The sequence below is a fragment of the Pseudomonas sp. LB3P81 genome (genome assembly GCF_054897965.1).
The window spans coordinates 3081812-3138366 of record NZ_JBUBVG010000001.1 but is presented as its reverse complement, the minus strand read 5'-3'; the positions used below and the strand labels follow the sequence as shown (position 1 = coordinate 3138366).

Here is a 56555-nt window from a genome sequence, read left to right as displayed (position 1 = left end):
GGTCCGGGCGCAGTTTATCAACGCCCGGGCCAACGCCCGGCGTCAGCAGGAATTGTTTGATCGCGGGGTCGGTGCGCAGGCACAACTGGACATCGCCCAGACCAATCTGAAAACCACGCAGGCTTCCCTCGATCAAGCGAAGGCAGCGGTCGATCTGGCGAAAGACCAACTCGACTACATCGAGTTGCGCACCGATCACAAAGCCATTGTCACAGCGTGGAAAGCCGAAGCCGGGCAAGTGGTGACGGCCGGCCAACAAGTGGTGACCCTGGCGCAGCCGGACATCAAGGAAGCGGTGATCGACCTGCCCGACACCCTGGTCGATCAGTTGCCGGCGGACGTGGTGTTTCAGGTCGCCGTGCAACTGGACCCGAGCATCACCAGCACCGCCATCGTGCGTGAAATCGAACCCCAGGCCCAAAGCGCGACCCGTACCCGTCGTGCCCGCCTGAGCCTGACCGATACGCCGCCGGGCTTTCGCCTCGGCACGGCGATCAGCGTGACCCTCAGCTCTGCGATCAAGCCACGCCTCGAACTGCCGGTGAGCGCACTGCAGGAGGTCGACGGCAAACTGCGGATCTGGGTCGTCGATCCGCAGACGCAAACCGTTTCCCCACGGGAGGTCAGCCTGATCAGTCGGACCGATGCCACGGTGGTCCTGGCCAACGGCGTGAAGGCCGGCGAGCGGGTGGTCAGTGCCGGTGTGAACAGCCTCAAACCGGGGCAGAAAGTGAAAATCGACGAGGGCAGCCCGCGATGAAAGGGAGTTTTAACTTATCCGAATGGGCCCTCAAGCATCAGTCGTTTGTCTGGTATTTGATGTTCGTCGCGTTGTTGATGGGCGTGTTCTCGTACCTGAACCTGGGGCGCGAAGAAGACCCGTCGTTCACCATTAAAACCATGGTGATCCAGACCCGCTGGCCCGGCGCGACCCAGGAAGAAACCCTCAAACAGGTCACTGACCGGATCGAGAAAAAACTCGAAGAACTCGACTCGCTCGACTACGTGAAAAGCTACACCCGTCCCGGCGAATCCACGGTTTTCGTTAACCTGTTCGACACCACCAGCGCTGAGGCCATCCCGCAAATCTGGTACCAGGTGCGCAAGAAGATCAACGACATTCGCGGCGACTTCCCGCAGGGCCTGCAAGGGCCAGGCTTCAACGATGAGTTCGGCGACGTGTTCGGCTCGGTGTATGCCTTTACCGCCGATGGCCTGTCGATGCGCCAATTGCGCGATTACGTGGAACAGGTGCGTGCCCAAATCCGTGAAGTCCCGGGGTTGGGCAAAGTTGAAATGGTCGGCGAGCAGGACGAAGTTCTTTACCTGAATTTTTCCACCCGCAAACTCGCCGCCCTCGGCATCGATCAGCGCCAGGTGGTGCAGAGCCTGCAATCGGAGAATGCCGTGACCCCGGCCGGGGTGATCGAGGCCGGTCCGGAGCGGATTTCGGTGCGGACCTCGGGGCAATTTGCCTCTGAGAAAGACCTGGCCAACGTCAACCTGAAGCTCAACAATCGCTTCTACCGACTGGCCGACATCGCCAACATCAGCCGCGGCTACGTCGACCCAGCGACCCCGGAGTTTCGCTTCAATGGCCAGCCAGCTATCGGCCTGGCGATGGCCATGAAGAAGGGCGGCAACATTCAGGACTTCGGCAAGGCGCTGCACCTGCGCATGAACGAGCTTACGGCTGACCTGCCAGTGGGTGTCGGCGTGCACAATGTTTCCGACCAGGCCCACGTGGTGGAAGAAGCCGTCGGCGGCTTCACCAGTGCGTTGTTCGAAGCCGTGGCGATCGTGTTGATCGTCAGCTTCATCAGTCTCGGTGTACGCGCCGGGCTGGTGGTGGCGTGTTCGATTCCGTTAGTGCTGGCGATTGTCTTCCTCTTTATGGAATACAGCGGCATCACCATGCAGCGGATTTCCCTCGGTGCGCTGATCATCGCCCTCGGCCTGCTGGTGGACGACGCGATGATCACGGTCGAGATGATGGTCACGCGCCTGGAAATGGGCGAAACCAAAGAACAGGCAGCGACTTTCGCCTACACCTCGACCGCGTTCCCCATGCTCACCGGCACGTTGGTCACCGTCGCCGGTTTCGTGCCGATCGGCTTGAACGCAAGCTCCGCCGGTGAGTACACCTTCACGCTGTTCGCGGTGATTGCGGTGGCCATGCTGGTGTCGTGGATCGTCGCCGTGCTGTTCGCCCCGGTGCTCGGTGTGCATATCCTCAGCGCCAAGGTGAAACCGCACGATGCAGAGCCTGGGCGCATCGGGCGGGCGTTCAATGGCTGCCTGCTCTGGGCCATGCGCAATCGCTGGTGGGCCATCGGCATCACCGTGGCGTTGTTTGTGCTCTCGGTGTTTTCCATGCAGTTCGTGCAGAACCAGTTCTTCCCGTCCTCGAACCGCCCGGAAATCCTCGTCGAGCTGAACCTGCCGCAAAACGCCTCGATCGCTGAAACCCGCAAGGCGGTGAACAAGCTCGAAGCGACGCTCAAGGATGATCCGGACATCGTGCGCTGGAGCACCTACATCGGCGAAGGGGCGATCCGTTTCTACCTGCCCCTGGACCAGCAATTGCAAAACCCGTACTACGCGCAACTGGTGATCGTCAGCAAAGGCCTGAAATCACGCATGGCGCTGACTGCACGTCTGCAAAAACGCCTGCGTGAAGAGTTCGTCGGCGTCGCCAGTTACGTCCAGGCCCTGGAAATGGGCCCGCCGGTGGGGCGGCCGATTCAGTACCGGGTCAGCGGCAAGGACATCGATCAGGTGCGCAAACACGCCATCGCTCTGGCCACCGAACTGGATAAGAACTCGCACATCGGCGAGATCATTTACGACTGGAACGAGCCGGGCAAAGTGCTGCGCATCGACATCGCCCAAGACAAGGCGCAGCAACTGGGGCTGTCGTCGGAAGACGTGGCGAACCTGATGAACAGCATCGTCGTCGGCTCGCCGGTGACGCAGGTCGATGACGATATCTACCTGATCAATGTGGTCGGCCGCGCTGAAGATGCTGAGCGCGGCAGTCCGGAAACGCTGCAAAACTTGCAGATCGTCACCCTCGGCGGCACCTCGATTCCTCTGCTGGCGTTTGCCACGGTGCGTTATGAACTCGAGCAGCCGCTGGTGTGGCGTCGTGATCGCAAACCGACCATCACCATCAAGGCCGCGGTGCGCAGCGAGATTCAGCCGACCGACCTGGTGAAACAGCTGCAACCGGACATCGACAAATTCGCCGCCAGTTTGCCGGAGGGCTACAAAGTCGGTACCGGCGGTACCGTGGAGGAAAGCGGCAAGGCCCAAGGGCCGATTGCCAAGGTCGTGCCGTTGATGCTGTTTTTGATGGCGACCTTCCTGATGATCCAGTTGCACAGCGTGCAGAAGCTGTTCCTGGTGGCCAGCGTCGCGCCGCTCGGGTTGATCGGCGTGGTGCTGGCGCTGCTCCCGACGGGCACGCCGATAGGTTTCGTGGCGATCCTCGGGATTCTGGCGCTGATCGGCATCATCATCCGCAACGCGGTGATTCTGGTGACCCAGATCGATGCCTTCGAAAAGGACGGCTACACGCCGTGGGACGCGGTGCAGCAAGCCACGGAGCATCGTCGTCGTCCGATTCTGTTGACGGCTGCGGCGGCGAGCCTGGGGATGATTCCGATTGCCCGGGAAGTGTTCTGGGGGCCGATGGCTTACGCGATGATCGGCGGGATCATTATCGCGACGTTGCTGACACTGCTGTTTTTGCCGGCGCTGTATGTGGCCTGGTACAAGATTCGCGAGCCGAAGAAAGAGGTGCAGTAAAGCAGAGCGCTCGCGAAAACGGTTTAACATTCAACATCTCTGTTGTCTGACACACCGGCGTTCCGACGATGGCGATCTACAATTTTCCAACACTTTACTGACCGACAGCTCCGTTTCACTTGCCTTACCCTCTCTGCTCTTCACGCAGAAGGGACACCTCCATGCCGCCCTGCCATCGCTATCTGTTGCTGATCTGCACCTTGTTGTTCTCGCCTTGGGCCTTGGCCGATATCGTCCTGGAAAACCCGCTGTGGCGCGTCGAACTCAATCCCGCCACATTGGCGATACGCGTCATCCCTGCACAACATTCACCGGTGCAAGCTTCGGAGGGTGTTACCGGGCACAAAGTGGGCGATTTTAAAACAAGCGCCAATCGCCTGGACTGGCAGTGGGACAACGGCGCCTGGACCCTGAGTGCCGTTCTCGATCAGCGTGACCTGTCCCTGTCCATCACGGCTCGCGATCCCGGTGAACTGAGCTTTCTCAAACAGCCTGGCAGTGCCATGGGAAAAGGCCTGATCTGGCCGCTGGCCGAGGGGCATTACGTGCCCGCCGTTAATTCGCTGTGGCAATCCTTTTTGCTCGATCAAGGCGAGTTCAATACCACCCAGGACCTGAGCCTGCCGCTATGGGGCGTCGATCACGGAGGCTTTACCCTCAATTGGTTGATGACCAACCCTTACAACAATCGCCTGACGTTCAGCGCCGAAGGCAATGCCCTGGCGCTGGCCGCCCGTCACGAGTTCACCGCACTTGCACCAGGCACGCCGCTGACGTTCACGCTGTCGTTGGGTGATGCCGATCTGTTGGCCGGTGCCAAGCGCTATCGGCAATGGGTGGTCGACAACGGGCTATACGAAACCTTAAGCGACAAACTGCTGAAAACGCCTGAAGCCAGAAAGCTCCTGGGGGCCAGTCATGTTTATCTGTGGGGTAACGACCTGCTCGGCCCCGACGATGTTCGAAGTTGGCCAGCCTTGTTGAAAGTGTTGCGCGGTAATGGCGTACTCGCCAGCGAGTTGCGAAACAGCTTTGATGCTGAAAGCACGGGGTTACTGGCCCAGGCTGAGCCAACGCTGGATCGGTACCAGCAAGTCTCCTTGCTGCGCAGCCTCAATGCTGCACTCAACAGGAAGGCACGCAGCGGCTGGCAATCTGTCGTCGAACCGGACATGCAAAAACTGGCGGGTGGCTACGGCTTGTTACGTGCCGAACTGGCAGTGGTTTTCTCTGACGCGTTGACAGCAACTCCGGAAAACTGGGGCAGCACATTGTCACCAACGACTATCGAACAGCTGAAAACCGCCGGATTGTCGCGATTGTGGTTAGGCCTTGGCGAGGGCTGGGAGGGTGGTCTCTGGCACCCGGAAGCAGTGCGTCAAGGCGTTGCCGCGGGCTACCTGGTGGCGCCTTACGATTCCTATGAGACTGCGTTAACCATCACTGAAAATCCGGACTGGACCACCGCACACCTGGGCTCCAGAGCCAATCAGGAATGTGCGATTGTCTTGAAAAACGGCACGTTCAAAAGCGGTTTTCAGCAATCGGGGCATTACACCGATCCACGTTGTGTTCGGCCGTTGCTAGAGGCACGCATCAAAGCCGTACAGGCCAAGGCCGGGTTCAATAGCTGGTTTCTCGATGCCTACGCGACGGGCATGGTGTTCGACAGCTATCGCCCCGGCGCAAGCATGACCCAGGCGCAAAATGCCGAGGGCAACATCGACGCCTCGCACTGGGTCAACGAGACATTGACGCTACCGGCCGGTTCCGAGGATGGCAACGCCACCACGGTCCGGGGCGTGCTATTTGCCCACGGGATGCAGACGCCGGTGATCGGTTGGGGTGATCCGGATATGAGCAAGAATGCGAAGTCGCCCTATTACCTGGGCCGCTGGTTTCCCAATGAACAGCCGCAGGTTTTCTTCAAGACCGTACCACTCAAGGAACCCTACCGCACGGTCCACTTTGCTCCGCAAACGCGCTTGCCGCTGTATCAGGCGGTGTTCCATGGCTCGGTCATCACCACCCATCATTGGCTGTTCGACAACCTTAAATTGAGCAATGTGTCCGCCGAGAATGAGTTGGCTCAGTTGCTCTACAACGTGCCACCGCTCTATCACCTCAGTGCGGCTACGTTGAAGCAGCGGTTACCGGTGATTGCTCGTCAGGATGTTTTCTTTCGCCCGCTGCATGAGCGTCTGGCGACTCAGGCGATGACGGATTTCCGTTGGCTGACCGAGGATCGTCAGGTGCAGCAGACAACGTTTGCCGATGGGACACGATTGGTGGCCAATTTTGATGTACACGAGCGTGAGGTTGAAGGCCAGCCGCTGGCCAGGCAGAGCATTCACGCATTTGGCATGGACGGGACGGTGATGAGCTATCAGGTTTCTTCGTCGCTCTGAAGACCTTCGTCGGAACTGACTACACCGGCTTACGCCAGACACTCGCCAACCAAGGCTGCTGCTCCCGCGGCAGTCCGGCTGGCCGGTAGTAATGCTCCAGCTCCACAAATCCCGCCTCTGTCAGCAACTGCTGCCACGCCTGAAGATCGTGATACGCCCCATACCGCGGCCCATTCCAGCCTTCCTGATTCTCGCCACGCGGATTGGAGCTGAACAACACACCACCCGGCTTCAAAGCCCCGTGCAATTGCTTCAACACCCGAGGCAATTCCTGACGCGGAATGTGAAACAGCACCGCATTGGCGAAGATCCCGTCGAAGCGCTCGGCCGGTAGATCAAGCTTCAGAAAATCCTGCTGCCAGACCTCACAACCACTGTCTTCGCGCGCCATCTGCGCAAACTTTTCCGAACCATCAAGCCCGACAGCGGTGTGGCCCATGCGCGTGAAAGTTTGCAAATCACGTCCAGGCCCGCAGCCAAAGTCGAGAATGTCGAACGGTGCCTCGCCCTGAATATGCCGCAGCAGCGCATCGATGTTCTGGCTGACATCGTGATCACGCGTCCCTTCGCGAAAACCTTCGGCCACCGAGTTGTAATGGCCCAGGGTGGTGGCGGTGATCTGCTCGAGGTCGGCGGGAGTCTGTTTCATGGTCGGCTGCGCAGGCAATTGGGATTCGCCGAATATACGCCAACAGACCAGAGGCTGCTGCGCAGCCATCGCGGGCAAGCCCGCTCCCACAATGTTCTTCTGCGGCCGCAGAATCTGCGTTCACACAGAACCTGTGGGAGCGGGCTTGCCCGCGAAAGCGGTATCACTGGCGACCGAAAACTTGGGCCGGAATCAGCGCTTGTTGAGACCCCGAGCCAACCGATCCCCACCCAACTGAATCACCGCCACCAACACCACCAGCAACACAATCACCGTCAGCATGATCTGGCTATCAAACCGCTGATACCCGTACCGATAAGCAATGTCCCCCAACCCCCCCGCACCAATCGCACCCGCCATGGCCGACGAGTTGATCATCGTCACCAACGTAATGGTGAAACCACCGACAATCCCCGGCAGCGCCTCAGGCAACAACACATGCCAGACGATATGCCAACGCCGGCACCCCATCGCTTGTGCTGCTTCGATCAGCCCGTGATCGACCTCACGCAAACTGACTTCCCCGATACGCGCAAAGAACGGCGTGGCCGCAATGGTCAGCGGCACTACAGCGGCCCACACACCGTAAGTGGTGCCAACGATCAACCGGGTGAACGGAATCAACGCCACCATCAAGATCAAAAACGGAATCGAGCGGAACAGGTTCACGAATGCACCCAGTGCACGGTTCAGTGCCGGTGCTTCGTAGATCCCGCCCTTGGAGCTGGTGACCAGGATCACCGCCAGCGGAATGCCCGCCAGCAGCGCGATCAATGACGACACGCCAACCATCAAAAACGTGTCGAAGAAACCTTGCAGCAAGCGATCAAACCACATAACCCAGCACCTCCACCTGTTGTGCCCAGTGACCGGCGCGCTGGCGCAGTTCTTCGGCACCCAGCGACGAGCCGGCCACCGCCAGCAGCAATTGCCCCAGTGCATGGCCCTGAATCCGTTCCACGCCGCCTTGCAGCAAACGCACACGGCCACCGAGTGCGGCGAACAGCGCTGCCAGATCCGGTTCGTCCGTGGCGCTGCCGGTGAATTGCAAACGCAGGGCCACGGCAGCGTCCGACGACTGTGGTTGAGCCTGAAGGCGGCTTTGCAGCTCTTGCGGCAACGCGTGTTGCAACGGCGCGAGCAAGGTTTTGCTGACCTCATGCTGCGGGTTGCCGAAGACCTCCCAGACCGGCCCTTGCTCGACGATCCGCCCGTGTTCCAGCACCACGACCCGATCACAGATATCGCGGATCACCGCCATCTCGTGGGTGATCAGAACGATGGTCAAACCCAGGCGCTGATTGATCTCGCGCAGCAGGCCGAGGATCGATTGCGTGGTCTCCGGGTCCAGTGCCGAAGTGGCTTCGTCGCACAGCAGAATCGCCGGGTCGTGAACCAGCGCACGGGCAATGCCGACGCGCTGTTTCTGCCCGCCGGAAAGCTGCGCCGGGTAGGCCTTGTGTTTCTCTTGCAGGCCGACCAGCTCAAGCAATTCACGAACCTTGCGCTCGCGTTTTTCCTTGGGCACGCCGGCGACTTTCAGCGGCAACTCGACGTTCTGCCAAACGGTCTTGGCCGACATCAGGTTGAAGTGCTGGAAGATCATGCCGATGCGCCGACGCAGCTTTACCAGGCGGTCTTCATCGAACTCGCCGATGTCCACTTGATTGATCAGCACGCGCCCGGTGCTCGGTTGTTCGAGGCGGTTGATGGTGCGGATCAGCGACGACTTGCCGGCGCCGCTGCGGCCGATGATGCCGAACACTTCGCCGCGCTGGATCACCAGGTCGATGCCCTGCAGCGCGGCCACCGGACCTTGCTGGCCGTTGTAGGTTTTGCCCAGACCGATGAAGCGCACGTGAGCGCGGTTCAGGTCCGGGTGCAGTTCCGTCTGTGCGGCTTTATGTGGCTCTGGAATATCCAGTCGCCGTTGGATTGCGGCCGTCATTCTCAGCTTTCCCAACCGGCTTGATAGAGCTTGCCGTGCGTCTTGTCGAGGGCTGCGCGAACGACTGGCGAATGCTGGTAGATGTCGACGAATTTGATCAGGCGCGGGTCGGCTTTGTTTTTCGGCTGGATCACGAACTGGATCACGTATTCCTTGTGATCAAGGCCGTCGAACAGCAGTGCAGAACCGGCATCGAAGGTCTTCGCCAGTCGGATGTACGCCGGGTAACCCTGAACCAGATCGGCATCATCGTAGGCGCGCACCAGTTGCACGGCTTCGACCTGAAGGATCTTGATTTTCTTCGGGTTGGCGATGATGTCTTCTTCGGTGGCCTTGTAACCGACACCCGGTTTGAGCGTGATCAGCCCGGCCTTGGCCAGCAGTTGCAAGCCGCGACCGCTGTTGATCGGGTCGTTGGCGATGGCGACGCTGGCGCCTTGCGGCAGCTCGTCGAAGCTTTTGTATTTCTTCGAGTAGAGGCCGACGTTGTTGATGATTCCCGGCGCGAACGGCACCAGATTAAAACCGGAGGCGGCCTTGGCGTTTTCCAGGAACGGGACGTGCTGGAAGTAGTTCACGTCGATGTCGCCGGCGGCAAGGCTGACGTTAGGGGCGATCCAGTCGGTGAACTCGACGAGTTCGACTTTCAGGCCTTGTTTGTTGGCTTCTTCGACGGCGGCCTCCAGTGGGATGGCGAAAGCGGCGGTGGTGCCGACTTTCAGTGGTGCGTCGGCGGCGAAGGTGATGGAGCTGAAGAGGCCGAGGGCCAGGGCCAGTGCTTTGACTGGGTGAGAGAGGGAGTTCTTGGTCATGGTGGTTATTCCAGTCAATTATTAAATGGGTGAACGTATTTGTGGCGAGGGAGCTTGCTCCCGCTGGGCTGCGGAGCAGCCCCAAAGCCATTCGATAACATGTGTCAGGTGCAACTGGGTTGCAGGTTTTGCGACTGCTGCGCCCGAGCGCGGACCGGTCGGCGGGAGCAAGCTCCCTCGCCACAGGTGTTAGCGGCGAAATGCCGATCCCGTGTGTTGCTCAGGCAAATGCGCCTCTGCGTGAAACAGCTTTTCCCGCAAGCTGCCATCGTCATAAGCGGTCTTGTACGACCCACGACGCTGCAACTCCGGAATCACCAGCTCAATGAAATCCACATAGCTTTCCGGCGTGACAATCCGTGTCAGGTTGAAGCCATCCAGTCCGGTTTCGGCGATCCACGATTCCAGCTCATCCGCCACTTGCTCAGGCGAACCGACCACCGTGATGTAGCGACCACCGAGCGCGTGTTGCTCGAGTAATTTGCGTCGGGTCCAGTCGTTGTTTTGCAGGTTCCTGGTGGCCGACTGGATCGCGTTGCTCTTGACGTACTGGATCGGTTCGTCGATTTCGTACTCGGAAAAATCGATCCCGGTCGACGCCGAGAAATGCGCCACGCCGGCCTCGGCGCTGGCGTAGCTCAGGTACTCGGCGTGCTTGGCCCAGGCAAGCTCTTCGGTGGCGCCGACGATCACGTTCAGCCCCATGAACACCTTGATGTCCTCAGGATTACGCCCGGCCTCGACGGCGCTGGCGCGGACTTTGTCCACCTGAATCCTGGTCGACGGTTTGTTCTGGCCGCTGATGAACACGCACTCGGCATGCCGCCCGGCGAACAGCAAACCGCGATCCGAACTGCCGGCCTGGAACAGCACCGGCGTACGTTGCGGCGAAGGCTCGCAGAGGTGATATCCCTCGACCTGATAGAACTCGCCTTTGTGCTCGACCTTGTGCACTTTCTCAGGCTGCGCGTAGATCCGTTGCTGCGGATCGTTGAGCACCGCACCGTTTTCCCAGCTGCCTTCCCAGAGTTTGTAGAGCACTTCGAGGTATTCGTCGGCCTGGTCGTAACGACGGTCGTGTTCTACCTGCTCGCTCAAGCCCATGGCTTTGGCGGCGCTGTCGAGGTAACCGGTGACGATGTTCCAGCCGACTCGACCGCGACTCAGATGATCGAGCGTCGACAGGCGTCGGGCGAACAGATAGGGCGGTTCGTAAGTCGGGTTGGCGGTCAATCCGAAGCCAAGGTTTTTGGTGACGGCAGCCATCGCCGAGACCAGCAGCAACGGGTCGTTGACCGGCAGCTGGATCGACTCTTTCAGCGGCACGTCCACCGAGTTCTGGTAAACGTCGTACACACCGACGATGTCAGCGATGAACAACCCGTCGAACAGTCCACGCTCCAGCAGCTGCGCCAGTTCGGTCCAATACTCGATGGTTTTGTATTGGGTGGAATTGTCCCGTGGGTGCGTCCACAAACCATGGTTGATGTGCCCGATGCAGTTCATGTTGAACGCGTTTAGCAGGATTTTCTTTTTGGCGTCGGCCATCAGATCGTCCCTCGCAGCGGCGGGTTTTCATCGTTGAGGTAGTAGTTGCCCACGGCGTGATATTTCCAGCGCACCGGGTCGTGCAGGGTATGAACCCGAGCGTTGCGCCAGTGGCGATCCAGTCCGTGTTCGATCAGGGTCGCCTGGCTGCCGGCCAGTTCAAACAGCGTGCTGCCAGCGGCGAGGGAGATTTCGGTGCTGATGGCGCGGGCTTCGGCAACGGCGATCGACGCGGCGGCAACGGTCTCTGCGTTGGTTTCGGCCTGGGCCTTGTCGAGGAATTCGCCGGAGCGCTCCAGCAAGGCTTCGGCGGCGTGCAGGCGGATGCTCAGGTGACCGAAGCTCTTGATGGTCAGCGGGTCATCGATGGCTTTTTCATGCGTGGCGTCGATCCATGGCCGGGTTTTGGTCCGCACAAAATGCAGCGCATCTTCATAGGCGGCGCGGGCGATGCCGGTGTCGATGGCGGCGTGAAGAATCTGCGCCAGTGGGCCGACCGGGGTCGGGCGTTCGAAAGCGCTTTGAAACGGGATCACGTCTTCGGCGGCAACGTAAACGTCTTCGAACACCACCGAACCGCTGCCGGTGGTGCGCTGGCCGAAGCCGCTCCAGTCGTCGATGACGGTCAGGCCTTTGCTGTCGCGCGGGACGAATGCCAGTTGCTGCACGCCGTTTTCATCCACCACCGAGGTCGGAATGCGTTGCGCGTAGATCGCGCCCGTGGCGTAGAACTTGCGGCCGTTGATGCGATAGCCGTCACGTTTTCCATGCAAATCAGGTTTCAGACTGGTGACGCGGTCGTGGGCGGTTTTGGTGCCGAGTTCGGCGAGCGCATTGCCGAAGCGCTGACCGGTCAGAACTTCTGCATAGAGACGTTTTTTCTGCTCGGCGCTGCCGTTCACGCGCAGCACTTCGAGGGCATAAAAATGGTTCTGCGGAATTTGCCCGAGGGAGCCGTCAGCCTGGGCGATCAACGCAATTACCTTGGCCAGCGTGACGTTGGAAACGCCGGCGCCGCCGTACTCCTTCGGCACGCTGATGCCCCACAGGCCCGAGCGGGAAAACACTTCCAGTTCCGGGTGCGGTAAACGGCGTTCGCGGTCGCGCAAAGCGCTGTCGCGTTTGAAATCTTCAGCCAGATCAGTGGCGACGATCAGGGCTTGCTCATCGCTGGTGATGACCGCGACGTGGTGAGAAAGAGTCATGTGTTTCTCCAGATGTCTGGTCGTCAGATCCAGGAATGACGAGCCGGCAAAGTACCGTTCAGGTGATACGCGCCAACCGCGTGATACTTCCAGCGCACCGGGTCATGCAGGGTGTGCACGCGGGCGTTGCGCCAATGGCGGTCGAGGTTGAATTCGGCGAGGGTGGCGCGGCTGCCGGCCAGTTCGAAAAGTTTTTCGCTGGCCAGCAGCGAGATCTCGGTGGTCAGCACTTTGGCTTCGGCCACGGCAATCGAGGCGCGCGCGGCGGACTCGGCGGTGAGCGGCGCGGCATTGACCTGATCGAGTACTTGTCCGGCCTTGCGCAGCAGCGCTTCAGCGGCGTGCAGTTCGATTTTCAGTTTGCCGATGTCGGAGATCACGTAGAGGTCATCGCTGGCCCTTTCGACCTTGGCGTCGATCCATGGACGTGCGCGGGTTTTCACGAACTCGATGGCGTCGTCAATGGCGCCGCGAGCGATGCCGGCGTCGATGGCCGCTTGAATCAGCTGCGAGACGGCACCCTGGATGTTCGGCTTGTCATTGATCTTCCAGTTATCCACCACCAGCTCGGCGTCGACCCGCACGTTGTTGAGCAAAATGGTGCCGCTGGCGGTGGTGCGCTGGCCGAAACCGGACCAGTCATCGACGATGCGCAGACCCGGAGTGCCGCGACGGACGAAGGCCAGCACTTGCTTGCCGTCATCGTTCAGCGCCTTGACCGCGACCCAGTGGGCGAACAGGGCGCCGGTGGAATAGAACTTCTGCCCGCTGATGACAAAACCGTCACCGTCGGCGGTGATCCGTGCCTTGAGTTCGAGGGTGTTTTTGGTGCCGCGTTCAGGCCCGGCATTACCGATGCGCCAGCCTTCGAGCACGCTTTTGAACAACTGCTTTTTCTGCGCTTCGGTCGCGCTGCCGAGCACCAGGTTGAGAATGCCGAACTGGTTCTGCGGGATCTGTCCCAATGCCGGGTCGGCCGCGGAAATGATCGCAAAAACGTCGGCCAGCGTGACGAACGAAACTTGCGGGCCACCGTACTCGCGCGGGATGGCAATGCTGCCCAGACCGCTGCGGGTGAACTGTTCGATTTCCGACCATGGCAACTTGCGCTGCTGGTCGCGTCTGGCCGCTTGCAGACGGGCGACGTGCGCCAGCTCATGGGCGGCCTTGATGGCTTGAGCGTCGTTGCGCAAGACCTGCGCGGGCAGCAACAACGGGGCGACGTCCAGATCACTCTGGATGATTGCATCTGCCAGACTGGACATCAGTGCCGCTCCTTGGCTGCACGCAATGCCCTGGCGATCTGCACTGGGGTGATTGTGTTCCGGACCATACCTACCTCACATCTCATGGAACGCCGCGAGTTGCGGCGAAGTAAAAACAAGAATGTCCGGTGGTCCGGTGCATATACCCTAATCGTGCATAAAAAATTAATAAACTAACTTTTAGGAATATAGATAGAAGTGTGTTTTCAGACACTGTTCGCAGAGCAACAGTTGCTTCTGTAGCAACAGTTCGAGGTCGTGTTCGGCCCCTGTAGGAGCGAGCTTGCTCGCGAAAAACGTGCAGGCAACGCGTTCATTCAGGTAGCCAGCGTCATCGTTAACCTCCATCGCGAGCAAGCTCGCTCCTACAGGGGGCGTGGGTTTCAACGTTTGTTGGATTCTGCGGCCATCGGTGTTTCTTTTGGGGGGACCTTCAAATAGGGATTGGCGCAACCAATCTTCAGCGCACGTGCCGGTGCCCAGCGCGAGTTGTTACCCACCCGGTCGAGGATGCAGTAGGTCACTTCCAGCCGCAGGTCTTCACCTGCTTCGAGAATGATCGCTGGTGGCACCCAGACCTGAATCGGCTCGCCCACGTCGCTCGTCTTGAGCCGTGGCAGGTCCATGCGCACATCGCCCCAGCGCAGGGTGATTTCATCGTCGGCGGCCATGTTCAGGTACGGCTCGATGGTCAAGGGAACGCCGCGCTTGATCTGGTTCGGGTTGACGCCCTGACGGCGGATAGTTTCGGGAATGCTCACCGGCGCCAGGCACTGGTTTTCGTCACCACACAGTGTCGACGGCTGGCCACCCGGGCAGTCGAGCTTGACCTGCACGCGGGTTGCCGGTGACAGCGCAGGCCCATGGCCGACCTGCATCAACCGATAGTGAATGCGTGAGGAGCCATTGGCGATGAAGCTTTCCGGTACTCGCAGGCTGATCGCTTTGCCGACGTCGTGAGTATTCAGCACCCTGGAGGCCACGTAGCAGTTGTCCCAGAACAGCTCGATCAAGTCGCCTTCATCCATGCCGGGGTAGGGCGCAACATCGATCAGCAGACGAGCCGCCGAGGTGATGTTGATGCCGCTCTTGTGTGATTGCGCGACGGTCGGTGCCGCAAGTTCGGGTTTGTTCGAAGTATTTTTCATGGGTTTCTCCTTGAAGTCTCGCAGCGAAGTCCGTTTCTGAAAGAGCTGAATTGCCGAGCAACAAACGGCTCATTACTTTCGTCTGAAAACAATGATTGATCGTGATTGATTACATCTGCTGGAGACTAGATAAGAGCGCGCATGAATAAGTGTCAATAGAATGGATTAGTTAAGTAATGAATCTGGTGTTATTCAGAAGGTTCCTACGCTTTCAGGTTAAGAAGCTGCGTCGCGCTGTCGAACATGACCACTGAATCAGCGGTTTTTGGAGGGTGTGGGGGAAAGTCACGCGAACAGTGATGGTTCAGTATTTCGAGAATTTTAGGCGAGGTTTATCTGTAGCAGGACATATATATGTACCGCACACGATGTTGAAAGAAAGATAAATTATTCGAATGTGCTTGAGGGGGATTGTGAAGGTGTAATGTTGCTTCCGTCCATGGAAGTTACACACTTTGTTATTGCAGATTAGTTATGAGCATTGTTCAGAAACTTGCTGAGAAACTGTTTTGTCCGTTCTTCTTTAGGGTTGGCAAACAACGCCTTGGCTTCGCCTTGCTCGACGATCACACCCTTGTCGAAGAACACCACGCGGTTGGCCACGTCACGGGCAAAACCCATTTCGTGAGTCACGATGACCATGGTGCGCTTCTCTTCGGCCAGGCTGCGGATGGTCGCCAGCACTTCACCCACCAGCTCTGGATCGAGCGCCGAGGTGGGTTCATCGAACAGAATCACTTCCGGCTCCATCGCCAGCGCCCGGGCAATCGCCACACGCTGTTGCTGTCCACCGGACAGGCGTCGCGGGTAAGCGTCTTCCTTGCCCGCCAGGCCAACCCTGGCCAACAGCTTTTTACCCAGGACAACGGCTTCGGCGTGCGGGATCTTCTTCACGATGATCGGGCCTTCGATGACGTTTTCCAGGGCGGTGCGATGGGGGAACAGGTTGAAGTTCTGGAAAACGAAGCCGACGTGCTGACGCAAGCGCCGCACCAGGCTCTGCTGCTGGTTCAGCGGGCGGCTGCCATCGATCTCGATGTCACCGACCTTGATCCGGCCGCTGGTGGGTTCTTCCAGGAAGTTCAGGCAACGCAGGAACGTGGTCTTGCCCGAGCCACTCGGCCCGATGATCGCGACGACCTCGCCTTCCTTCACTTGCAGATCGATGCCGTTGAGCACGACTTGACCCTTGAACTGCTTTGTCAGTTTTTCCACGACAATCATGGGGTCAGGACTCCTGGTCGTGCCGATTGACCCGTGCTTCCAACTGGTTCTGCAGGTGCGAAAGCACCGTGGCCAGAATCCAGTAGATCAGCGCGGCGGCAAGATACATGGTGAAAATTTCGAAGGTCCGGGCGGTAATCAGCTGCGCCTGACGGAACAGCTCCGGCACCTGAATGGTGGCTGCCAGTGCAGTGTCCTTGACCAGCGAGATGAAGCTGTTGCCTAACGGTGGCAGGGCCGTGCGCATCGCCTGCGGCAGGATGGCGCGGCGCAACGTCTGCGCGCGGGTCATGCCGATACTGGCCGCGGCTTCCCACTGGCCACGCTCGATGGAGCTGATCGCGGCACGGAGGATTTCGCAGGCGTAGGCGGCCATGTTCAGCGAGAAGCCGATCAGGGCCGCCGGCAGCGGATCAAGTTCGATACCCAATTGCGGCAAGCCGTAATAGATCACGAACAGTTGCACCAGCAACGGCGTGCCGCGAAAGAACGACACGTAGATGCGAGCCAGCCAGCTCACCAGTTTGAAGCGCGACAGACGCATCAACGCCAGGCCGAAGCCCATCAGCAGGCCGAAGAACATACCGCCCAGACTGAGGATTACCGTGTAGTACGCGCCCTTCAGCAGGAAGGGCGCGGAGTCCAGCGCAAGTTGGAAAGCTTCTTCCATTATTGAGTGACGTCAGCGCTGAAGTATTTTTCCGAAAGCTTTTTCAGCGTACCGTCGGCACGCAGCTTATCGATGGCCTTGTTCACCGCTGCCAGCAGCTCAGGCTCGCCTTTGCGCAGTGCGATACCGGCTTCCTGGCGGGAGAACGCTTCGCCGGCGGCGGCAGTGTCCTTGGCCTTCTTGGCGTATTCCAGCGCGGCGAGGCGGTCGATCAGAATGGCGTCGATGCGGCCGACGCGCAGATCCTGGAACTTGGTCGGGTCATCTTCGTAAGTGCGGATGTCGGCCTTAGGCACATTGTCTTTCACCCACTGCTCATAGTTGGTGCCCAGACCGACGCCTACTTTCTTGCCGGCCAGATCGGCGGCGGTTTTGATGGTGTCTTTGTTCTTGGTCAGGGTCAGCGCCTGAATCCCGGAAACGGTGTACGGCTCGGAGAAGTCATACTTCTTCTTGCGTTCTTCGGAGATCGTTACCTGATTGATCACCGCGTCCAGACGCTTGGATTCCAGCGCCGCGAGGATGCCGTCCCATTTGGTCGGTTGCAGTTTGACCTTCACGCCCAACTCTTTGGCCAGGGCTTCGGAGAACTCGACTTCGAAGCCGGCCAGTTTGCCGTCGGCGTCGACGAAACTGAACGGTGGATACGTGCCTTCCAGGCCGACGTTGATCACGCCCGCATCCTTGATTTTTTGCAGCTGCTCACCGGCAACCGCTTGACCGAGCAGGCCGGCGCTCAGTGCCAGGCCCAATGAACCTACCAGCAGATTTCGACGTAGTGCGGAAAAATTCATGACAAGCCCCTGTGTTTTCTTATGAAGACGCTTTTAGGAATGTTGGCGAAATCGGGATTTGGACGACTGCAATATCCTGCCCTAAAGCAGCGTATGCGTCTCGCTGCAAATTCGCCTGCGGCGTGACTATATGATGGCGCCTTTAGATAGGAAAATAATAAATATTACGTCTGTTATTCCATAATTGCATATGTGTGGTTGACGCAATCCCCTGTGGCGAGAGAGCTTGCTCCCGCTCGGCTGCGCAGCAGTCGTAACCCAGTCACCGGGATTCATCTGAAACACCGCGGCGCAAATTTTGGGGGCGCTCCGCTCCCCAGCGGGAGCAAGCTCCCTCGCCACAGGATGTTTTAGCCTGTCAGCGAATCTTTGTAGGCAAACAACGCCGGCGCCCCGCCGGTGTGCAGGAAGATAATCGGCCCTTCATCAAAACGCTGACGACCAATCCCGTCCAACAAGCCGGCCATGGCCTTGCCGGTATACACCGGGTCCAGCAGCAAACCTTCCTGACTCGCCACCAGTTTTATCGCCGACAGCGTCCCGGCATTCGGCTCGCCATAGCGCGGGCCAAAATATTCGTCCCACAACTCGACCTTGAAACTGGCCGGCAGGCTCACGTCCAACAGCGCCGCGGTGCGCTCGGCCAGGCCCTGGACCTTGGGCCGCTGATCTTCATCGCTGCGGGAAACGGTCACGCCAATCACTGGCAAATCCGGCAATGCTTCGCTCAACGCGAGAGCCAGACCGCTGTGCGTTCCAGCGCTGCCCGAGGCCAACACCACCGCAGCGAAAGTCAGGCCGGTGTCCTTGATCTGCTCGGCCAGTTCCAGCCCGGCGCGCACATAACCCAAAGCGCCCAACGCGTTCGAGCCACCGATCGGTACCAGATACGGTTTTTTGCCGTTGCTGCGCAGGCGTGCGGCCAATGCTTCCAGTTGCTCGTCAGCGTTGTCGAGGTTTTCCACCAACTCAACTTTGGTATCGAACAGGTCGAGCAACAGCCGATTGCCGTTGCCGACATAGTTGGCGTCGTCAGTGCCCAGAGGGTTTTCCAGCAGCGCGACGCAACCCAGGCCGAGCCTGGCGGCGAGGGCGGCGGTCTGGCGCACGTGGTTGGATTGCAGCGCGCCGGCGGTGATTAGTGTGTCCGCACCTTGGGCCAGGGCATCGGCGGCCAGGTATTCAAGTTTGCGCAGCTTGTTGCCACCCATCGCCAGCGGTGTCAGATCATCACGTTTGACGTACACGTCGCGGCCTAGCCAGGTCGACAGGCGTTCGAGTTTTTCCAGAGGGGTCGGGTGGCCGAGCAGATCCAGGCGGTCAAAACGGGCGAGCTGTTGTTTGATCATGGGTCCGTACTGATGGGGGGAGATGTCAGGACTATAGGCACGCCTATAAGTGTGGGCAACCGGCAAGATTACTTATAGCCAAACGTGCTGAGCACAGCACAATCGGTTCTTAATTCGGCTTCCAGACCTTGCCGTAAAGTAATCGCCATTAGTGCGGCCAGACAGTCCGGCCGCCCGTGTGGAGTTTTTACCTTGAGCGAGCGTTCCAGCCATTGGCAATTGCAGACCATCGTCAGCCAGCTGCGCACGGCGCGCGACCAGTGGCGTGCCCAGAATGGCCGCGCCAGCGGCGAGCAGGGCGGTCGCGAGTTGCCCTCCCGAGCGGCCATGGCGGAGATTCTTGAAGCGCTGTGCGGCGCCTTGTTCCCGATGCGCCTGGGCCCGGTGGACCTGCGCGAGGAGAGCGAAGATTTTTACGTCGGCCACACGCTGGACGTAGCACTGAACGCGTTGCTGGGGCAGGCACGACTTGAACTGCGTTACGCCGCCCGCCACAGCGCCGAGGCCGAAACCGAAGTCGAAGCCAAAACGATCCAGATCATTCAGGACTTCGCCCTCGCCCTGCCGAGGCTGCGCAGCCTGCTGGACACCGACGTGCTGGCGGCCTATCACGGTGACCCGGCGGCTCGCAGCGTCGATGAAGTCTTGCTGTGCTATCCGGGGATTCTGGCGGTGATTCACCATCGCCTCGCGCACCATTTGTACCGCGCCGGGTTGCCATTGCTGGCGCGGATCAGCGCAGAAATCGCCCACTCGGCGACCGGTATCGACATCCACCCGGGCGCGCAAATCGGCCGCAGCTTCTTCATTGATCACGGGACGGGTGTGGTGATCGGCGAGACCGCGATCATTGGTGAGCGCGTGCGGATTTATCAGGCCGTGACCCTGGGGGCCAAGCGTTTCCCGGCGGATGAAGACGGCCAGTTGCAGAAGGGCCATCCGCGGCATCCGATTGTCGAGGATGATGTGGTGATCTATGCCGGCGCGACGATTCTGGGGCGGATCACCATCGGCAAGGGTTCGACCATTGGCGGCAATGTCTGGTTGACCCGCAGCGTGCCGGCGGGGTGCAACCTGACGCAGGCGAATCTGCAGCATGATGATGGGGCGCAGAAGTAAGGTCCCGGCTTTTTGGTTGCTGTCGGAGCAGTCCGTAGGAGTTGTAGGAGCTGTCGAGTGAAACGAGGCTGCGATCTTTTCAAAAACCCCAAAAAACCAAAACCAAAATCAAAAGATCGCAGCCTCGTTTCACTCGACAGCTCCTACAAAATCCCCCCAACCCCGCGTCATACCCATCCTTGAGCTAGCGTACACAAACAAGCTTTTGTGGCGAGGGAGCTTGCTCCCGCTCGGGTGCGAAGCAGCCGCATCTTTGCAAAAACCTGGGTGCTGCTGCGCGGCAAAACGGGAGCAAGCTCCCTCGCCACACCGTACCGCCGAGCCCTGCGATTAGTCCTTAGCACCCTATCCATGTTTAACTTGAACGCTCATTCAAGTTAAACCGTCGGTTTGCTGCCCGCTCACAACAGGAGGCTTGCCCTTGCCGAGTCCGTTACTGATTGCCCGGTTTCATCCCCTTGAGGCGCACCTTTCATGAGTGCGCCGTCCACCCCCGCCAGCGGCCAGGTCCGCATGAACCCGCCGGTGTTTTACTTCGCGGCGTCCTTCATTCTGCTCTTCGGCATTGTCGTCATCGCCATGCCTGAACAGGCCGGCGCCTGGCTGCTGCAAGCGCAAAACTGGGCGGCCAATACGGTCGGCTGGTACTACATGCTCGCGATGACCCTGTATCTGGTCTTCGTGGTGGTCACCGCCTTGTCCGGCTACGGCAAGATCAAGCTCGGTGCCGACCACGACGAACCCGAATTCAGTTACCTGTCCTGGGCCGGCATGCTGTTCGCCGCCGGGATCAGCATCACGCTGTTTTTCTTTTGCGTGTCCGAACCGCTGACCCACCTGTCGCAACCGCCGCAAGGCGAGCCCGGCACGGCGGACGCGGCGCGCCAGGCGATGCAGATTCTGTTTCTGCACTGGGGCCTGCATGGCTGGGGCGTGTTCGCCTTCGTCGGTATGGCGCTGGCCTACTTCGCTTATCGCCACAACCTGCCGCTGGCCCTGCGTTCGGCGCTGTATCCGCTGATCGGCAAGCGCATCAACGGCCCCATCGGTTACGCCGTGGACGGCTTCGGCATCATCGCCACGGTGTTCGGCCTCGGTGCCGACATGGGCTTCGGCGTGTTGCACCTCAACTCGGGTCTGGACTACCTGTTCGGCGTCGCTCACACCCAGTGGATTCAAGTCGGCCTGATCACGCTGATGATGGGCGCAGCGATCATCGTCGCGGTGTCTGGCGTTGATAAAGGCGTGCGGGTGATGTCCGACATCAACATGCTGCTGGCCTGTGCGCTGCTGCTGTTCGTGTTGTTCGCCGGCCCCACGCAGCATCTGCTTAACACCTTGATTCAGAACATCGGTGACTACCTCGGCGCGTTGCCGATGAAAAGTTTCGACCTCTACGCCTACGACAAACCCAGCGACTGGCTGGGCGGCTGGACGGTGTTCTATTGGGCCTGGTGGATTGCATGGTCGCCGTTCGTGGGCCTGTTCATCGCGCGGATTTCCCGTGGCCGGACCATCCGCGAATTTGTCTTCGGCGTGCTGCTGATCCCACTGGGTTTCACCCTGGCGTGGATGTCGATCTTCGGCAACAGCGCCATCGACCAGGTGCTCAACCACGGCATGAGCGCCCTCGGCATGTCGGCCATCGACAACCCGTCGATGACCCTTTACCTGCTGCTGGAAACCTACCCGTGGAGCAAAACCGTGATTGCGGTCACGGTGTTCATCAGCTTCGTGTTCTTCGTCACCTCGGCCGATTCCGGCACCGTGGTGCTGTCGACGCTCTCGGCCAAAGGCGGCAACCCGGATGAAGACGGGCCGAAATGGCTGCGGGTTTTCTGGGGCGCGATGACGGCGCTGGTCACCAGTGCGCTGCTGTTCTCCGGCAGCATCGATGCGCTGAAGTCAGCAGTGGTGCTGACCTCGTTGCCGTTCTCGATGATTTTGTTGTTGATGATGTGGGGGTTGCACAAGGCGTTTTATCTGGAGTCGCAAAAGCAGATCGCGCAACTGCATTCCCTGGCGCCGGTGTCCGGTTCCCGGCGTGGCGGATGGCGTCAGCGTCTAAGCCAGGCGGTGCATTTCCCGTCGCGGGATGAGGTCTATCGCTTCCTCGATACGACGGTGCGCCCGGCGATTGAAGAAGTGACGGCGGTGTTCGTCGAGAAGGGTTTGCACGTGGTGGCTCAACCCGATCCGGCGAACGACAGCGTCAGCCTGGAAATCGGTCACGGCGAGCAGCATCCGTTCATCTATCAGGTACAGATGCGCGGCTACTTCACGCCGTCCTTCGCCCGTGGCGGCATGGGTTCCAAGGAACTCAACAATCGTCGTTATTATCGGGCCGAAGTGCATTTGAGCGAGGGCAGTCAGGACTACGATCTGGTGGGTTACACCAAGGAGCAGGTCATCAACGATATCCTCGATCAGTACGAGCGGCACATGCAGTTTTTGCATTTGGTGCGTTGAAGCTAGGTCTCGCTGCTCAACACCATGAACAACACCAGCGCCGCCACCGGCAGGCCAAACACAATGCTGCCGACCACCAGCTCCGTCGTCACGGGCTGGCCGGCAGTGACCACACCGATTGCGCCGTTGATCATCGTCAGGGCCAGCCACAGGATGATGAAGCTGTAGGTCAGGATTTGGCGGCTGAAGCCGATTTGCTCGCCGATGAACTGCATCAGCGCCAGCAGGACCAGGCCGAAGAAGATGATGATGGTGGTGTGCATGATGCGTTCCTCCCTTCAGATGTGCTTCGCTTTAGAGGTCGTCTTCGCGGTGTCTGAATCAGCATAGTTAAACCAACCCGCCATTAACCCGCAGAATCTGTCCATTAACCCAGGCCGAATCTGGGCCGACCAGAAAGGACACGACACGGGAAATATCTTCTGGCTGAGCCAGACGCTCCAGCGGAGGCATCCTGGCGAAGGTCTGTATCTGCTCTTCGCTCTTGCCATGCATAAACAGGGCGGTGGCCACCGGGCCAGGCGCCACAGCGTTGACGGTGATGTTGCGACCGTGCATTTCCTTGGCGACACCTGAGTCAGGGATTCCACCGCGGCTTTGGGCAAGGTTGATGTGCTGGTGTGTTTGCGGGGGCACGATAGCCGCTGGTCTTCAGGCTAGTTGGGTGACGTCGCACTGGTCTAATATTTGTCAGAGTGTGTATCGTGTGTATAAAACTTGCATTCGTCGCGTAATGTGATCGGCAGATTGCTGCCCACAAGGACGAATGTGATGCGAAGTCGGGAAATGATCAGGATGATCGAGGAGGATGGTTGGTATCTGGTGGCCGTGAAAGGTAGCCACCATCAGTACAAGCATTCGTACAAGGCAGGTCGGGTGACGATCAAGCACCCTGATTCAGATCTTCCCAAAGGAACGATCAACAGCATATTGAAACAGGCGGGCCTGAAATGAGGCCCGATATCGGAAATGAGAGCCTCGAAGAGGCAACATCACAGGAAGGACTCACCGAAATGAAATTCCCGGTCGTTCTGCACAAGGATGCCGACTCAGAATACGGAGTGATTATCCCGGACGTACCGGGTTGTTTCTCTGCGGGCGCTACGGTGGCGCAGGCATTCGAAAACGTGAAGGAAGCGTTGTCCCTGCACTATGAAGGGTTGGTCGCCGATGGTGATCCACTGCCTCAAGTGTGTGAGATTGACGCTCATATTGATAACCCTGAGTACGCTGGCGGCGTATGGGGTGTGGTCGAGTTCGATATCACGCCTTATTTCGGTAAATCGGTACGCTTCAACGCTACGTTGCCTGAGCAGTTGCTTGAGCGTATCGACCAGACAGTAAGGCGGGATCAGCGATATAGCTCGAGATCTGGCTTCTTGGCGGCTGCTGCGTTGCGTGAGCTGTCGGCATAAGCCCGAGGCTCAGTTTCAGGCACCAGGAGTCGGTCAATTTAGAAATCTGTGAAACGTTTCAGCATTTCCTCGAGTCTAGGGTTTATCGGCGTTTGTCTGGGCGTATGCTGGGCAACTTGCGAAGCAGTCGATGCCAAATTCAAGACAGACAAGAGAGGATTCGATGACCTACACCGCTGCCGAAAACCGCTACGACTCCATTCCTTACCGCCGCGTCGGTCGCAGCGGTCTGGTGTTGCCGGCGTTGTCCCTGGGCCTGTGGCACAACTTCGGCGACAGCACGCCGATCGACACCCAGCGTTCGTTGCTGCGTACGGCGTTCGATCTGGGGATCAACCACTTCGATCTGGCCAACAACTATGGCCCGCCGTACGGCAGTGCCGAAATCAATTTCGGCCGTTTGCTGCGTGAAGACTTCAAGCAGTATCGCGATGAGCTGATTATTTCCAGCAAGGCCGGTTGGGACATGTGGCCCGGTCCTTACGGGCAGGGCGGTGGTTCGCGAAAATACGTGCTGGCCAGTCTTGATCAGAGCCTGCAGCGCCTGGGCCTGGATTATGTGGATATTTTCTATTCGCACCGTTTTGATCCGGACACTCCGCTGGAGGAAACCGCCAGCGCATTGGCTACGGCGGTCCAGCAGGGCAAGGCGCTGTACATCGGCATCTCGTCGTATTCCGGGGTGAAAACCCGTGAGATGGCGGCGTTGTTGAAAGAGTGGAAAGTGCCGTTGCTGATTCACCAGCCGGCGTACAACCTGCTCAATCGCTGGGTGGAAAAGGACCTGCTGGATGTCACTGACGAACTCGGCACCGGCGTGATTGCGTTCACGCCGTTGGCTCAGGGCCTGTTGACCGACAAATACCTCAATGGCATTCCGAAGGATGCGCGGGTGAATCGTCCGGGAGGTAGTTCGTTGCAGTCCTCGCACCTGTCGGAGGCCAACATCGCCCATGTGCGTGGGCTCAATGAGATTGCCAGGCGTCGCGGTCAGAGCCTCGCGCAATTGGCGTTGGCCTGGACGCTGCGCGATCAGCGCGTGACCTCGGCGCTGATCGGTGCGAGCCGGCCGGAGCAGATCATCGAGAACGTCGGGGCGTTGAAGAATTTGAGCTTCAGCGCGGAAGAGTTGGCGGAGATTGACCGGTTTGCCCAGGAGGGCGGGATCAATCTCTGGGAGAAGCCTTCGACGGCTGAGTAAGTGTTAGGCGCCGGTTTATGTGGCGCCTGTTGTATCGTCTTCGCGAGCAAGTCGAATCGTCGCACCGCCGCTCCCACAGTTGACCGTGTTCTTATTGAAAGACTCGGCCTAATGTGGGAGCGGGCTTGCTCGCGAAGGGGCCAGACCAGTCAATGACGAAATCAGGGTTTACCTGAAAAACGGCACATCCCCCAACACCGTCGCCCGCTGCATCACCCGCCGTGCCGGCCGGTAATCATCCACCGCGTAATGCTGCGTCACGCGGTTGTCCCAGAACGCAATGTCATCCTGCTGCCAGCGCCAGCGAATGGTGAACTCAGGCCGCGTTGCATGGGCGAACAAAAACTTCAGAATCAACTCGCTCTCGGTCTCCGACAGCTCATTGATCTTCGACGTGAACCCTTCATTGACGAACAGCGACCGGCGCCCGCTCACCGGGTGCGTGCGAATCACCGGGTGCGACAGTGGCGGATTCTTGCGGCGTGCTTCTTCCCACTGAGCCAACGCTTCAGGCGTGTTGCCATAGCGCTCCAGCGGAAACGAACGGGTGAAATCGTGAGTCGCCGTCAGCCCTTCGAGCAAGGTTTTCATCGGTGCAGACAGCGCTTCATACGCCGCGATGCCACTGGCCCACAACGTGTCGCCGCCAAACTCCGGCAGCAGTTTTGCGCTGAGCACCGCGCCCATCGCCGGGGTTGCCAGGAACGTCACGTCGGTGTGCCAGATGGCATTGTCACGCACGTCGGTGACCGCGGTGTCGAGGATCAGCACTTCCGGTTGTTCCGGCACATTCGGGTAGATCGGGTGAATATGCAGGTCGCCGAAATTGGCGGCGAAACGTGCCTGTTGCTGCGGCGTGATCGGCTGGTCGCGGAAGAACAGCACCTGATGCTTGAGCAGTGCCTGCTCGATGGCATCGCGCTGTTCCAGGTTCAGCGGCTCACTGATGTCGATGCCGCTGATTTGTGCGCCAAGCGCGGAGCTGAGGGGGACGATTGTCAGGTTGCTCATGGTCTTACTCTTCAATCCTGGGTGCCGAGCTTTTTTGTGGGAGCGGCGGTGCGGCGATCCGACTTGCTCGCGAAAGCGGTGTATCAGTCACAGCAATGTTGCCTGACACTCCGCATTCGTCGGAACGCCGCCCGGAGCAAGCCCGCTCCCACAGGGGAAAATCAGTGGGCCTGGCCGTGCCATGGCACCAGTTTGCGTTGCAGGGCGCGCAGGCCCATTTCCATGGCGAAGGCGATCAGCGCAATCACCAGAATCCCCAGCACCACCACATCGGTGACCAGGAACTGCGCGGCTGACTGCACCATGAAGCCCAAACCGCTGGTGGCAGCGATCAGCTCGGCGGCGACCAGCGTCGACCAACCCACGCCCAGACCAATGCGCACACCGGTCAAAATGTCCGGCAAGGCGCTCGGCAAAATCACATGGCGAATCAGTTGAGCCCGGGTTGCGCCCAACGACTGAGCGGCGCGCAATTTGGCCGGGTCGACTGTACGCACGCCGCTGGCGGTGGCGATGGCAATCGGGGCGAAAATGGCCAGGTAGATCAGCAAGACTTTCGACAACTCGCCAATGCCGCACCAGATCACGATCAGCGGCAAATAAGCCAGCGGCGGAATCGGGCGGTAGAACTCGATCAGCGGATCGAGAATGCCGCGCGCGATACGGTTGGCACCGATCGCAATGCCGACCGGCACGGCGGTCAACACCGCGAAACCGAGACCCAGGCCGATCCGGCTGAGACTCGCGCCCAAGTGCTGCCACAACGTTGAATCCATGTAACCGGTCGTCACCAGCAACCAACCTTTTTGCAGAACGGCGGACGGTGGTGGCAGGAACAGCGGTTCGATCATCCCCGTGGCGGTAACGGCCCACCAAAGCGCAACCAGCGCGACCAGCGTCAGCACGCTGATCCAGCGGGTGCTCAAACTGCGACGAACAGGAATGACCGTCGAACCCGGTTTCACCGTCACGGCCGGAATTTCATAGCTGCTCATGCGCGCTCCTGCCGCGTGGCGGCGCTGCGTTGAGAGAACACTTTGGCGAGCACGTGTTCGCGGGTTTCAATAAAGCGCGGGTCGGATTTGATCGCCCGTGCCGACTCACCCGCGGCGTAACGCTGACCGAAATCCAGGCTCAGACGCTCGACGATTTGCCCCGGATTCGGCGCCAGCAGAATCAGGTCCGTAGCGAGAAACACCGCTTCTTCGATGTCGTGGGTAATCAGGAAAACGGGTTTGGCGGTGCGCTGCCACACTTGCAACAGCAGCTCCTGCATCTGTTCGCGGGTGAAGGCATCGAGTGCGCCGAAGGGTTCGTCCATCAGCAATACGCGCGGGTCGGCGGCGAGCGCGCGGGCCAGGCCGACACGTTGCTTCTGGCCGCCCGAGAGCTGCCAGATGCGGCGGTGTTCGAAACCGGAAAGGTCCACCAGCGCGAGCATTTCCCGAGCGCGGATTTCGCGTTTGTCCCGGGAAACACCGGCCAGTTCCAGGCCGAAACCAACGTTGGCCAACACGTCCTGCCAGGGCAACAAGGCATCGTCCTGGAACACCACGCCGCGTTCGGCGCTCGGGCCTTTGACCGGCACGCCATCGAGGGTGATGCGTCCGGCGCTGGGCTCGACGAAACCGGCAATCAGGTTCAACAGCGAAGTCTTGCCACTGCCGGACGGGCCGAGGGCGACCAGCAATTGCTGGGGCCCAAGGCTCAGGGAAATATCCGCCAGTACCGGTTCCGGGCTGCCGGGGTACTGTGCGCTGATGCGCTCCAGCTGTAGCAAAGCCATCGCGGTTAACTCCCGATCAGTTGGTGATGAACTTGGCGCTGACGTATGGAGCGTAATCCGGCAGCACAGCCTCGACCTTGCCCTGTTCCTTGAGGAACGCGGCGGTGTCGGTGATGGCTTTGGTGGTCGGCGCACCGAGGGTGATTACCTGATCAGCCGCCAGCGGGAAGACGTTGCCTTGCAGCAGCAGCGGAATGTCGCTGGCCTTGGCACCGGACAGTTTTACAAGCTTGTCGACGTTGGATTGATTGGCGAGCCAGGCTTTCGGGTCTTTGCGGTAATCGGCGTAGGCGTCGAGGGTGACTTTGGCGAACGCGGTGACAATTTCCGGGTGCTTCTCGGCGAAGTCTTTGCGCACGATCCACGCATCAAAGGTCGGCGCGCCGAACTTGGCCAGTTCGCCGGAGGTGATCAGCACTTTGCCGTTTTCCTTGGCCACACCAAGCGCCGGATCCCAGACGTAAGTGGCGTCGATGTCACCGCGTTTCCACGCAGCAATGATTGCCGGTGGCGCGAGGTTGAGGACGGTGACTTTCGACGGGTCGATTTTCCAGTGCTTCAGCGCGGCCAGCAGGCTGTAGTGACCGGTGGAAACGAACGGCACGGCGATTTTTTTGCCGATCAGGTCTTGCGGGGTTTTGATGCCGGAACCGTCGCGGGCGACCAGGGCTTCAGCGGCGCCGATCTGGGTGGCGATGAGGAAGGTTTCTACCGGGACTTTGCGAGTGATTGCAGCGGTCAGAGGGCTGGAACCGAGGTAACCGATCTGCACGTCGCCGGACGCGATGGCGGCGATGATGTCGGCCCCGTTGTCGAATTTGCGCCAGTCGATCTTGAAGTGGGTGGCTTTTTCGTACGCGCCGTCGGCCTGGGCGACTTTGGCCGGGTCCACGGTGGTCTGGTAGGCGACGGTCACGTCAGCCGCCTGGGCAAACACACTCGCCGCAGCCAAAGACGCGGCTGCCAGCAAGCGAAGAGGGAAAGTCATTTTCATTTGGGAAGCTCCTTGTCAGGCGGACCGAGAGTCGGCGTGAAAGGAGACTAAATGATCTAAGAATCCTAAAATAAATAACTTTTTAGAATGAGCTTATGAGCGGAAAATTCTAAGGGAGAGTAGTTGCAGACCGCTTTTGTGGCGAGGGGATTTATCCCCGTTGGGCTGCGAAGCAGCCCCCATAACCTTCAACACGGTATATCAGTTACACCAAATGCACTGGTTTGCGACTGCTTCGCAGCCCAACGGGGATAAATCCCCTCGCCACAGAAAAACCCTGTCATCACAGGGATTGCGGTTAGTTACTGATCGCCAGAATGCTCGCCTGATACGACCCGACAAACACATCGAAATCGCCGACTTCGTTCTGTTCCAGCGCTACTTGCTCCGCCAGCGACGAACGCGCCCGCTCTTCAAACGTCGCCTGGTCGTCGCTACTCAACGGTTCGCTGCGGAAAAACTTCGCGTGGGCCCGGCTCTGACGCAGGGAGAATTGAGCAAAGCTTTCCTTGTGCTCAGCCATCGCTGCCAACACCTGAGCCGATGGCGTCAGGGACGAATCCTTGACCTTGGCCAGCTGCACATCCAACGCCTTGCTGTGGGCATTGCCACCATGGCTTTGATCCAGCAGCGCTGCCAACGGAGCAATTTTTTCCAGCAATTCACTGGCCCATTCCTTCAGCTCGACCGGTTGACCGTCGCGCTGCAGTTGCAGCCCCGGACGGCGGCCTTCCTTGACCACGCTGAGGAAGTTCGAGGTCGCGTTGCCGCACGAAGTATTGGTCAGCAGCGGACTGTCGTTCAGCGCGCAGTACAGCAGGAACGCATCGAGGAAACGCGATTCGGTGAGGTCGATGCCCATCGGCAGGAACGGGTTGATGTCCAGGCAGCGCACTTCGACGTACTGAATGCCACGGGCCACCAGCGCCTGGATCGGCCGTTCGCCGGTATAGGTCACGCGCTTCGGACGGATGTTGGAGTAGTACTCGTTTTCGATCTGCAGGATGTTGGTGTTGAGCTGTACCCACTCACCGTCCTGATGCGTACCGATTTCAACGTACGGCGCATACGGCGTGGCGACTGCCTTGCGCAGGCTGTCGGTGTAGCTTGCCAGATCGTTGTAGCACGGCGTCAGACCGGCCTGGGCGTTGCTCTGGTAACCCAGATCGCTCATGCGCAGGCTGGTGGCGTACGGCAGGTAAAGAGTGTCCGGATCGAGTTGTTCCAACTGGTGCGAACGACCGCGCAGGAAACCGGCATCCAGCGCCGGCGAGGCACCGAACAGGTACATCAGCAGCCAGCTGTAGCGGCGGAAGTTACGGATCAGCGCGATGTAGGCCGACGACTGATAGTCGCGGTCAGTACCGACAAAACCTTCCGCTTCCTTGAGCAGCGGCCAGAGCTTCTCCGGCAAGGAAAAGTTGTAGTGAATCCCGGCGATGCACTGCATGGTCTTGCCGTAACGCAGGGCAAGGCCCTTGCGATAAACGTACTTGAGCTTGCCGATGTTGGACGTGCCGTAATAGGCGATCGGAATATCTTCCTCGGCCGGCAACGGGCACGGCATCGACGGACTCCACAGGTACTCGCTGCCGAGTTTGCTGTAGGCAAAACGGTGAATCCTGTCCAGGCTCGCCAGGGTGTCGGCCGGGTCGGGCAGGGCGGGTGTGATGAACTCCAGCAGCGACTCGGAATAGTCGGTGGTGATTTGTTCATTGGTCAGCGCGGAACCCAATTCTTCCGGGTGCGGCGTTTGCGCCAGGCGACCTTCGCCGGTCACGCGCAGGCATTCACGTTCGATGCCGTGAAGGCACTGTTCGAGCAGAGAGAGGTTAGCGCGCTCGCCGAGCAGAGCCAGGCGGCGGTTGAGAAGTTCGCTCAAGTTGGATTCCTTCACGCGTCAGTCGCCCCAATATGGGGGTGGGCAGGACGGTCTACAAGGGTGAAGTTGAAACTGGCGTTTTCGCCTGGTTTTGTAGGAGCGAGCTTGCTCGCGAAGAGCCTGAGGGCGGCGCGTTCATTCAGAGAGCACGCGTCATCGTTAACGTCCATCGCGAGCAAGCTCGCTCCTACAGGATGTATTGCGCTGAAATTAACTCAATTTGATGACGACTAGCTACAGGACAGCGAACGTGCCTTGTGCTTTTGCGACGAGTTTGTCGCCCTGCATCACATCGGCTTCGACCACCAGCGTGCGGCGGCCCGGGTGGATCACCCGCGCCGTGCACATCACCTCACCGTCAGAAACGGCGCGGATGTAGTTGATCTTGCACTCGATGGTCGCGCTCTGCTGGTCAAAGCCGTGGGTGCTGGAACAGGCCAGCCCCATGGCAATGTCCACCAGACTGAACAAAGCCCCGCCGTGCAGCTTGCCGCCGCGATTGCGCAGCTCGGGTTCCAGCGCCAGGGCGACTTGCGCCACCCCGGTTTCCAGGCTGTGCAAGCGACAGCCCAGCAGCTTGAAAAACGCGCTTTCGGTCAGCCCGGCCGGGATGTCCATCAGCGTTTCTTCAGTTGCTTGGCGTTGGCGAACAGCGAAGCCATGGCGTTGTTGGCCGGGGCCGCTGCCGTGGTTTCCTTGCGTGGTGCAGTGTTCTGGGATTGGCGTGGGGCCGACCCCGGACGCGCGCCACGGGCACCGTCGATTTTCTCGCCCGGCGTGTCGCTCATGCGCATCGACAGGCCGACGCGTTTGCGTGGGATATCGATTTCCATGACCTTCACTTTCACCACGTCGCCGGCCTTCACCGCTTCACGCGGATCCTTGATGAACTTCTCCGAAAGCGCAGAGATGTGCACCAAGCCGTCCTGATGCACGCCGATGTCGACGAACGCGCCGAAGTTGGTCACGTTGGTCACCACGCCTTCGAGGATCATGCCCAGTTGCAGGTCCTTGAGGTCTTCGACGCCTTCCTGGAACTCGGCGGTCTTGAACTCTGGACGCGGGTCGCGGCCGGGTTTTTCCAGTTCTTGCAGAATGTCGGTGACCGTCGGCAGACCGAATGTTTCGTCGGTGTACTTCTTCGGATCGAGACGCTTGAGGAAGCTGGCATCGCCGATCAGCGAACGGATGTCGCGGTCGGTTTCAGCGGCGATGCGCTGCACCAGTGGATAGGCTTCCGGGTGAACCGCGGACGAGTCCAGTGGGTTGTCGCCGTTCATCACGCGCAGGAAACCGGCCGCCTGTTCGAAGGTTTTTTCGCCCAGACGCGCGACTTTCTTCAACGCCGCGCGGGTTTTGAACGCGCCGTGCTCGTCACGATGGCTGACGATGTTCTGCGCCAGAGTCGCGTTGAGGCCGGAGATTCGGGCCAGCAGCGCGACGGACGCGGTGTTCACGTCCACGCCGACGGCGTTTACGCAGTCCTCGACCACCGCATCCAGACCGCGCGCCAGTTTCAGCTGCGACACGTCGTGCTGGTACTGGCCGACGCCGATGGATTTCGGATCGATCTTCACCAGCTCGGCCAGTGGATCCTGCAAACGACGGGCAATCGACACCGCGCCACGGATCGACACGTCGAGGTCCGGGAATTCCTTGGAGGCCAGTTCCGACGCCGAGTAAACCGATGCACCGGCCTCGGAGACCATGACTTTGGTCATCTTCATGGCTGGGTATTTTTTGATCAGCTCAGCGGCGAGCTTATCGGTTTCGCGGCTGGCGGTGCCGTTGCCGATGGCGATCAAGTCCACCGAATGCTTGGCGCACAGGGCGGCAAGAATCGCCAGGGTCTGATCCCACTTGTTGTGTGGCACGTGCGGGTAAACCGTGGCGTGATCCAGCAGCTTGCCGGTGGCATCGACCACGGCGACCTTGCAACCGGTGCGCAGGCCCGGGTCGAGGCCCAGCGTGGCGCGCGGGCCGGCCGGGGCCGACAGCAGCAGGTCGTGCAGGTTGTGGGCGAACACATTGATCGCTTCGGTTTCCGCGCCATCGCGCAGCTCGCCCAACAGGTCGGTTTCGAGGTGGGTGTAGAGCTTGACCTTCCAGGTCCAGCGAACCACTTCGCCCAGCCATTTGTCGGCGGCACGGTTCTGGTTCTGGATGCCGAACTGCTGACCGATCATGCCTTCGCACGGGTGCATGGTGCCCGGCAGTTCGTCGCCGACTTTCAGCGCGGAGCTGAGAATGCCTTCGTTGCGGCCACGGAAAATCGCCAGCGCGCGGTGCGACGGCATGCTTTTCAGTGGTTCATCGTGTTCGAAGTAATCGCGGAACTTGGCGCCTTCCTCTTCCTTGCCGGCAATCACGCGGGCACTGAGGGTGGCTTCCTGCTTCAAGTAGCTGCGCAGTTTGTCCAGCAGACCGGCGTCTTCGGCAAAGCGCTCCATCAGGATGTACTTGGCGCCTTCGAGGGCGGCCTTCACATCGGCCACGCCTTTTTCGGCGTCGATGAAGCGTGCGGCTTCGGTGTCCGGGGTCAGGCTCGGGTCGTTGAACAGACCGTCGGCCAACTCGCCGAGGCCGGCTTCCAGGGCGATCTGGCCCTTGGTGCGGCGCTTCTGCTTGTACGGCAGGTACAAGTCTTCGAGGCGAGTCTTGGTGTCGGCGAGCTTGATGTCGCGTTCAAGTTGCGGGGTCAGCTTGCCTTGCTCCTGGATGCTGGCGAGGATGCTGATGCGCCGTTCGTCGAGTTCTCGCAGGTAGCGCAAACGCTCTTCCAGATGACGCAACTGAATGTCATCGAGGCTGCCGGTCACTTCTTTCCGGTAACGGGCGATGAAGGGAACGGTAGAGCCTTCATCGAGTAGCGCGACGGCCGCTTCGACCTGTTGTGGGCGTACGCCGAGTTCCTCGGCGATGCGGCTGTTGATGCTGTCCATAAAACCACCTGACAAATTGTGAAAGCAGGCTCGCGGGCGCAGGGATAAAGGCTCGGCGAGTCTGGTTGAGCGGCCTGGCCTGCGCCGCTACCTGAGTCAACAGGCATCCCGTTGACCCGTGAAATCGAACAATTACTGCCGGCACCCTGAAAATAAAAAGCGGCCACTGCAGTAATAATCAGACGTTGCCTGACACAAAAGGCCGCGCATTATAACCAGCGTTCTGTCATTCGGGGGCATCACAGGCTGTAGGCACAATGCCCGGATTTCTGGCGGTGAAGGAAAAATCTGCTAACAATGCACACGGTGCGTATAACGGCAGCTACGCCATAATGCGCGCCGAGATCAAAGGAGCATCCAATGAGCAGCACTGCAAACATTGCTGAAGGCGAAAAAATTCTTATCGTTGACGACGATCCGGGGCTCAGCAGCCTGCTGGAACGCTTTTTCGTCAGCAAGGGCTACCGTGCCCGCGCCGTACCGAACACGGAACAAATGGATCGCCTGCTGGCGCGTGAAGTGTTCAACCTGGTCGTCCTCGACCTGATGCTGCCCGGCGAAGACGGTTTGACCGCCTGCCGCCGTCTGCGCGGCGCAAACAATCAGATTCCGATCATCATGCTCACCGCCAAGGGCGATGAGCTGAGCCGTATCAAGGGCCTGGAACTGGGTGCCGACGATTATCTGGCCAAGCCGTTCAACCCGGACGAGCTGATGGCTCGCGTCAAAGCCGTCCTGCGTCGTCAGTCCGCTCCGGTGCCGGGCGCGCCGGGCAGCGAAGACGAAAGCGTGACGTTCGGTGACTACGAATTGTCGCTGGCGACTCGCGAACTGAAACGCGGTGACGAAGTGCACATGCTCACCACCGGTGAGTTCGCAGTGCTCAAGGCGTTGGTCATGAACGCGCGTCAGCCACTGACCCGCGACAAACTGATGAACCTGGCCCGTGGCCGCGAGTGGGATGCCCTGGAGCGTTCCATCGACGTGCAGATTTCCCGTCTGCGCCGGATGATCGAGCCTGATCCATCCAAGCCGCGTTACATCCAGACCGTCTGGGGCGTGGGTTACGTGTTCGTTCCGGATGGCGCCGCCACCAAGTGATCGGCGATTTGTAGGAGCGGGTCGTGCGGATGTTGTTGTCCGCAGACTCGCGATCCGCAATATGCGAGCATCGCTCGCTCCTGCAAGTGTGTAGCGGTTATTCATGAAAACCCCCGTGTGGTTCCCCCAGAGTTTCTTCTCCCGCACCCTGTGGCTGGTGCTGATCGTCGTCCTGTTCTCCAAGGCGCTGACCCTGGTTTATCTGTTGATGAACGAAGACGTGCTGGTGGACCGCCAATACAGTCACGGCGTCGCCCTGACGCTGCGCGCCTATTGGGCGGCGGATGAAAACAACCGCGACAAGATTGCCGAAGCCGCGACCCTGATCCGGGTGGTGGGCACTGGTGTGCCGCAAGGCGAGCAACACTGGCCTTACAGCGAGATCTATCAGCGGCAGATGCAGGCGGAGCTGGGCGCCGACACCGAGGTGCGGTTACGCATGCACTCGCCACCGGCCCTGTGGGTCCGGGCGCCGAGTTTGGGCGATGGCTGGATGAAAGTGCCGCTGTACCCGCATCCTTTGCGCGGCCAGAAAATCTGGAACGTGCTGGGCTGGTTCCTTGCCATCGGTCTGCTGTCCACTGCTTCGGCGTGGATCTTCGTCAGTCAGCTCAATCAACCTTTGAAACGCTTGGTCTATGCCGCAAGGCAACTTGGCCAGGGCCGTAGCGTGCGTCTGCCGATCAGCGACACACCGAGTGAGATGACCGAGGTGTATCGCGCCTTCAACCAGATGGCTGAAGACGTCGAACAGGCTGGCCGCGAGCGCGAGCTGATGCTGGCCGGGGTGTCCCATGACTTGCGCACGCCACTGACCCGATTGCGGCTGTCCTTGGAGTTGATGGGTGACCACAGCGACCTGACGGACGACATGGTGCGTGACATCGAAGACATGGACGCGATTCTCGACCAGTTCCTCGCGTTCATTCGCGATGGCCGCGATGAATCGGTGGAAGAGGTGGACTTGACCGACCTGGTGCGTGAAGTCGCCGCGCCGTATAACCAGAACGAAGAAAGAGTGCGTCTGCGCCTGCAGCCGATTCAGCCGTTTCCGTTGCGGCGGGTGTCGATGAAACGGTTGCTGAACAACCTGATTGGCAACGCTTTGCATCACGCTGGAAGTGGCGTCGAAGTGGCGGCGTATGTGTCCGGGGACGTGAGCGCGCCGTATGTGGTGCTGAGCGTCATGGACCGTGGGGCGGGGATTGATCCGTCGGAGCTGGAAGCGATCTTCAATCCGTTTACCCGGGGTGATCGTGCCCGGGGCGGGAAGGGCACCGGATTGGGCTTGGCGATTGTGAAGCGGATTGCTTCGATGCATGGCGGGAATGTGGAATTGCGCAACCGGTCGGGTGGTGGGCTTGAAGCGCGGGTGCGGTTGCCGTTGGGGTTGATGTTGCCGAGGGATGCAGTCTAAGGGTTGACCACAATCCTTGTGGCGAGGGAGCTTGCTCCCGCTGGAGTCCGAAGGACTCCCATTTTGCGGCTGCTGCGCAGCCGAGCGGGACGGTGCGGCGATCCGACAAGCTCCCTCGCCACAGGTGACCGGTCAGCCTTTGCCTTTGGTACGCGTCATATTCGGCCCACCATTCTTCTCCAGATGCTCAATGATGATTCCCGCCACATTCTTCCCGGTGGTGGTCTCAATCCCCTCCAGCCCCGGCGAAGAATTCACTTCCATCACCAACGGCCCGTGATTGGAACGCAAGATATCCACACCCGCCACCGCCAAACCCATCACCTTCGCCGCACGCAACGCGGTCATGCGTTCTTCCGGCGTGATCTTGATCAGACTGGCGCTGCCGCCACGATGCAGGTTGGAGCGGAACTCCCCGGGCTTGGCCTGACGCTTCATTGCCGCAATCACCTTGTCGCCGACCACGAAGCAGCGAATGTCCGCACCGCCCGCTTCCTTGATGTATTCCTGAACCATGATGTTCTGCTTGAGGCCCATGAACGCCTCGATCACCGATTCCGCCGCCGTCGCGGTTTCACACAGCACCACGCCGATGCCCTGGGTGCCTTCCAGCACCTTGATCACCAGCGGTGCGCCGTTGACCATGTCGATCAGGTCGGGAATATCATCCGGGGAATGCGCAAACCCGGTGACCGGCAAACCGATTCCACGGCGTGACAGCAATTGCAGCGAACGAAGCTTGTCCCGCGAGCGGGCAATGGCCACCGATTCATTGAGCGGGAACACCCCCATCATTTCGAACTGACGCAACACCGCGCAGCCATAGAACGTCACCGACGCACCGATCCGCGGGATCACCGCGTCGAAACCTTCCAGCGGCTTGCCGCGGTAGTGGATCTGCGGCTTGTGGCTGGCGATGTTCATGTAGGCGCGCAGGGTGTCGATCACCACCATTTCATGGCCGCGCTCGGTACCGGCTTCGACCAGACGACGAGTGGAATACAGACGCGGGTTTCGCGACAGCACAGCGATCTTCATGCAACACCTGTGGAAGAGGTAGATACCGGGAACACCGGCTTGTCTTGTACATATTTAATGCCCGGATTGACCACCAGTTGGCCGTCGATCAGGGCTTTGGAGCCGAGTAGCAGGCGATAACGCATGGACTTGCGGCAAGCGAGGGTGAACTCGACCCGCCAGACCCGATCACCGAGGGCCAGGGTGGTGCTGACCACGTATCGCTTCTGCGCTTGGCCGTTGGAGCTTTTAATGGATTTCATCGTCACCAGCGGCGCTTCGCAGCGGCGGTGACGCAGTTGCACTACCGTGCCCAGGTGCGCGGTGAAGCGCACCCAGCTCTCGCCCTCGCGCTCGAACGGCTCGATGTCGGTGGCGTGCAGGCTGGAGGTACTGGCGCCGGTGTCGATTTTTGCCCGCAGGCCCGCGACTCCCAAATCCGGGAGCGCCACCCACTCGCGCAGACCGACAACGGTCAAATGGTCAAATGTCTTCAAAGGTACTCAACCGGCAAAAAACGCTCGGGCCGCACGCGGCCGAATTCGCGGTATTCACGCAGAATAATGATTAAAAGGCGACAGATATCTACGGCCCGGATTTTCAGCTTCTCGGGGAGTTGCTGGAATGCACGCATTGTAGTCCGAGACGGCGTAATTCATGGCACGACAGAAACGGTAGTACAGTTCACCAATATTTCAGAATGAGGTCATCCAGTGGCACAAAAAAGCGAAGAGGACGACAAAGTCCGTCTCGATAAGTGGTTGTGGGCCGCGCGTTTTTATAAAACACGTGCCTTGGCCAAGGCCGCGATTGAAAGCGGCAAGGTGCATTGCCGGGGCGAGCGTTGCAAGCCGGGCAAGGAGCCGAGGATCGGCGACGAGTTTCAGATTCGTACCGGGTTCGAGGAGCGCACGGTGGTGGTCCAGGCGTTGTCGATCGTTCGCCGTGGCGCGCCGGAAGCTCAGACGCTGTACACCGAAACCGAAGCCAGCATCGCCAAGCGCGAAGCCGCGGCAGCCATGCGCAAGGCCGGCTCGTTGGGCGTGAGCACCGATGGCAAGCCGAGCAAGAAACAGCGGCGGGATTTGTTTAAGTTTCGTGGGAGCAGTAACGACGAGTAGGGCTGGCAGATGTGTGTTGCCTGCAAAAAGATCGCAGCCTTCGGCAGCTCCTACGGGTGTACGCATTCCCATGTAGGAGCTGCCGAAGGCTGCGATCCTTTCAGGATCACCCCGACCAGCATCGAAGGGTCGCAGACTTGCAATTGCCCGGATGTGCAGCCATATCGGGTTAGTCGCCAGCGGCGAATTGAGTGGGTCAAACAACCACTCGTCGAAAACCACACACAGCATCTGACCCGTAGGCCATAACCAGAAGGCCAGCAGTGCCAGAGGCACAACATTGCAGAGCGCCAACCGGCGGGCGTTCCACCTTGCTTGGAACAAACCCGGATTGTTCATAAAATGCCCCCCTTGGCTGAACATCGCGCACCAAAACGGTGCTGCAGAGGCGCAATTTCACGTTTTGTAATTATCTTGTCATTACTTCAGATACCCAGACCTATGACCGATCTACCGGATACCGACTACACCCAACGCTTCATCTTCGATGACAGCGACACCCGCGGCGAGCTGGTGTCGTTGGAGCGCAGTTACGCCGAAGTCCTCGCCAAACATGCTTACCCGGAGCCGGTACAACAACTGCTCGGCGAACTGATGGCAGCGGCGTCGTTGCTGGTCGGCACCTTGAAGTTCGATGGTCTGCTGATTCTCCAGGCCCGTTCCGATGGCCCGGTGCCGTTGCTGATGATCGAGTGCTCAAGCGAGCGCGAAATCCGTGGCCTGGCCCGTTACGAGGCCGACCAGATCGCCCCCGACGCAACCCTCGGCGACCTGATGCCCAACGGCGTATTGGCGCTGACCGTCGACCCGACTCAAGGCCAGCGCTATCAGGGCATCGTCGACCTGGATGGCAAAACCCTGTCGGAATGCTTCACTAGTTACTTCGTCATGTCCCAGCAGGTGGGCACGCGTTTCTGGTTGTATGCCGATGGCCGTCGCGCCCGTGGCCTGTTGCTGCAGCAGTTGCCCGCCGACCGTCTGAAAGACGAAGAAGAGCGCGCCGCCAGTTGGCAGCACATCACCACGCTGGGCGGCACGCTGACCGCTGATGAATTACTGAGCCTGGACAACGAAACCGTGCTCCATCGCCTGTACCACGAAGAGCAGGTCCGGCTGTTTGATGCGCAAAGATTGCGTTTCCGTTGCAGCTGCTCGCGCGAACGTTCTGCCAATGCTCTGGTCAGTTTGGGTCTGGAAGATGCCCAGGCACTGGTCATCGAACACGGTGGCAACATCGAGATTGATTGCCAGTTCTGCAACCAGCGTTACCTGTTCGACGCCGCCGATATCGCTCAATTGTTCGCTGGCGCGGGCGTCGAGACGCCGTCAGATACCCGTCACTAAAACGGTTCAGCGCAGGTAAATTCACTGGTTAGTGCCGGAATAACGCCGTTACGACGGGAGGGCCCTACTATTTTTGGGCTTTTCTGGCATAATCCGGGCCACTTTTTTCGCGGTAGTAGTGCACGACTTTCTACTACAAAACGTTTGGAGCACTCGGCCACTGGCCGACGGGGAACCTCATGACGCAAGCCAATAACGCCGTGTACACCGATCTGAGTGTTGATGATCTGGTTAAAGAAGCCCTGAATCGCGGTGAAGGCGAGCTTGCCGATACCGGCGCGCTGGTTGTTCGCACCGGTCACCGTACCGGCCGCTCGCCAGTCGATCGTTTCATCGTTGAAGAGCCGACCACCCAGGCTGCTATCGCCTGGGGCCCGATCAACCGCAAGTTCCCGGCCGACAAGTTCGACGCCCTGTGGGCTCGCGTCGAGGCGTTCAACAACGCGCAAGAGCATTTCGTTTCCCACGTGCATGTAGGCGCGGCCGAAGATCACTACTTGGCCGTGAAGATGACCACCCAGACTGCCTGGCAGAATCTGTTCGGTCGTTGCCTGTTCATCAATCCGGCCCAGTACAACCCGGCCGGTCGTGAAGAATGGCAGGTCCTCAACGTCGCCAACTTCGAATGCGATCCAGAGCGTGACGGCACCAACTCCGATGGTTGCGTGATCCTCAACTTCGCACAGAAGAAAGTGCTGATCGCTGGCATGCGTTACGCCGGTGAAATGAAAAAAGCCATGTTCTCGGTGCAGAACTTCCTGCTGCCAGCTGCCGACGTACTGCCAATGCACTGCGCCGCCAACATCGGCGAAGAGGGCGACGTGACCCTGTTCTTCGGCTTGTCCGGCACTGGTAAAACCACCCTGTCCGCCGACGAAAGCCGTTACTTGATCGGTGACGACGAACACGGCTGGGGCGAAGGCGTTGTCTTCAACATCGAAGGCGGTTGCTATGCCAAGTGCATCGACCTGTCCGAGAAGAACGAGCCGGTCATCTGGAAAGCCATCAAGCACGGCGCAGTCCTGGAAAACGTCGTGATCGACGACGCCAAGCACGCCGACTACGCCGATGTCAGCCTGACCCAGAACAGCCGCGCCGCCTACCCGCTGGAGCACGTTGCCAAGCGTTCCGAGAAAAACCTCGGTGGCGAGCCAAACGCTGTGATCTTCCTGACCTGCGACCTGACCGGCGTACTGCCGCCAGTCTCGATCCTCAGCGAAGAACAAGCGGCCTACCACTTCCTGTCCGGCTACACCGCACTGGTGGGCTCGACCGAAATGGGTTCCGGCAGCGGTATCAAGTCGACCTTCTCCACCTGCTTCGGCGCACCGTTCTTCCCGCGTCCGGCCGGCGAATACGCCGAACTGCTGATCAAGCGCATCCGCGGCTTCGGCTCCAAGGTCTACCTGGTCAACACCGGCTGGACCGGCGGCGGCTACGGCGTCGGCAACCGCTTCAACATCCCGACTACTCGCGGCGTCATCGCAGCGATCCAGAGCGGCGCGTTGATCGGTGCTGAAACCGAACACCTCGACACCATCAACCTCGACGTGCCACTGGCTGTGCCGGGCGTTGAGACTGGCCTGTTGAACCCACGTAATACCTGGGCTGACAAGGCTGCTTACGATGAAGCGGCTAAAGCACTGGCCGGGTTGTTTGTTGAGAACTTCAAGAAGTTCGAAGTGAGCGACGCGATCAAGGCTGCTGGGCCGAAGTTGTAAGATTGGTTTGATGTGATGAGAAAGCCGCCCTTTGAGGGCGGCTTTTTTGTGGGCTCCCGGTTCAGGTTTTCAGGTGTAAAACGAACGCTCCCACCAACACCAGAACCACGCCAAGCACCTGTCCCAGCGTTCGGCCTTGATGGCCACAGAAAACTAATTTCCCGAAAGTCGGAATGCAGGCGCCATATTGTCCTGCTCGCGCCTCGACAGCCCCGCCGCCTCGGCCACTTTTGGCCACTGGCTCACCACCTCCTGGAAACGCTCAATAATCTCTACCGCATCATCGCGGTCAACCCGAAAGTACTCGGCCACTTCGCGAGCGAGTTCGAGATCCAGAGCATTGTCGACATCGGTAATGTTTAGCTTTAGCCCATCGGCGTGTGCCACAGGGTTCATGTCGTAGGCATCAGACAGTCGCCAACCACGACCAGGATCAAGGAGGAATCCATGGTTACGCAGGTGGTCGTCGGTATTGGAGATCAGGATGTTGAACACGATGCGCGACCACAACTCTCGAAGATCCTTGTCGGTTTCCGAGCCGTGCTCCATGAGTACTTCTGCCAGCTCCAGATAGCTGGCACCTACGGATGCGTCGTCCCCGTCCACGCGGTCGGTCATGGTCATGGCTGAGGCAAAATGTAGCCGGCCACCGGTTGCGGTGCGGTCGAAGCGCTTGACCATGAAGCAGTGATGGTCGCTTGCATAGCGTTGCGCAAGACCGTTCGCCACTCGCAGACCGCATTGATTCGCCAGGACATTCACCACGAACTCCCACCCGCCGACGTCATAGTCGTCCCGGGTGCTCGGAAACTTCGCGATCCACAAGTGACCATTTTTGTCAGCAACGCTGGCCTTCGGCCTGGCACCGCCCAATGAACCACCGGGGGCGATCAACATTCTCAGCCATTCGCGCCCATCGAGTGAGGTATTGTCCGGGTCGTTTTCCAACGCTCGACTTGCCTGTTCCAGCGCACGTAGCTCGACAAAGGGTGGCGCTGCCAACCCATCTCGATCATCCAGAAAATGGCCTTCGTCATTGAGCTTGTAGCGGATAGCACCGACTCGATAGAGGTCATGAACACCTAACAGGAAGTCCGACTCGTACAGTTTGCTGCCCTTGGGCACAAAGCCGTCGCGAATGTCCCGCTCCAATCGGCGCTTCATCAGCAATTGCCCCCAGCGATCCGGGCTTGAGTCGGCAAAAACACCGAAACGGGTTTGGCGCTGCCCAGGGAATTGTCGCCCTTCGAAGAGCTTTATGCGGGGATCCAGCGTCGTGAAGTTCAACTCGGGATCGGCCAACGCGGCAGTGTCGTACTCAAACTCGAACACGTTGGCAGCGCGAGCCTTGGTGGCATGCAGGAACCCGAGGCGCCTTGGTCCATTCAGAGATTCCCAATCGGCATACACCGCGATCAGTGTCATTTTTTCTCCGTCTTGGGTCGGGATTTTTTATCGGCAAACAAACTGGAAAAAGAGTGGGTGTTCAATGGGAAATCTGCCTCGATATCCAATTCGGAGATGGGGCTTTCCAGTGCTTCATTCGTCGTGTCGCGGATGGGGGACGACGCTTTCGTTGAAGTCATGTTGCGCACTCGTTGGCGTTTACTGGTTGCTGCGTTCGCTCGTGGAATTAATTGCGCATCTTGCAGTTGGCGTCCCAACTCATCTGCTTCGGCGAGCTTGTTCAAGTCTTTCTCCAGGCCCAAGACCTGCATCACAGACACGTAGGCCCCCATCGTCACGCCTGAGCCACCGGACTCGAGGGAACGAAGCGTTGTCAGTGACATACCTGCTCTCTCAGCGACTTGCTTGGCTGTGAGCCTGCGGCGTAATCGAGCGAGTTTCAGTCGTTCGCCAAACTCCGCGAGCAGTCTGGATGAAGCTGGCAGCAGGGGCGCTGTTTTCTTAGCCATGTGCCATTATTCCTTCGCTTTTAGGTCTTAGCTGCCAGAATAATAGCACTTAAGTGGTGGTTTGCTGGACTGCCTCCGTGAGTTGCAAGACTCTGTTTGGTAATACGGTGCTGCCGACACGTAAGGGAATTGAAACTGCCATTATTTCAACTAAATTTGCTATAAACAGCCAGAATAATGCCACTTATGCGTTCTGCTAGAGGCCTTCAAGCGTTTGGGTATCCCAGCGTTGCGACTTGACGGCTTGGTAAAGCATGCCGATGGTTAGTGGGACTTTTTCGCCGCGACCCTTTGCCCTTCGCTTGAGAAGCACGTCGAAACCTTCCGGCTGAAAGTAGCGATAGGCATCGTAGTCCGCGAAGTCGATCCCGAACTGTTCTTCCAGCAATTCCATCAGATGTCGGGCGTCAGCGCCGTCGCAGCCCAAATCGAAGTTGATCGAGGTGGTGAGGCTGATGGTTTTGCGTTCAGGCAGGCCGAGTTCTTCGTGCAGCAGCTGCATGAGCAGGTGCATGGTGTGGTCGTCGGGGAAGTTGGGGGCGAGGTTCATGGTGCGTTGTCCCTTATTGGCCTGAGTCATACCGATATCCTTGCGATTTTTTTGGCTTGCAACGCATCAACATGGAATTCGCGGGAAGGCTGACGCTCAGCCCGTAAGATCTCGTTCATTTTTTGCACGCTTTCCATCAGCTCATCAAAAAACTTGCTCATGGTTATCTCCAGTGTTCGAAGACGGTTTTCAAAGCTTTGTGTTTGGATCGCTCCCACGCTCAGCGCGGGAACGATCTGTTCACTCGACGTCAGGCAGGTGCTTTCCAGCTCAGCATCCGCTGCTGGGCGACTGTTAGCAGGTCGCAGCCGTCTTGGGCCAACAGGTAGAGCGCGTGGGTGATGTGGGGGATGTCTTCGAGATCGCCTTGCTCGAAGCATTGGCAGTGCAGGGTTCGGAGTAATTCGCTGGAGGCTCGGACGCGCTGGAGGGCGGCTTCGAGGAGGTCTTGGGGGTTGGCTTCTGTGTCGATGATCAGGGCCGGGGTATCGGTTAGGTTGGTTTTTAGTGGGCGGTAGCGATCGGGGAATGGGTTCAATTTATTCATTTTATGTATTCTCAAATGCATCAGATGAAACCACCACCATCGTGACCAAGCGATGGAGGCGGACTGTGTTCGGGTTGGTCAACCGGAGGAATACATAAGACCGGCACGCCATAAGGCGTCCCAAACACAGCCACCATATAGCTTGCAGACACTTGAGGTGCCGGCAGCATACAACGGACGCGTTTATGTATTCCATCGAGTGACCAAGCCCGAGACGCTGATTTGGCAGCGACAGTCCGACTATAGATACGAGTCGCCGGTTGGCGATAGGCGACAAGGTGTCTTCTGTTGTAGGACCGGGATGAAGCTTTGATAGGGCGTTGCCTACGGACTTATCCCCAAGCGAATTTTTCTCGTTTACTTTTACCCAGGCACACCGCGTTATCGTTCATCGCGAGCAGGCTCGCTCCTACAGGGGATTGTGGTGGGGCATTAACCAGCGGTGATTTTCGGAAGGCGTTGTCGGGCGATTTCGAGAAGTTCGCTGCCGTCCTGGGTCAGCAGGTAGAGGGCGTTGACGATGTTGGGAATGTCGCTCGCGTCCGCCTGTTTGAAGCACAGGCAGTAAAGCGTTTCGAGCAGGTCGCTGGCGGCGCGGATGCGTTGGCGGGCGGCGTCGAGGATTTCGTGGGGGTCGGCCTCGGTGTCGATGACCAGGACAGGAGTGTCGCTGTAGCTGCTTTTAAGTGGGCGATAGCGGTCATGCATCTGGGTCCGTCCTGTAGGAAGTCTGGCAGGCCGACACACTGTTTCAGCCGCGGCGGAAACTATGACGGGGGGGACGCGCTGCGGCAATACGGCCGCAATCGACAGGTTTCGTAGGGGGTTTTACTGGTTTTTGTGGAATGGCCCTACGTGTTTAACGAGGTTTTTCACAGCTAAACCCCTATAGATGAAATTTCCTACGTGTTTGTCAGGCGCGACGCCGTAAACCTCTGTATGGTGCGCGCCAGAATCTGTAGGGCATTTCGAAAATGCCTGTTTAAGCACTTAAAGGGAATTAAGTATGCAGTGGCTACGTATGGCCTCGGTTTTGTTGTTATGGGCGGGTGCTTGTCGTTTGACCGGCGCGGCTGACGCGGGTAACTCGATGGTGCTCGCCAACATGGACCGCACTGGCTGGCCGGACACGCTCACCACTCAGGTGAACATGGACACCGCCTCTCGCGCCGAGGTGTTGATGTTCGGCAAGGCGCTGCTGGCCAGCGAAGCGCTGGACGAACAGGGTCTGAAACAGCGCTTGGGTGTGCCGGCGGTGAAGCTCAAGTCTGTACGCCAGGTGCGTGATGGCTTGTGGGAACGATTGCTGACCACCTACCGTAACGCCAGTCAGAACTGCGACGGCGAACCGTTCTGCCCGCGGGTGCGAAGCGTCGCTGATTTGCGTCAATTGGCCGCTGCGTTCACCGGCGAAATCAGCTCGGCCCACGCGGCATGGGCGAGCAAGAGCCAGGTGTTTCATGAGCAGGCGTTGAATGAGCAACTGCGGGTGGCGGTGTTGGTGCCCTGAATTTGTCCGTGTTTTTGTGGTGACCTTGCTGGCCTCTTCGCGAGCAAGCCCGCTCCCACATTGGTTCCGGGTCGTACACGAAATCTGAGTTCACTGACGATCAACTGTGGGAGCGGCGGTGCGACGATTCGACTTGCTCGCGAAAGCGATCTGCCAGTCGGCCCATTCCTCAAGCCCTGCAATCCACCCCGCGCCATCCGCTGTATCATCCCGTATCGTTTTTGCCCCCGACCTTTTCTCGACTCGCTGCGATCACCGGCTAGGCTTTGGACTTCGCAGCGGTCAACGGAGTGACAGCTTATGCACAACACCCTGGAACAGGTTTTCGGTTATCCACAGTTTCGGCCCGGCCAGGAGGCGGTGGTCAGTGCTGTGCTGGCCGGGCACTCGGCGGCGGCGATTTTTCCTACAGGTTCGGGCAAGTCCCTGTGTTACCAGTTGTCGGCGATGTTGCTGCCGCACCTGACGCTGGTGGTCTCGCCGCTGCTGGCGTTGATGCAGGATCAATTGGCGTTTCTGCAGCGACACGGCATCGCGGCAGGCAGCATCGATTCGGCTCAGAGCCGTGATGACGCCAGTGACGTGATGGCGCGCGCCAAGTCCGGCGAATTGAAGATCTTGATGATTTCCGTGGAGCGTCTGAAGAACGAGCGCTTCCGCAATTTTTTGCAGCAAGTGCCGATCTCGCTACTGGTGGTGGACGAGGCGCATTGCATCTCGGAGTGGGGCCATAACTTCCGCCCCGACTACCTCAAGCTCCCGGACTATCAGCGTCAATTCAACATTCCTCAGGCGTTGCTGCTGACCGCCACCGCGACCCCGAAAGTGATCGCGGATATGGAGGCGAAATTCGCCATTGCCCCTGAAAACGTGGTGACCACCGGTTTCTATCGGCCGAACCTCAACTTGCTGGTGGAACCGGTGCGCGGTCAGGACAAACGCCGACGCCTTGTCGAATGGATGCGTGAACGTCCCGACCAGCCGAGCATTGTCTACGTCACCCTGCAGAAAACCGCCGAGCACATCGCCGAACACTTGGGGCGCAACGGCGTCCGGGCTGAGGCTTATCACGCCGGTTTGCCCCATGAACAACGGGAAGCGATTCAAAAGCGCTTCATGGGCGGGCAGTCCAATTGCATCGTCGCAACCATCGCGTTTGGCATGGGCATCGACAAGAGTGACATCCGCAATGTGGTGCATTTCGACCTGCCCAAATCCATCGAAAACTACAGTCAGGAAATCGGTCGTGCCGGGCGTGACGGACAGCCGTCGGACTGCCTGGTATTGGCTAACCGCGACAGCCTCAACGTGCTGGAAAACTTCGTTTATGGCGACACGCCGGAACTGGACGGTATCCGCTGTGTGCTCGACGAATTGCAAGCCGCCGCGCCCGAAGGGCAGTGGGAGTTTCTGCTAGGGCCGTTGGCCGATCAGAGCAACATTCGCCTGTTACCGCTCAAGACGTTGTTGGTGCAGTTGGAACTGCGCGGAATCATCGCGCCGCGTTACGCCTATTACGCCGAATACCGCTTCAAGTATTTGCTGGAGCCGGAAGACTTGCTGGCCCGCTTCGAGGGTGAGCGTAAGGATTTCGTCGCGGCCATCATCCAGACCTCCAGCCGCGCTCGGACTTGGGCGACGGTGAATTTCGATGCGCTGTACGAGCAGCATCGAGCCGAGCGCGATCGGGTGGTCAAGGCACTGGATTATTTCCAGGAGAAGGGCTGGGTCGAGCTGGAAAGCAAGCAAATGACTGAGGTCTACAGCCTGCTGCAAACGGATTCCGACAGTCAGGCACTGAGTGCCGAACTGCATGCTTATTTCACCCGGCACGAACGCACCGAGATCGCGCGGATCCACGCCATGCTGGATCTGTTCGCAACCGACCATTGCCTGGGTTATCGCCTGGCCGAGTATTTCGGCGACGAAAACGCGCCGCAGCAGTGCGGGCATTGTTCGGTGTGTCACGGGCACGTGGCGCGGCTGCCCGCACCTCCAGAGTTGCCGGCGCTTGTGGATAAAAACTTCGAGGCGCTGTGCGGTGATTTTATCCACAGGCATCAACAGCACGTCGGCGGTGTTCCCTCTGCCGAGCGTGTGACGCGGTTTTTGTGCGGGATCAGTGTGCCGCTGTTTACCAAGCTCAAGGCACGGTCGATTCCGGGGTTTGCGGCGTTGGAGGATTATCCGTATGGCGAAGTGCGGGCCTGGTCCCAGTCATACCTCTAACCCGTAGGAGCTGCCGGAGGCTGCGATCTTTTGATCTTCGGCGGCGCTGAAATTGCCGAAGATCAAAAGATCGCAGCCTCCGGCAGCTCCTACATGGATTCGTTCGCGCTTTCCGCGCGTATCCATCCGCTGAATGTCGCTCATCACAGGAATAAATTTCAAAAAAGCCCGGTGGCTGACTATGGTGAGGGCTGTCTTTGGATCGCCAACAAGAGAACAACCATGAGCCAGACACCGTTCAACATTCAGCGCGCCGCCGTGATCGGTGCGGGCACCATGGGCCGTGGCATTGTCATGTGCCTGGCTAACGCCGGGGTGCCCGTGCAATGGGTCGACAACAATCCGCAGATGCTTGAGCAGGCACTGGCCACCGTGGCTGAGACCTGCGCGCACAACGTGCGTCAGGGCCGGATCGATCAGGCCGAGGCGGACGCTCGTATCGCACGGATCACGGCGACTGCCGATTACGCAGCGATCCGCGATGTCGATCTGGTGATTGAAGCGGTGTACGAAAACCTCGAGCTCAAGCAGAAAATCTTCCGCGAACTGGATGGCCTGCTCAAACCCGAAGCCATTCTGGCGAGCAACACGTCGGCGCTGGATATCGACGCGATTGCCGCAGCCACTTGCCGTCCGCAACAAGTGCTGGGCCTGCACTTCTTTAGCCCTGCACACATCATGAAGCTGCTGGAAATCGTTCGTGGCGCACAGACTGCGCCGTCAGTGCTGGATGCCGCGCTGGAACTGGGCAAGCGCATGGGCAAGGTCAGCGTGGTGTCGGGCAATTGCGAGGGTTTCATCGGCAACCGCATGCTCAATACCTACGTACTCGAAGCGCGCAAGATGTTGCTTGAGGGCGCATATCCCTATCAGGTGGATGCGGCGCTGCAGGGCTTCGGTTTCGCCATGGGGCCGTTTCGCATGTACGACGTGGTCGGCATCGACCTGCAATGGCGCGCCCGGGAGCTGGCGGGCGTTGGACAGGATGCGCCGCAGGTCCAGGTGGACAACCGTCTGTGCGAACTGGGCCGTTTCGGCCAGAAGAGTGGCAACGGTTATTACCACTACGAGGCGGGCAGTCGCCAGGCTGAACACGATGTGGAGGTGGATGCGCTGGTGCTGGAAGTCAGCGAACGATTGGGCTTCCAGCGTCGCGAGATCGGGCCTGAGGAAATTCTGGAGCGCTGTTTGCTGGCGCTGGTCAACGAGGGCGCGAAAATCCTTCAGGAAGGGATTGCCGAATCGGCGCACGACATCGATCTGGTGTACCTCAACGGCTATGGCTTCCCTGCGGACAAGGGCGGGCCGATGGCCTGGGCGGATCAGCAGGGGTTGGCGGATGTTCATCAGCGGTTGTTGCAGTTGGAGACCAAGCAGGGTGATCACTGGCAGCCGGCGCGGTTGATTGGGGGGTTGGCGGTAGTGGGTAAGGGGTTTTTCTGACAGGTGATTATGTAGCGCCTGTGAGGACCTCTTCGCGAGCAAGCCCGCTCCCACAGTGGATCTTCAGTGATCACCGGTTTTGTGTACCACTGAAATCCACTGTGGGAGCGGGCTTGCTCCGGGCGGCGTTCCGACGAAGAACGATAACGCGGTTTTCGCCTTAGACTGGCCATCCAACTCCAGGAATCGACATTGATGTCCAACCCGATGCCCCAACGCACCGACTACCCGCACTTCCAGCCCATCACCACCCGCTGGCACGACAACGATGCCTACGGTCACGTCAACAACGTCACCTACTACAGCTTCTTCGACACTGCGGTGAACACCTATCTGATCGAAGTCGGCGGCCTGGATATTCATGACGGTGAAGTTGTCGGTTTTGTCGTGAGTTCGGCTTGTGATTACTTTGCCTCTATCGCTTTCCCCGACCGGATCGAGATCGGGTTGCGGGTGGGCAAGTTGGGCAATAGCTCGGTGCAATACGAACTGGCGGTGTTCAAGGCCGGTGAAGACGAAGCCTGTGCGGCGGGGCGCTTCGTGCATGTGTTTGTGGATCGGACGTCGAATCAACCGGTGGCGATTCCTGCCGGGTTACGCGGGGCACTGGAGCGGTTGGTGGTTTGACGGGCAAAAAAATCGCAGCCGTTGGGCTGCGATCTTTTGATCTACCGGTAAACGAGGCGACTCAGGCCTCAGTCGTCGTGGTAGCGATGTTTGTGCTTGTGCTTGCGATGGCCGTAGTGGTGGCCACGATCATGGTGCCCATCACGGTAGTAACGGCGATCGCCGTGGCCACGACGATCATCTTCGTCATCGCTCTTGTTACCCATGTAGTTACCCAGCGCGCCACCGGCGCCGCCACCTGCCGCGGAGCCAATCAGGCTGCCGGTGGTGCCGCCCATGCTGCGGCCGACCACGTTACCGCCCGCTGCGCCCAACGCACCGCCAATGGCCGCTTCGCCACGGCTGCGTTTGTCTGCGCCGACTGCGCTACCACCCGCGCCACCCAGGGCTGCGCCAATGGTTGAACCTGTGTTGCCGCCTAACGATTGACCGACGACCGAGCCCAAAACCCCGCCCAATGCGCCGCCCACACCTGCTTCGGTGGTGCCGCCAGCAGAAGCAATGCCACTGACCAGGCCAAGGGACAACAAGAGAATCGAGGAGAACTTCATGGGGGAACCTCAAGGGGATGACGGCGCGATCCTGAGGCTGGGGCATGGTGCTTACAATCGAAATCCGACGAATGACACGGCTTCAAAAGATATACCTAAGTTGCTGTTTTGTGGGTGGAACTTAAGTGTTTTTCGCCGGTCTTTAGCTACTTCGGAATGGCCGTTTTTGTGAAAAAACGGCCTTTTTTGTGGGCGTTTGGAAAGTTATCTTGCCGCTGAAAATCAGACAGGAACATCGTCTTGTGGCGAGGGAGGTTGCTCCCGCTGGGTCGCGAAGCGGCCCCAAAAAAGCAGCGGCTGCTGCGCAGCCGAGCGGGAGCAAGCTCCCTCGCCACAGGGTGTGCGCGTTAAGCCGATTTAGCCAAAATCAACCCAGTCTCACTCACCACTTCCAACCGGATCGCCACAAACTTCGACGTCGGCGTATGGCTGCCATCCCCGGTGCTCTCCAGCGGCACCAGCGGATTCACTTCCGGGTAATACGCCGCCGCTTGCCCCGCAGGAATATCAAACGCCAGCAGCGTGAAGCCCTTCACCCGACGCTCGCGGCCATCATCCCAGATCGAAACGATATCGGCCTTCTGCCCCGGCTTGAACCCCAGGCGAATGATGTCCGCTTCGTTAACAAACAACACATTCCGCTGACCTTTCACCCCGCGATAGCGGTCATCAAGCCCATAAATCGTGGTGTTGTACTGATCGTGGGAGCGCATCGACTGCATGATCAGATCCGGCAACACGCCCGTGGCGCGCGTTCGCTCGTGCACGAGATCCTTGGGCAGGGCGTTCGGACGGAAATTGGCGCGCCCCGACGCAGTGTTCCAGCGACGAGCACCGGCACTGTTGCCGAGGTAGAAACCGCCCGGATTCTTGATCTTCTCGTTGAAGTCCTTGAAGCCTGGAATGGTGTCGGCGATCAGTTCGCGGATGCGCCCGTAATCGGCCACCAGCCAGTTCCAGTCCACCGGTTTGCTGCCCAGGGTTGCGGCGGCGATACCGGCGATGATCGCAGGCTCGGAGCGCATCTGGTTCGACAGCGCCTGCAACTGGCCGTTGGAGGCGTGGACCATGCTGAACGAATCTTCCACGGTCACCGCTTGCGCGCCTTCGGTCTGGATATCGATGTCGGTGCGGCCCAGGCACGGCAGGATCAACGCGTCTTTGCCGTGAGCCAAATGGCTGCGGTTGAGCTTGGTGCTGATCTGCACCGTCAGGTCGCAGTTGCTCAGGGCCTGGAAGGTGCGCGGGCTGTCTGGCGTGGCTTGGGCGAAGTTACCGCCCAGACCAATGAAGACTTTCGCGCGACCGTCGGCCATGGCGTGAATCGCCTCAACCACGTTGTGGCCGTTTTCACGCGGCACCTTGAACTGAAAACGACGTTCCAGGGAGTCGAGGAATGCCTCCGGCGGACGCTCGTTGATGCCCATCGTGCGGTCGCCCTGCACGTTGCTGTGGCCACGCACCGGGCACAGGCCGGCGCCCGGCCGACCGATGTTGCCGCGCAGCAGCATCAGGTTGGCGATCTCCTGGATGGTCGCTACCGAATGGCGATGCTGGGTGATACCCATCGCCCAGCACATGATCACGTTCTTGCCTTTGGCGTACATGCGCGCGGCTTGCTCGATTTCCACGAGCGTCAGGCCGGACTGCTCGACGATCTGCTCCCACGGCGTATCGTCGACGGTGCTTAGGTATTCGAGCACGTTGACACTGTGTTCATTGAGGAAGTCGTGGTCGAACACGGCTGGCTCACCGGCTTTCTGCGCGTCGCGCTCCCATTGCAGCAGGAACTTCGCCATGCCGCGCAGCACCGCCATGTCGCCGCCCAATGCCGGGCGGAAGTACGCGGTGTTGGTCGGCTTGTCGCCGTTGGTGAGCATTTCGATCGGGTGTTGCGGGTGCTGGAAGCGTTCCAGACCACGTTCTTTGAGCGGGTTGATGCACACCACCTGCGCGCCACGTTTCACTGCTTCACGCAGCGGTTCGAGCATCCGTGGATGGTTGGTGCCGGGGTTCTGGCCCCAGACGAAAATCGCATCGGCGTGTTCGAAGTCGTCGAAGGTCACGGTGCCTTTACCGACGCCAACGCTCTGCGCCAACGCGACACCGCTGGCCTCGTGGCACATGTTCGAACAGTCGGGGAAATTATTGGTGCCATAGGCGCGAACGAACAATTGATAGAGGAAAGCCGCTTCGTTGCTGGCACGTCCCGAGGTGTAGAACTCGGCCTGATCCGGGCTCGACAAACCGCGCAGGTGTTTGGCGATCAGGGCAAAGGCGTCGTCCCAGCTGATCGGTTGGTAGCGATCGGTTTCGGCGTTGTAGCGCATCGGCTCGGTCAGGCGGCCTTGATATTCAAGCCAGTAGTCGCTCTGTTCCAGCAGCGAGGTGACGCTATGTTTGGCGAAGAATGCAGGGTCGACACGCCGCTTGGTCGCTTCCCAGTTCACCGCTTTGGCGCCGTTCTCGCAGAACATCACCATGCCCTTTTCCGGAGAATCGCCCCAGGCGCAACCCGGGCAGTCGAAGCCGCCGTTCTGATTGGTCTTGAGCATGATGCGCAGGTTTTTCAGCGCGTTGTCGCTGGTCAACCAGGCCTGGGCGACGCTGATCAGCGCGCCCCAGCCACCGGCCGGGCCTTTGTAGGGCTTGTAGCGGGGGACGGGTTTCTGGTCGGCTTGACGGTGTTGACTCACGCTTGATTCTCCAACGCCGGGCTGTAGACCCGCGGCGCGTTCTTCTGTGGCAGATGGATAAGGTTCAGGTTGTGACGGCGGGCCCATTGCACGGCAAGAACCGTGGGGGACGACAGGCTGACCAGGGTCTGGATGCCTGCGCGTAAAACCTTCTGGATCAATTCGAGACTGCAACGGCTGGTGACAATCGCCAGGCCGCCGGTGGTCGGGATCTTTTGCCGGACTAGCCCGCCAATCAGCTTGTCGAGGGCGTTGTGCCGGCCAATGTCTTCGCGGCCCAGCAGCAATTCGCCCTGACCGTTCATGAACACCGCCGCATGCACCGCGCCGCAGTGCTGGCCGAGCGGCTGGAACGCACCGATGCGTTGACGCAAGCCATCCAGCCATTCGGCGGGAGGCAACGGCGCACCGGGCAACACCTTGAGGTCCGGCAAGGCCTGCTCGACCGCTTCCACACCGCAGAGCCCGCAACCGCTGGTGCCGGCCAGTTGCCGACGCTGCTGCTTGAGGTTCCAGAAGGCGCGGTTGGCGATGGTCACTTGCGCGTACTGCGCCGCCCCTGAGCCGCTCAGTTGCAGGTCGTAAATCTCGGAAGTGTCTTCGATGATGCCGCTGCCGAGGCTGAAACCGACGATGAAGTCTTCCAGGTCCGTCGGGGTCACCAGCATCACCGCCTGACTGATGCCGTTAAAGGCAATCGCCAACGCGACTTCCTCGGCCAGCGCGGTGCTGGCCGATTCGGAGTATTGGAGGTTGCTGTAGCGGTAGGTCTGGCTGGCAGCGGGCGCTGGCGTTTCAAGGGCAGGCGCCGCGTAAACAGGACGCTTGGCGTTCATGGGGCATCACCGACGGTTTAGTCAGCTTTAAGCCTATGCGCGTCAAGTTGTCGCGTCTAATCGCTATTACTGATCTGCCGATAGATGGCGTCGATCAAGAGTTTGTCATTGATTGTTGATAGATCGCGAAACAGGCTTCCGCCAACGCCGAGCGCGGTGCGCTGCGACGCATGATCAGCCCCAGTCGGCTGAGGGTCTGAGCGTTTTCGATCGGGTGCAGACGCAAATGATCAGTGAGGTTTTCCAGACCACCGTCCAGCGGCATCACGGCGCAACACAAACCACCGTGTACAGCTTGTAACAGTTGATGCACGGCATCGGTCTGCAACAGCGGCTGCGGGGTGAGGCCGCGGCTGTGGAAATTGTGGTCGATGGACTGGCGAAAATGCATGCCGCTGGTGAGCATGCCCAGCGGCAGTTCGATCAGCGACTCCCAGCTCAGCGGCGCCTCGCCGAAGGTGAAGAAGCGCTGATCGTAGAGCAGACCCATGCGGGTTTCGCTGAACGACAGGGAATCGAAACGTTCGGCATCCAGGCGCTCCAGATACGACACACCGAGGTCCAGGCGATTGTTCGCCAGTTGTTCGAGGATCTGCTCGGAGCTCAACGCCGAGAGTTCGAAACGCAGGTTCGGGTGTTCGGCGTGCAAACGTCGCAGCAGGGGCAGCGGATCGAAACTCGACAACGGCACCACGCCCAGACGCAGCGTACCGACCAGGTTGCCGCGACAGGCAGCGGCCTCGGCCTGCAAACCGTCACAGGCTGCCAGCACGGTGCGCGCCCACGCCAGTACTCGTTCGCCCGGTGCGGTGAAGCCTTCGAAGCGCTGACCACGGTTGACCAATGGCAACTCCAGCTCTTCTTCGAGGCTGCGCAGGCGCATGGACAGGGTCGGCTGGGTGATGTGACAACGCGCGGCGGCCTGGCCGAAATGCCGGGTTTCGTCGAGGGCGATGAGGAATTTCAGCTGCTTGATGTCCATCTTCGCTCCAGGGCGCGGGAAGGTCCGGATTCTAGCGCCTGGCGGTCAGCGGCGTCATTGGTCGGGTGGGAGCTGAGGGTTGCCACCTTGGTCTAGGCTTTTGCGTCCGGAACCTGAAACCCAAGGAGAGTGCACCATGAGTATTTTTAGCTTTGTGAAAGAAGCAGGCGAAAAGCTTATCGACCTGCTGACGCCCGGCAACGCCAATGAGCAGTTGAAGGAACACATCAGCAAGGTCGGCCTGGGAAATCCGAATGTGCAGGCGACGGTGGATGGTGACAAGGTCTCGGTGATCGGTGAAGTGGCGAGCCAGGAAGAGAAGGAAAAGATCCTGCTGGCGGTGGGCAATATCGCCGGGGTCGGTAGCGTGGATGACCAGATTACGGTGACCGGGCCGGTGGTGACGGCAGCGACCTTTGTCACGGTTGTGAAGGGCGACACCCTTAGCGCGATTTCCTTGCGCGTGTATGGCGATGCCAACAAGTATCAAAAAATCTTCGAGGCGAACAAGCCGATGCTCAAGGATGTGAACAAGATTTATCCAGGGCAGTCGTTGCGGATTCCCGAATAATGTGAGGCCGTAGGAGCTGCCGAAGGCTGCGATCTTTTGATCCTGATTTTTGGCAGCTTCAAAACATCGAAGATCAAAAGATCGCAGCCTTCGGCAGCTCCTACATGGAATCAAAGCCCTGCAATCAACTCCCGATAATCGACCACCGCCGCAAACTCCGCCGTATCCTTCGGCCCCTTGCGGCTATCCGGTTCACTCACCGCCAATAAATGCGTAACCCCGAAATCTCGCGCACTGCGCAGGATCGGCAACGTATCGTCGATAAACAGGCTGCGCGCCGGATCGAAGCCGATATCCGCCTGCAATGCCTCCCAAAACTGCGGATTCTCCTTGGGAAAGCCGTAATCGTGAGAGCTGATCAACCGCTCGAAGTACGGCGCCAGTTCAATTCTTTCCAGTTTCAGTGACAGCGAATCACGGTGCGCATTGGTGATCATCACCACACGTTTGCCGGCCTTCTTGATCGCCTCCAGAAACGTATCCGCATCCGGGCGCAAAGCGATCAGGTGCGCGGTTTCCAGTTTCAGCTCGCGCACCGGCAGCTTCAGCTCGGCGCTCCAGAAATCCAGGCAATACCACTGCAACTGGCCGGCGTTGCGTTCAAACAGCGGCTGCAATTCCATCTCCGCCATGGCCCGGCTCACCCCGTGCAACTCGGCGTAACGCTGAGGCAAGTGCTCCATCCAGAAATGGTTGTCGAAGTGCAGGTCCAGCAGCGTGCCGTCCA

Annotated in this window: 51 protein-coding genes and 2 pseudogenes (2 of these 53 running past the window's edge); 18 read left to right on the top strand and 35 right to left on the bottom strand. The window is 59.4% G+C overall.

The window, feature by feature from the left end:
- The 3 genes from ACYZTL_RS14460 to ACYZTL_RS14450 form a co-directional block, all read left to right on the top strand.
- Positions 1-760, top strand: partial view of an efflux RND transporter periplasmic adaptor subunit gene (locus ACYZTL_RS14460; RefSeq protein WP_461952361.1) — the 3' portion only. Its footprint begins 308 nt before the window's first position; the window shows 760 of its 1068 coding nt (coding positions 309-1068); the start codon falls outside the window, past its left edge; its stop codon occupies positions 758-760.
- Positions 757-3810 carry an efflux RND transporter permease subunit gene (locus ACYZTL_RS14455; protein WP_461952360.1) on the top strand — a complete coding sequence of 1018 codons (3054 nt, stop codon included), beginning with the start codon at positions 757-759 and terminating at the stop codon, positions 3808-3810. Before ACYZTL_RS14460 ends, ACYZTL_RS14455 begins: the two co-directional genes overlap by 4 nt.
- 161 nt (positions 3811-3971) lie before the next feature.
- On the top strand, positions 3972-6218 hold the full coding sequence (locus ACYZTL_RS14450) for a glycoside hydrolase (RefSeq protein ID WP_461952359.1): 2247 nt from the start codon (positions 3972-3974) through the stop codon (positions 6216-6218).
- A gap of 19 nt (positions 6219-6237) precedes the next feature.
- Here the strand turns inward: ACYZTL_RS14450 and ACYZTL_RS14445 are convergent, their stop codons facing one another.
- From ACYZTL_RS14445 to ACYZTL_RS14390, 12 genes are all read right to left on the bottom strand, one after another.
- On the bottom strand, positions 6238-6867 hold the full coding sequence (locus ACYZTL_RS14445) for a class I SAM-dependent methyltransferase (protein ID WP_461952358.1): 630 nt from the start codon (positions 6865-6867) through the stop codon (positions 6238-6240).
- A gap of 192 nt (positions 6868-7059) precedes the next feature.
- Positions 7060-7704 carry a methionine ABC transporter permease gene (locus ACYZTL_RS14440; RefSeq protein WP_461952357.1) on the bottom strand — a complete coding sequence of 215 codons (645 nt, stop codon included), beginning with the start codon at positions 7702-7704 and terminating at the stop codon, positions 7060-7062.
- Positions 7694-8815 carry a methionine ABC transporter ATP-binding protein gene (locus tag ACYZTL_RS14435; protein ID WP_461952356.1) on the bottom strand — a complete coding sequence of 374 codons (1122 nt, stop codon included), beginning with the start codon at positions 8813-8815 and terminating at the stop codon, positions 7694-7696. Before ACYZTL_RS14435 ends, ACYZTL_RS14440 begins: the two co-directional genes overlap by 11 nt.
- A gap of 2 nt (positions 8816-8817) precedes the next feature.
- On the bottom strand, positions 8818-9627 hold the full coding sequence (locus tag ACYZTL_RS14430) for a MetQ/NlpA family ABC transporter substrate-binding protein (RefSeq protein WP_461952355.1): 810 nt from the start codon (positions 9625-9627) through the stop codon (positions 8818-8820).
- Positions 9628-9816: 189 nt separating this feature from the next.
- Positions 9817-11175 (bottom strand): LLM class flavin-dependent oxidoreductase, encoded by a 1359-nt coding sequence (locus tag ACYZTL_RS14425; RefSeq protein ID WP_461952354.1) that lies wholly within the window; start codon positions 11173-11175, stop codon positions 9817-9819.
- Positions 11175-12380 (bottom strand): SfnB family sulfur acquisition oxidoreductase, encoded by a 1206-nt coding sequence (locus ACYZTL_RS14420; protein ID WP_461952353.1) that lies wholly within the window; start codon positions 12378-12380, stop codon positions 11175-11177. The genes ACYZTL_RS14425 and ACYZTL_RS14420 overlap by 1 nt, the downstream gene beginning before the upstream one ends.
- A 23-nt stretch (positions 12381-12403) precedes the next feature.
- Positions 12404-13645, bottom strand: a complete 1242-nt coding sequence (locus ACYZTL_RS14415) for an SfnB family sulfur acquisition oxidoreductase (protein ID WP_461952352.1) — start codon at positions 13643-13645, stop codon at positions 12404-12406.
- Between the two features lie 383 nt (positions 13646-14028).
- The gene (locus ACYZTL_RS14410) at positions 14029-14793 is read right to left on the bottom strand and encodes a hypothetical protein (RefSeq protein WP_461952351.1); all 765 of its coding nucleotides are present in this window, start codon (positions 14791-14793) and stop codon (positions 14029-14031) included.
- 468 nt (positions 14794-15261) lie between these two features.
- On the bottom strand, positions 15262-16017 hold the full coding sequence (tcyN, locus tag ACYZTL_RS14405) for an L-cystine ABC transporter ATP-binding protein TcyN (protein WP_461952350.1): 756 nt from the start codon (positions 16015-16017) through the stop codon (positions 15262-15264).
- A 4-nt stretch (positions 16018-16021) separates the two neighbouring features.
- Positions 16022-16687, bottom strand: a complete 666-nt coding sequence (gene tcyL / locus ACYZTL_RS14400) for a cystine ABC transporter permease (protein ID WP_461952349.1) — start codon at positions 16685-16687, stop codon at positions 16022-16024.
- Positions 16687-17481: a cystine ABC transporter substrate-binding protein gene (tcyJ, locus tag ACYZTL_RS14395; RefSeq protein WP_461952348.1), complete on the bottom strand. Its 795-nt coding sequence runs from the start codon at positions 17479-17481 to the stop codon at positions 16687-16689. Before tcyJ ends, tcyL begins: the two co-directional genes overlap by 1 nt.
- A 350-nt stretch (positions 17482-17831) precedes the next feature.
- Complete coding sequence (locus ACYZTL_RS14390; protein ID WP_461952347.1) at positions 17832-18830, bottom strand: D-cysteine desulfhydrase; 999 nt, start codon at positions 18828-18830, stop codon at positions 17832-17834.
- A gap of 192 nt (positions 18831-19022) precedes the next feature.
- Here ACYZTL_RS14390 and epsC point away from each other — a divergent pair, with 192 nt between their 5' ends.
- Positions 19023-19949: a serine O-acetyltransferase EpsC gene (gene epsC, locus ACYZTL_RS14385; RefSeq protein WP_461952346.1), complete on the top strand. Its 927-nt coding sequence runs from the start codon at positions 19023-19025 to the stop codon at positions 19947-19949.
- 513 nt (positions 19950-20462) lie between these two features.
- The gene (gene betT, locus ACYZTL_RS14380) at positions 20463-22418 is read left to right on the top strand and encodes a choline transporter BetT (RefSeq protein ID WP_461954310.1); all 1956 of its coding nucleotides are present in this window, start codon (positions 20463-20465) and stop codon (positions 22416-22418) included.
- A 2-nt stretch (positions 22419-22420) separates the two neighbouring features.
- Here the strand turns inward: betT and ACYZTL_RS14375 are convergent, their stop codons facing one another.
- Together ACYZTL_RS14375 and ACYZTL_RS14370 are read right to left on the bottom strand one after the other, a co-directional pair.
- A complete protein-coding gene (locus ACYZTL_RS14375) occupies positions 22421-22681 on the bottom strand; it encodes a hypothetical protein (protein ID WP_461952345.1) in 261 nt (86 codons plus the stop codon).
- A 67-nt stretch (positions 22682-22748) separates the two neighbouring features.
- Positions 22749-23017 (bottom strand): annotated as a pseudogene (locus ACYZTL_RS14370) (SDR family oxidoreductase); the annotation flags it as partial.
- Positions 23018-23189: 172 nt separating this feature from the next.
- On the opposite strand from ACYZTL_RS14370, the gene ACYZTL_RS14365 reads away from it, so the two are divergent.
- The 3 genes from ACYZTL_RS14365 to mgrA all read left to right on the top strand — a co-directional run bounded on the left by ACYZTL_RS14365 (position 23190) and on the right by mgrA (position 25034).
- The gene (locus ACYZTL_RS14365; protein ID WP_407013427.1) at positions 23190-23372 is read left to right on the top strand and encodes a type II toxin-antitoxin system HicA family toxin; all 183 of its coding nucleotides are present in this window, start codon (positions 23190-23192) and stop codon (positions 23370-23372) included.
- On the top strand, positions 23369-23833 hold the full coding sequence (locus ACYZTL_RS14360; protein WP_461952344.1) for a type II toxin-antitoxin system HicB family antitoxin: 465 nt from the start codon (positions 23369-23371) through the stop codon (positions 23831-23833). The genes ACYZTL_RS14365 and ACYZTL_RS14360 overlap by 4 nt, the downstream gene beginning before the upstream one ends.
- 163 nt (positions 23834-23996) lie before the next feature.
- The gene (gene mgrA, locus ACYZTL_RS14355; RefSeq protein WP_461952343.1) at positions 23997-25034 is read left to right on the top strand and encodes an L-glyceraldehyde 3-phosphate reductase; all 1038 of its coding nucleotides are present in this window, start codon (positions 23997-23999) and stop codon (positions 25032-25034) included.
- 168 nt (positions 25035-25202) lie between these two features.
- Here the strand turns inward: mgrA and tauD are convergent, their stop codons facing one another.
- The 7 genes from tauD to ACYZTL_RS14320 form a co-directional block, all read right to left on the bottom strand.
- The gene (gene tauD, locus ACYZTL_RS14350) at positions 25203-26045 is read right to left on the bottom strand and encodes a taurine dioxygenase (RefSeq protein WP_461952342.1); all 843 of its coding nucleotides are present in this window, start codon (positions 26043-26045) and stop codon (positions 25203-25205) included.
- Between the two features lie 161 nt (positions 26046-26206).
- On the bottom strand, positions 26207-27040 hold the full coding sequence (gene tauC, locus ACYZTL_RS14345; RefSeq protein ID WP_461952341.1) for a taurine ABC transporter permease TauC: 834 nt from the start codon (positions 27038-27040) through the stop codon (positions 26207-26209).
- The gene (tauB, locus tag ACYZTL_RS14340) at positions 27037-27831 is read right to left on the bottom strand and encodes a taurine ABC transporter ATP-binding subunit (protein ID WP_461952340.1); all 795 of its coding nucleotides are present in this window, start codon (positions 27829-27831) and stop codon (positions 27037-27039) included. The genes tauC and tauB overlap by 4 nt, the downstream gene beginning before the upstream one ends.
- A 16-nt stretch (positions 27832-27847) precedes the next feature.
- A complete protein-coding gene (gene tauA, locus ACYZTL_RS14335) occupies positions 27848-28825 on the bottom strand; it encodes a taurine ABC transporter substrate-binding protein (protein WP_461952339.1) in 978 nt (325 codons plus the stop codon).
- A 298-nt stretch (positions 28826-29123) separates the two neighbouring features.
- Positions 29124-30707: a glutamate--cysteine ligase gene (gshA, locus tag ACYZTL_RS14330; RefSeq protein WP_461952338.1), complete on the bottom strand. Its 1584-nt coding sequence runs from the start codon at positions 30705-30707 to the stop codon at positions 29124-29126.
- 234 nt (positions 30708-30941) lie between these two features.
- Positions 30942-31325 (bottom strand): PaaI family thioesterase, encoded by a 384-nt coding sequence (locus ACYZTL_RS14325; protein ID WP_007972875.1) that lies wholly within the window; start codon positions 31323-31325, stop codon positions 30942-30944.
- A complete protein-coding gene (locus ACYZTL_RS14320; RefSeq protein WP_461952337.1) occupies positions 31325-33649 on the bottom strand; it encodes a Tex family protein in 2325 nt (774 codons plus the stop codon). Before ACYZTL_RS14320 ends, ACYZTL_RS14325 begins: the two co-directional genes overlap by 1 nt.
- A gap of 360 nt (positions 33650-34009) precedes the next feature.
- On the opposite strand from ACYZTL_RS14320, the gene ompR reads away from it, so the two are divergent.
- Both ompR and ACYZTL_RS14310 read left to right on the top strand, forming a co-directional pair.
- Positions 34010-34750, top strand: coding sequence for an osmolarity response regulator transcription factor OmpR (ompR, locus tag ACYZTL_RS14315; RefSeq protein ID WP_008032260.1), 741 nt, complete (start codon positions 34010-34012; stop codon positions 34748-34750).
- 103 nt (positions 34751-34853) lie between these two features.
- On the top strand, positions 34854-36167 hold the full coding sequence (locus ACYZTL_RS14310) for an ATP-binding protein (protein ID WP_461952336.1): 1314 nt from the start codon (positions 34854-34856) through the stop codon (positions 36165-36167).
- A gap of 132 nt (positions 36168-36299) precedes the next feature.
- On the opposite strand, the gene rimK is transcribed toward ACYZTL_RS14310, so the two are convergent.
- Both rimK and rimB read right to left on the bottom strand, forming a co-directional pair.
- Positions 36300-37205: a 30S ribosomal protein S6--L-glutamate ligase gene (gene rimK / locus ACYZTL_RS14305; RefSeq protein WP_007949201.1), complete on the bottom strand. Its 906-nt coding sequence runs from the start codon at positions 37203-37205 to the stop codon at positions 36300-36302.
- A complete protein-coding gene (rimB, locus tag ACYZTL_RS14300) occupies positions 37202-37681 on the bottom strand; it encodes a retropepsin-like aspartic endopeptidase RimB (RefSeq protein WP_461952335.1) in 480 nt (159 codons plus the stop codon). The genes rimK and rimB overlap by 4 nt, the downstream gene beginning before the upstream one ends.
- A 216-nt stretch (positions 37682-37897) precedes the next feature.
- Between rimB and ACYZTL_RS14295 the strand changes: the two genes are divergently transcribed.
- The gene (locus ACYZTL_RS14295; protein WP_461952334.1) at positions 37898-38305 is read left to right on the top strand and encodes an RNA-binding S4 domain-containing protein; all 408 of its coding nucleotides are present in this window, start codon (positions 37898-37900) and stop codon (positions 38303-38305) included.
- Between the two features lie 120 nt (positions 38306-38425).
- On the opposite strand, the pseudogene ACYZTL_RS14290 reads toward ACYZTL_RS14295, so the two are convergent.
- Positions 38426-38644, bottom strand: a pseudogene (locus tag ACYZTL_RS14290) (phosphatase PAP2 family protein); the annotation flags it as partial.
- Positions 38645-38746: 102 nt separating this feature from the next.
- Between ACYZTL_RS14290 and hslO the strand changes: the two are divergent.
- On the top strand, positions 38747-39649 hold the full coding sequence (gene hslO, locus ACYZTL_RS14285) for an Hsp33 family molecular chaperone HslO (protein WP_461952333.1): 903 nt from the start codon (positions 38747-38749) through the stop codon (positions 39647-39649).
- Positions 39650-39828: 179 nt separating this feature from the next.
- Positions 39829-41370 (top strand): phosphoenolpyruvate carboxykinase, encoded by a 1542-nt coding sequence (locus tag ACYZTL_RS14280; RefSeq protein ID WP_461952332.1) that lies wholly within the window; start codon positions 39829-39831, stop codon positions 41368-41370.
- 153 nt (positions 41371-41523) lie between these two features.
- On the opposite strand, the gene ACYZTL_RS14275 is transcribed toward ACYZTL_RS14280, so the two are convergent.
- The 6 genes from ACYZTL_RS14275 to ACYZTL_RS14250 form a co-directional block, all read right to left on the bottom strand.
- The gene (locus ACYZTL_RS14275; RefSeq protein ID WP_461952331.1) at positions 41524-42795 is read right to left on the bottom strand and encodes a type II toxin-antitoxin system HipA family toxin; all 1272 of its coding nucleotides are present in this window, start codon (positions 42793-42795) and stop codon (positions 41524-41526) included.
- Entirely contained in the window at positions 42792-43286 is a 495-nt protein-coding gene (locus ACYZTL_RS14270) for a helix-turn-helix domain-containing protein (RefSeq protein WP_461952330.1), read from the bottom strand. The genes ACYZTL_RS14275 and ACYZTL_RS14270 overlap by 4 nt, the downstream gene beginning before the upstream one ends.
- 196 nt (positions 43287-43482) lie before the next feature.
- Positions 43483-43836 carry a DUF1493 family protein gene (locus ACYZTL_RS14265; protein WP_461954309.1) on the bottom strand — a complete coding sequence of 118 codons (354 nt, stop codon included), beginning with the start codon at positions 43834-43836 and terminating at the stop codon, positions 43483-43485.
- Positions 43837-43862: 26 nt separating this feature from the next.
- On the bottom strand, positions 43863-43997 hold the full coding sequence (locus ACYZTL_RS14260) for a hypothetical protein (RefSeq protein ID WP_461952329.1): 135 nt from the start codon (positions 43995-43997) through the stop codon (positions 43863-43865).
- An 89-nt stretch (positions 43998-44086) separates the two neighbouring features.
- Positions 44087-44383 carry a hypothetical protein gene (locus ACYZTL_RS14255; RefSeq protein WP_461952328.1) on the bottom strand — a complete coding sequence of 99 codons (297 nt, stop codon included), beginning with the start codon at positions 44381-44383 and terminating at the stop codon, positions 44087-44089.
- Between the two features lie 432 nt (positions 44384-44815).
- Positions 44816-45091, bottom strand: coding sequence for a hypothetical protein (locus tag ACYZTL_RS14250; protein ID WP_461952327.1), 276 nt, complete (start codon positions 45089-45091; stop codon positions 44816-44818).
- Between the two features lie 298 nt (positions 45092-45389).
- Here ACYZTL_RS14250 and ACYZTL_RS14245 point away from each other — a divergent pair, with 298 nt between their 5' ends.
- The 4 genes from ACYZTL_RS14245 to ACYZTL_RS14230 all read left to right on the top strand — a co-directional run bounded on the left by ACYZTL_RS14245 (position 45390) and on the right by ACYZTL_RS14230 (position 50192).
- Positions 45390-45893, top strand: a complete 504-nt coding sequence (locus tag ACYZTL_RS14245) for a polysaccharide deacetylase (protein ID WP_461952326.1) — start codon at positions 45390-45392, stop codon at positions 45891-45893.
- A gap of 300 nt (positions 45894-46193) precedes the next feature.
- Complete coding sequence (locus ACYZTL_RS14240) at positions 46194-48122, top strand: RecQ family ATP-dependent DNA helicase (RefSeq protein ID WP_461952325.1); 1929 nt, start codon at positions 46194-46196, stop codon at positions 48120-48122.
- A 222-nt stretch (positions 48123-48344) separates the two neighbouring features.
- A complete protein-coding gene (locus ACYZTL_RS14235) occupies positions 48345-49565 on the top strand; it encodes a 3-hydroxyacyl-CoA dehydrogenase (protein WP_461952324.1) in 1221 nt (406 codons plus the stop codon).
- Between the two features lie 195 nt (positions 49566-49760).
- A complete protein-coding gene (locus ACYZTL_RS14230) occupies positions 49761-50192 on the top strand; it encodes an acyl-CoA thioesterase (RefSeq protein WP_461952323.1) in 432 nt (143 codons plus the stop codon).
- Positions 50193-50260: 68 nt separating this feature from the next.
- On the opposite strand, the gene ACYZTL_RS14225 is transcribed toward ACYZTL_RS14230, so the two are convergent.
- From ACYZTL_RS14225 to ACYZTL_RS14210, 4 genes are all read right to left on the bottom strand, one after another.
- Positions 50261-50743, bottom strand: a complete 483-nt coding sequence (locus ACYZTL_RS14225) for a glycine zipper domain-containing protein (protein ID WP_461952322.1) — start codon at positions 50741-50743, stop codon at positions 50261-50263.
- A gap of 347 nt (positions 50744-51090) precedes the next feature.
- A complete protein-coding gene (locus ACYZTL_RS14220; RefSeq protein WP_461952321.1) occupies positions 51091-53439 on the bottom strand; it encodes an FdhF/YdeP family oxidoreductase in 2349 nt (782 codons plus the stop codon).
- Entirely contained in the window at positions 53436-54275 is an 840-nt protein-coding gene (gene fdhD / locus ACYZTL_RS14215) for a formate dehydrogenase accessory sulfurtransferase FdhD (protein ID WP_461952320.1), read from the bottom strand. The genes ACYZTL_RS14220 and fdhD overlap by 4 nt, the downstream gene beginning before the upstream one ends.
- 94 nt (positions 54276-54369) lie before the next feature.
- Positions 54370-55257, bottom strand: coding sequence for a LysR family transcriptional regulator (locus ACYZTL_RS14210; protein ID WP_461952319.1), 888 nt, complete (start codon positions 55255-55257; stop codon positions 54370-54372).
- Between the two features lie 136 nt (positions 55258-55393).
- Between ACYZTL_RS14210 and lysM the strand changes: the two genes are divergently transcribed.
- Positions 55394-55828, top strand: a complete 435-nt coding sequence (gene lysM, locus ACYZTL_RS14205; RefSeq protein ID WP_461952318.1) for a peptidoglycan-binding protein LysM — start codon at positions 55394-55396, stop codon at positions 55826-55828.
- A 110-nt stretch (positions 55829-55938) separates the two neighbouring features.
- Here lysM and yrfG read toward each other — a convergent pair whose 3' ends face one another.
- A protein-coding gene (gene yrfG, locus ACYZTL_RS14200; RefSeq protein ID WP_461952317.1) for a GMP/IMP nucleotidase crosses the window boundary here: on the bottom strand, positions 55939-56555 show its 3' portion. 46 nt of this gene lie beyond the right edge of the window; the window shows 617 of its 663 coding nt (coding positions 47-663); its start codon lies beyond the right edge, outside the window; it ends in the stop codon at positions 55939-55941.

What these genes read in the sequence shown, in the direction of transcription:
- ACYZTL_RS14455 (WP_461952360.1), top strand. Translation starts at nt 757, where the DNA reads ATGAAAGGGAGTTTTAACTTATCCGAATGGGCCCTCAAGCATCAGTCG.
- ACYZTL_RS14450 (WP_461952359.1), top strand. Translation starts at nt 3,972, where the DNA reads ATGCCGCCCTGCCATCGCTATCTGTTGCTGATCTGCACCTTGTTGTTC.
- ACYZTL_RS14445 (WP_461952358.1), bottom strand. Translation starts at nt 6,867, where the DNA reads ATGAAACAGACTCCCGCCGACCTCGAGCAGATCACCGCCACCACCCTG.
- ACYZTL_RS14440 (WP_461952357.1), bottom strand. Translation starts at nt 7,704, where the DNA reads ATGTGGTTTGATCGCTTGCTGCAAGGTTTCTTCGACACGTTTTTGATG.
- ACYZTL_RS14435 (WP_461952356.1), bottom strand. Translation starts at nt 8,815, where the DNA reads ATGACGGCCGCAATCCAACGGCGACTGGATATTCCAGAGCCACATAAA.
- ACYZTL_RS14430 (WP_461952355.1), bottom strand. Translation starts at nt 9,627, where the DNA reads ATGACCAAGAACTCCCTCTCTCACCCAGTCAAAGCACTGGCCCTGGCC.
- ACYZTL_RS14425 (WP_461952354.1), bottom strand. Translation starts at nt 11,175, where the DNA reads ATGGCCGACGCCAAAAAGAAAATCCTGCTAAACGCGTTCAACATGAAC.
- ACYZTL_RS14420 (WP_461952353.1), bottom strand. Translation starts at nt 12,380, where the DNA reads ATGACTCTTTCTCACCACGTCGCGGTCATCACCAGCGATGAGCAAGCC.
- ACYZTL_RS14415 (WP_461952352.1), bottom strand. Translation starts at nt 13,645, where the DNA reads ATGTCCAGTCTGGCAGATGCAATCATCCAGAGTGATCTGGACGTCGCC.
- ACYZTL_RS14410 (WP_461952351.1), bottom strand. Translation starts at nt 14,793, where the DNA reads ATGAAAAATACTTCGAACAAACCCGAACTTGCGGCACCGACCGTCGCG.
- tcyN (WP_461952350.1), bottom strand. Translation starts at nt 16,017, where the DNA reads ATGATTGTCGTGGAAAAACTGACAAAGCAGTTCAAGGGTCAAGTCGTG.
- tcyL (WP_461952349.1), bottom strand. Translation starts at nt 16,687, where the DNA reads ATGGAAGAAGCTTTCCAACTTGCGCTGGACTCCGCGCCCTTCCTGCTG.
- tcyJ (WP_461952348.1), bottom strand. Translation starts at nt 17,481, where the DNA reads ATGAATTTTTCCGCACTACGTCGAAATCTGCTGGTAGGTTCATTGGGC.
- ACYZTL_RS14390 (WP_461952347.1), bottom strand. Translation starts at nt 18,830, where the DNA reads ATGATCAAACAACAGCTCGCCCGTTTTGACCGCCTGGATCTGCTCGGC.
- betT (WP_461954310.1), top strand. Translation starts at nt 20,463, where the DNA reads ATGAACCCGCCGGTGTTTTACTTCGCGGCGTCCTTCATTCTGCTCTTC.
- ACYZTL_RS14375 (WP_461952345.1), bottom strand. Translation starts at nt 22,681, where the DNA reads ATGCACACCACCATCATCATCTTCTTCGGCCTGGTCCTGCTGGCGCTG.
- ACYZTL_RS14365 (WP_407013427.1), top strand. Translation starts at nt 23,190, where the DNA reads ATGCGAAGTCGGGAAATGATCAGGATGATCGAGGAGGATGGTTGGTAT.
- ACYZTL_RS14360 (WP_461952344.1), top strand. Translation starts at nt 23,369, where the DNA reads ATGAGGCCCGATATCGGAAATGAGAGCCTCGAAGAGGCAACATCACAG.
- mgrA (WP_461952343.1), top strand. Translation starts at nt 23,997, where the DNA reads ATGACCTACACCGCTGCCGAAAACCGCTACGACTCCATTCCTTACCGC.
- tauD (WP_461952342.1), bottom strand. Translation starts at nt 26,045, where the DNA reads ATGAGCAACCTGACAATCGTCCCCCTCAGCTCCGCGCTTGGCGCACAA.
- tauC (WP_461952341.1), bottom strand. Translation starts at nt 27,040, where the DNA reads ATGAGCAGCTATGAAATTCCGGCCGTGACGGTGAAACCGGGTTCGACG.
- tauB (WP_461952340.1), bottom strand. Translation starts at nt 27,831, where the DNA reads ATGGCTTTGCTACAGCTGGAGCGCATCAGCGCACAGTACCCCGGCAGC.
- tauA (WP_461952339.1), bottom strand. Translation starts at nt 28,825, where the DNA reads ATGAAAATGACTTTCCCTCTTCGCTTGCTGGCAGCCGCGTCTTTGGCT.
- ACYZTL_RS14325 (WP_007972875.1), bottom strand. Translation starts at nt 31,325, where the DNA reads ATGGACATCCCGGCCGGGCTGACCGAAAGCGCGTTTTTCAAGCTGCTG.
- ACYZTL_RS14320 (WP_461952337.1), bottom strand. Translation starts at nt 33,649, where the DNA reads ATGGACAGCATCAACAGCCGCATCGCCGAGGAACTCGGCGTACGCCCA.
- ompR (WP_008032260.1), top strand. Translation starts at nt 34,010, where the DNA reads ATGAGCAGCACTGCAAACATTGCTGAAGGCGAAAAAATTCTTATCGTT.
- ACYZTL_RS14310 (WP_461952336.1), top strand. Translation starts at nt 34,854, where the DNA reads ATGAAAACCCCCGTGTGGTTCCCCCAGAGTTTCTTCTCCCGCACCCTG.
- rimK (WP_007949201.1), bottom strand. Translation starts at nt 37,205, where the DNA reads ATGAAGATCGCTGTGCTGTCGCGAAACCCGCGTCTGTATTCCACTCGT.
- hslO (WP_461952333.1), top strand. Translation starts at nt 38,747, where the DNA reads ATGACCGATCTACCGGATACCGACTACACCCAACGCTTCATCTTCGAT.
- ACYZTL_RS14280 (WP_461952332.1), top strand. Translation starts at nt 39,829, where the DNA reads ATGACGCAAGCCAATAACGCCGTGTACACCGATCTGAGTGTTGATGAT.
- ACYZTL_RS14275 (WP_461952331.1), bottom strand. Translation starts at nt 42,795, where the DNA reads ATGACACTGATCGCGGTGTATGCCGATTGGGAATCTCTGAATGGACCA.
- ACYZTL_RS14270 (WP_461952330.1), bottom strand. Translation starts at nt 43,286, where the DNA reads ATGGCTAAGAAAACAGCGCCCCTGCTGCCAGCTTCATCCAGACTGCTC.
- ACYZTL_RS14265 (WP_461954309.1), bottom strand. Translation starts at nt 43,836, where the DNA reads ATGAACCTCGCCCCCAACTTCCCCGACGACCACACCATGCACCTGCTC.
- ACYZTL_RS14260 (WP_461952329.1), bottom strand. Translation starts at nt 43,997, where the DNA reads ATGAGCAAGTTTTTTGATGAGCTGATGGAAAGCGTGCAAAAAATGAAC.
- ACYZTL_RS14255 (WP_461952328.1), bottom strand. Translation starts at nt 44,383, where the DNA reads ATGAATAAATTGAACCCATTCCCCGATCGCTACCGCCCACTAAAAACC.
- ACYZTL_RS14250 (WP_461952327.1), bottom strand. Translation starts at nt 45,091, where the DNA reads ATGCATGACCGCTATCGCCCACTTAAAAGCAGCTACAGCGACACTCCT.
- ACYZTL_RS14245 (WP_461952326.1), top strand. Translation starts at nt 45,390, where the DNA reads ATGCAGTGGCTACGTATGGCCTCGGTTTTGTTGTTATGGGCGGGTGCT.
- ACYZTL_RS14240 (WP_461952325.1), top strand. Translation starts at nt 46,194, where the DNA reads ATGCACAACACCCTGGAACAGGTTTTCGGTTATCCACAGTTTCGGCCC.
- ACYZTL_RS14235 (WP_461952324.1), top strand. Translation starts at nt 48,345, where the DNA reads ATGAGCCAGACACCGTTCAACATTCAGCGCGCCGCCGTGATCGGTGCG.
- ACYZTL_RS14230 (WP_461952323.1), top strand. Translation starts at nt 49,761, where the DNA reads ATGTCCAACCCGATGCCCCAACGCACCGACTACCCGCACTTCCAGCCC.
- ACYZTL_RS14225 (WP_461952322.1), bottom strand. Translation starts at nt 50,743, where the DNA reads ATGAAGTTCTCCTCGATTCTCTTGTTGTCCCTTGGCCTGGTCAGTGGC.
- fdhD (WP_461952320.1), bottom strand. Translation starts at nt 54,275, where the DNA reads ATGAACGCCAAGCGTCCTGTTTACGCGGCGCCTGCCCTTGAAACGCCA.
- ACYZTL_RS14210 (WP_461952319.1), bottom strand. Translation starts at nt 55,257, where the DNA reads ATGGACATCAAGCAGCTGAAATTCCTCATCGCCCTCGACGAAACCCGG.
- lysM (WP_461952318.1), top strand. Translation starts at nt 55,394, where the DNA reads ATGAGTATTTTTAGCTTTGTGAAAGAAGCAGGCGAAAAGCTTATCGAC.